The 47,907-nt window shown below is 70.5% G+C and carries 36 protein-coding genes (1 of these 36 running past the window's edge); 18 read left to right on the top strand and 18 right to left on the bottom strand.

Annotated elements, in window-relative coordinates; translation table 11 throughout:
- Positions 1–192 precede the first annotated feature (192 nt).
- Positions 193–654, top strand: coding sequence for a PQQ-binding-like beta-propeller repeat protein (locus ACFVUT_RS32270; protein WP_389657225.1), 462 nt, complete (start codon positions 193–195; stop codon positions 652–654).
- Entirely contained in the window at positions 539–922 is a 384-nt protein-coding gene (locus tag ACFVUT_RS32265) for a PQQ-binding-like beta-propeller repeat protein (protein WP_389657247.1), read from the top strand. Before ACFVUT_RS32270 ends, ACFVUT_RS32265 begins: the two co-directional genes overlap by 116 nt.
- 60 nt (positions 923–982) lie before the next feature.
- Here ACFVUT_RS32265 and ACFVUT_RS32260 read toward each other — a convergent pair whose 3' ends face one another.
- Complete coding sequence (locus tag ACFVUT_RS32260; RefSeq protein ID WP_389657244.1) at positions 983–1,159, bottom strand: hypothetical protein; 177 nt, start codon at positions 1,157–1,159, stop codon at positions 983–985.
- Here ACFVUT_RS32260 and ACFVUT_RS32255 point away from each other — a divergent pair.
- Both ACFVUT_RS32255 and ACFVUT_RS32250 read left to right on the top strand, forming a co-directional pair.
- Positions 1,088–1,264 (top strand): hypothetical protein, encoded by a 177-nt coding sequence (locus ACFVUT_RS32255; RefSeq protein ID WP_389657222.1) that lies wholly within the window; start codon positions 1,088–1,090, stop codon positions 1,262–1,264. The two genes, ACFVUT_RS32260 and ACFVUT_RS32255, sit on opposite strands and share 72 nt — an antisense overlap.
- Complete coding sequence (locus ACFVUT_RS32250; RefSeq protein ID WP_389657219.1) at positions 1,261–1,395, top strand: hypothetical protein; 135 nt, start codon at positions 1,261–1,263, stop codon at positions 1,393–1,395. Before ACFVUT_RS32255 ends, ACFVUT_RS32250 begins: the two co-directional genes overlap by 4 nt.
- A 317-nt stretch (positions 1,396–1,712) precedes the next feature.
- Here the strand turns inward: ACFVUT_RS32250 and ACFVUT_RS32245 are convergent, their stop codons facing one another.
- A complete protein-coding gene (locus tag ACFVUT_RS32245) occupies positions 1,713–6,047 on the bottom strand; it encodes a trypsin-like peptidase domain-containing protein (RefSeq protein ID WP_389657216.1) in 4,335 nt (1,444 codons plus the stop codon).
- An 11-nt stretch (positions 6,048–6,058) separates the two neighbouring features.
- Positions 6,059–6,457: a CU044_2847 family protein gene (locus ACFVUT_RS32240; RefSeq protein WP_389657213.1), complete on the bottom strand. Its 399-nt coding sequence runs from the start codon at positions 6,455–6,457 to the stop codon at positions 6,059–6,061.
- Between the two features lie 1,006 nt (positions 6,458–7,463).
- Here ACFVUT_RS32240 and ACFVUT_RS32235 point away from each other — a divergent pair.
- Both ACFVUT_RS32235 and ACFVUT_RS32230 read left to right on the top strand, forming a co-directional pair.
- The gene (locus tag ACFVUT_RS32235) at positions 7,464–8,246 is read left to right on the top strand and encodes a hypothetical protein (RefSeq protein WP_389657211.1); all 783 of its coding nucleotides are present in this window, start codon (positions 7,464–7,466) and stop codon (positions 8,244–8,246) included.
- Between the two features lie 444 nt (positions 8,247–8,690).
- Entirely contained in the window at positions 8,691–9,614 is a 924-nt protein-coding gene (locus tag ACFVUT_RS32230) for a helix-turn-helix transcriptional regulator (RefSeq protein WP_389657208.1), read from the top strand.
- 139 nt (positions 9,615–9,753) lie between these two features.
- Here ACFVUT_RS32230 and ACFVUT_RS32225 read toward each other — a convergent pair whose 3' ends face one another.
- Together ACFVUT_RS32225 and ACFVUT_RS32220 are read right to left on the bottom strand one after the other, a co-directional pair.
- Positions 9,754–10,236 (bottom strand): FxLYD domain-containing protein, encoded by a 483-nt coding sequence (locus tag ACFVUT_RS32225; RefSeq protein ID WP_389657204.1) that lies wholly within the window; start codon positions 10,234–10,236, stop codon positions 9,754–9,756.
- Between the two features lie 255 nt (positions 10,237–10,491).
- Positions 10,492–10,764: a hypothetical protein gene (locus ACFVUT_RS32220; RefSeq protein WP_389657201.1), complete on the bottom strand. Its 273-nt coding sequence runs from the start codon at positions 10,762–10,764 to the stop codon at positions 10,492–10,494.
- Between the two features lie 120 nt (positions 10,765–10,884).
- On the opposite strand from ACFVUT_RS32220, the gene ACFVUT_RS32215 reads away from it, so the two are divergent.
- Positions 10,885–11,244, top strand: coding sequence for an arsenate reductase family protein (locus ACFVUT_RS32215; protein WP_389657198.1), 360 nt, complete (start codon positions 10,885–10,887; stop codon positions 11,242–11,244).
- Positions 11,245–11,304: 60 nt separating this feature from the next.
- Here the strand turns inward: ACFVUT_RS32215 and ACFVUT_RS32210 are convergent, their stop codons facing one another.
- Positions 11,305–12,156 carry an alpha/beta fold hydrolase gene (locus ACFVUT_RS32210; protein ID WP_389657195.1) on the bottom strand — a complete coding sequence of 284 codons (852 nt, stop codon included), beginning with the start codon at positions 12,154–12,156 and terminating at the stop codon, positions 11,305–11,307.
- An 80-nt stretch (positions 12,157–12,236) separates the two neighbouring features.
- Here ACFVUT_RS32210 and ACFVUT_RS32205 point away from each other — a divergent pair, with 80 nt between their 5' ends.
- A complete protein-coding gene (locus tag ACFVUT_RS32205) occupies positions 12,237–12,743 on the top strand; it encodes a MarR family transcriptional regulator (RefSeq protein WP_389657192.1) in 507 nt (168 codons plus the stop codon).
- A gap of 127 nt (positions 12,744–12,870) precedes the next feature.
- Here the strand turns inward: ACFVUT_RS32205 and ACFVUT_RS32200 are convergent, their stop codons facing one another.
- On the bottom strand, positions 12,871–13,788 hold the full coding sequence (locus ACFVUT_RS32200; RefSeq protein ID WP_389657189.1) for a Gfo/Idh/MocA family protein: 918 nt from the start codon (positions 13,786–13,788) through the stop codon (positions 12,871–12,873).
- A 210-nt stretch (positions 13,789–13,998) separates the two neighbouring features.
- Between ACFVUT_RS32200 and ACFVUT_RS32195 the strand changes: the two genes are divergently transcribed.
- The 4 genes from ACFVUT_RS32195 (at position 13,999) to ACFVUT_RS32180 (ending at position 18,968) form a co-directional block, all read left to right on the top strand.
- Positions 13,999–15,489, top strand: coding sequence for a hypothetical protein (locus tag ACFVUT_RS32195; protein ID WP_389657186.1), 1,491 nt, complete (start codon positions 13,999–14,001; stop codon positions 15,487–15,489).
- Positions 15,486–16,625 (top strand): hypothetical protein, encoded by a 1,140-nt coding sequence (locus ACFVUT_RS32190; RefSeq protein ID WP_389657184.1) that lies wholly within the window; start codon positions 15,486–15,488, stop codon positions 16,623–16,625. Before ACFVUT_RS32195 ends, ACFVUT_RS32190 begins: the two co-directional genes overlap by 4 nt.
- A 222-nt stretch (positions 16,626–16,847) precedes the next feature.
- Positions 16,848–17,882, top strand: coding sequence for a glutamine synthetase (gene glnII, locus ACFVUT_RS32185; RefSeq protein WP_389657181.1), 1,035 nt, complete (start codon positions 16,848–16,850; stop codon positions 17,880–17,882).
- Between the two features lie 468 nt (positions 17,883–18,350).
- Complete coding sequence (locus ACFVUT_RS32180; protein ID WP_389657178.1) at positions 18,351–18,968, top strand: winged helix-turn-helix domain-containing protein; 618 nt, start codon at positions 18,351–18,353, stop codon at positions 18,966–18,968.
- Positions 18,969–19,037: 69 nt separating this feature from the next.
- Here the strand turns inward: ACFVUT_RS32180 and ACFVUT_RS32175 are convergent, their stop codons facing one another.
- Positions 19,038–21,182: an MMPL family transporter gene (locus ACFVUT_RS32175; RefSeq protein ID WP_389657175.1), complete on the bottom strand. Its 2,145-nt coding sequence runs from the start codon at positions 21,180–21,182 to the stop codon at positions 19,038–19,040.
- A 271-nt stretch (positions 21,183–21,453) separates the two neighbouring features.
- Here ACFVUT_RS32175 and ACFVUT_RS32170 point away from each other — a divergent pair, with 271 nt between their 5' ends.
- The 4 genes from ACFVUT_RS32170 to ACFVUT_RS32155 all read left to right on the top strand — a co-directional run bounded on the left by ACFVUT_RS32170 (position 21,454) and on the right by ACFVUT_RS32155 (position 26,167).
- A complete protein-coding gene (locus tag ACFVUT_RS32170; protein WP_389657172.1) occupies positions 21,454–22,722 on the top strand; it encodes a sensor histidine kinase in 1,269 nt (422 codons plus the stop codon).
- Complete coding sequence (locus ACFVUT_RS32165; protein ID WP_389657169.1) at positions 22,707–23,354, top strand: LuxR C-terminal-related transcriptional regulator; 648 nt, start codon at positions 22,707–22,709, stop codon at positions 23,352–23,354. Before ACFVUT_RS32170 ends, ACFVUT_RS32165 begins: the two co-directional genes overlap by 16 nt.
- A gap of 98 nt (positions 23,355–23,452) precedes the next feature.
- Positions 23,453–25,384 (top strand): hypothetical protein, encoded by a 1,932-nt coding sequence (locus tag ACFVUT_RS32160; protein ID WP_389657241.1) that lies wholly within the window; start codon positions 23,453–23,455, stop codon positions 25,382–25,384.
- A gap of 60 nt (positions 25,385–25,444) precedes the next feature.
- Complete coding sequence (locus ACFVUT_RS32155) at positions 25,445–26,167, top strand: TetR/AcrR family transcriptional regulator (RefSeq protein ID WP_389657166.1); 723 nt, start codon at positions 25,445–25,447, stop codon at positions 26,165–26,167.
- Between the two features lie 12 nt (positions 26,168–26,179).
- Here the strand turns inward: ACFVUT_RS32155 and ACFVUT_RS32150 are convergent, their stop codons facing one another.
- From ACFVUT_RS32150 to ACFVUT_RS32110, 9 genes are all read right to left on the bottom strand, one after another.
- Complete coding sequence (locus ACFVUT_RS32150) at positions 26,180–26,530, bottom strand: 5-carboxymethyl-2-hydroxymuconate Delta-isomerase (RefSeq protein WP_389657238.1); 351 nt, start codon at positions 26,528–26,530, stop codon at positions 26,180–26,182.
- Between the two features lie 127 nt (positions 26,531–26,657).
- The gene (locus ACFVUT_RS32145; RefSeq protein ID WP_389657163.1) at positions 26,658–28,691 is read right to left on the bottom strand and encodes an ATP-binding protein; all 2,034 of its coding nucleotides are present in this window, start codon (positions 28,689–28,691) and stop codon (positions 26,658–26,660) included.
- Between the two features lie 196 nt (positions 28,692–28,887).
- Positions 28,888–34,212: a pullulanase-type alpha-1,6-glucosidase gene (pulA, locus tag ACFVUT_RS32140; RefSeq protein ID WP_389657159.1), complete on the bottom strand. Its 5,325-nt coding sequence runs from the start codon at positions 34,210–34,212 to the stop codon at positions 28,888–28,890.
- A gap of 336 nt (positions 34,213–34,548) precedes the next feature.
- On the bottom strand, positions 34,549–36,267 hold the full coding sequence (locus ACFVUT_RS32135; protein ID WP_389657156.1) for a carbohydrate-binding module family 20 domain-containing protein: 1,719 nt from the start codon (positions 36,265–36,267) through the stop codon (positions 34,549–34,551).
- Positions 36,268–36,713: 446 nt separating this feature from the next.
- Positions 36,714–37,760, bottom strand: coding sequence for a LacI family DNA-binding transcriptional regulator (locus ACFVUT_RS32130; RefSeq protein ID WP_389657235.1), 1,047 nt, complete (start codon positions 37,758–37,760; stop codon positions 36,714–36,716).
- 167 nt (positions 37,761–37,927) lie between these two features.
- The gene (locus tag ACFVUT_RS32125; RefSeq protein WP_389657153.1) at positions 37,928–39,604 is read right to left on the bottom strand and encodes a glycoside hydrolase family 13 protein; all 1,677 of its coding nucleotides are present in this window, start codon (positions 39,602–39,604) and stop codon (positions 37,928–37,930) included.
- Between the two features lie 183 nt (positions 39,605–39,787).
- Entirely contained in the window at positions 39,788–40,690 is a 903-nt protein-coding gene (locus ACFVUT_RS32120; RefSeq protein ID WP_389657150.1) for a sugar ABC transporter permease, read from the bottom strand.
- A complete protein-coding gene (locus tag ACFVUT_RS32115) occupies positions 40,687–41,703 on the bottom strand; it encodes a carbohydrate ABC transporter permease (RefSeq protein WP_389657147.1) in 1,017 nt (338 codons plus the stop codon). Before ACFVUT_RS32115 ends, ACFVUT_RS32120 begins: the two co-directional genes overlap by 4 nt.
- A gap of 19 nt (positions 41,704–41,722) precedes the next feature.
- The gene (locus ACFVUT_RS32110) at positions 41,723–42,997 is read right to left on the bottom strand and encodes an extracellular solute-binding protein (protein ID WP_389657144.1); all 1,275 of its coding nucleotides are present in this window, start codon (positions 42,995–42,997) and stop codon (positions 41,723–41,725) included.
- 357 nt (positions 42,998–43,354) lie between these two features.
- Between ACFVUT_RS32110 and ACFVUT_RS32105 the strand changes: the two genes are divergently transcribed.
- Positions 43,355–44,422: a LacI family DNA-binding transcriptional regulator gene (locus tag ACFVUT_RS32105; protein WP_389657141.1), complete on the top strand. Its 1,068-nt coding sequence runs from the start codon at positions 43,355–43,357 to the stop codon at positions 44,420–44,422.
- A gap of 138 nt (positions 44,423–44,560) precedes the next feature.
- Positions 44,561–45,526, top strand: coding sequence for a phosphatase PAP2 family protein (locus ACFVUT_RS32100; protein ID WP_389657138.1), 966 nt, complete (start codon positions 44,561–44,563; stop codon positions 45,524–45,526).
- A gap of 66 nt (positions 45,527–45,592) precedes the next feature.
- On the opposite strand, the gene ACFVUT_RS32095 is transcribed toward ACFVUT_RS32100, so the two are convergent.
- Positions 45,593–47,907, bottom strand: the 3' portion of a protein-coding gene (locus ACFVUT_RS32095; RefSeq protein ID WP_389657134.1) for a bifunctional [glutamine synthetase] adenylyltransferase/[glutamine synthetase]-adenylyl-L-tyrosine phosphorylase. It continues 676 nt past the right edge of the window; 2,315 of the gene's 2,991 nt are visible here — the last part of the coding sequence; the start codon falls outside the window, past its right edge; its stop codon occupies positions 45,593–45,595.

Raw genomic sequence — 47,907 nt, 5'->3', positions numbered from 1 at the left:
GCAACTTCGCCAAGAAGCAATAGCCGACGGAACCTCCACCAGCGACCTTGCTCCAACCTCAGCCAGAACGGACATCACCTTACGAACCGCCCTCTAAGGGGCGCCTTGCACGCTTACGACACGGTCTTGGGGCGGCGCTTGTGGAGTTGGCGTCCTGAGTCGACGGCCACGGGCTTCCTTGAGCCCCCGCGCATGGTCGATGGCACTGTGTTCGTTACCTGGCTCTGCCCCGGCTCCTCCCGGTCATGGGCGGTTCAGGCTCTCCACGCCGACACAGGCCACCCACGCTGGCCCGAACCGCTCCGCCTTCTCCCTCCGCAGCACTGGCTGGTCTCCGGCGACAGAGTCCTCGCGATAGCCCACGAACCTGGCACTGGGGCACCTTGTTTGGCGACGTATGACGTGCACGGCGGAACTTTGCTGTGGCAGAGGCCATTGAGCGACTTGGTCGTCGGCAGCCCGACGACGTCCGTGAACTCAATCCATCTGGCTCACCCCGACGGCCACGTCTCGTCCTGGGATGCGCTGACCGGCGACAATCCGCTGGACGGTCAAGGTCGGGCAATCTCTCCGTACCCGGCCCGTGGCGGCGGGCGAACACGTGCTGATCACGTCTTGGGATCCCGGCCGGCTCATCGCCCTGGACGACGCTGACGGAACGGTCGCATGGCGCGGCGCGGTCCGGCCGACCGCCGCGCTCATGACTCCCGCGTACCTCGCGGGCGACTCGGCTTGGGCAGTGAGTCGTGCGGGAGTGCTCCAAGGCTGGAATCTGGGCACCCGGCGACGTCTCGCAGGTACCCGTGAGGGCTTGCTCTGGAATCCTGACGTGCAAGGCATGCCCCAACTGCACGGTAGTGTCCTGTATGTCGTCACCGGAAACGGCAGCCTTCACGCGATCGGCCTCGACGCTGCGGAGTGACGTGTTTCGGCGCCGCACTTTCGGTGTGGCCGTAAGCCATCCAGGGGATTACCAAGGAACTCAGCCGCTGTTGTAGGCCCGCGCCATACCAGTCTGCCGGTACTCCTCCACCGGGACCGGCTCAACACCAGCCCGCATGTGGGTCGTGTAGACGAGCCCGCCCAAGTGGTTGATCTCGTAGTGGACAAGACGGGCGAGGCCTCGCTCGTACGCGGTGGTCACCGTCTCACCGGTCAGTGCGGTGGTCTCGACAGTGATCTTCAGGGGCCGTGGGACTATCCCCTTGGCGAAGGGGTGGACCTGCCCGAAGAACCCTGCGAGACCGGGTCGGTCAGCGCGTGAAGCCCAGGCGGTCGGAGAAGTTGGCCAAGGATGTGCCGCTCTCCTGGGAGCAGACGGACGAGCTGCGCAAGCATTTGCCCGACCAATACCAGGCCACGGTCGACTGCGGCCGAGGGCTCGGGATGCGGTAGGGCGAGATATCCGGCTTCAGCCCGGACGACGTGGACTGGTCGGAGGACGACAAGACCGTCCACATCTGCCGCCAGATCACGCATCACCGCGGCACCCTCGTCTTCGCTCCGCCCAAGGGCGGCACCAAAGACGATCGGAAGGACCGCTACGTCCCCCTCGACGAAGACCTGGCGACGCGCCTGCGCAAGCACATGCAGGAGTCCCCTCCGGTCGAGGTCACACTGCCGTGGCTGGAGAGGGACGGCGAACTGGTCAGGCAAGTCGAACGGATGCGGGGCGCCGACCCGGTCTTCCTACCCTGGCGCCCCGCCGCTGCTCAGCACGGCCCGGATCGCCTGGAACCCGCAGGCAACAGCGCGCGTTCCGCGGGTGTGAAGTCCCGGCCCACGCCCGCGCACAGGGTGTCCGCCATGGCTTCGGACAGGAGGTCCAGGTTCTGGTACCAGTCACGACCGGCGATCATCAGGCGGTGGTCGCGTACGGTGATGCCGAGCAGCCTGCCCGTCGGATGGCTGGTCAGCAACAGCCCGCTCTCCAAGTCCCAGAATTGCACCTCATACGAGGCGTCCCCGCCAAGGGTGACCAACGTATCGCGCGGGCCGAAGCCGATCAGATCAGACAGGTGTGCTCCCGCCGCCGCCAATGCGCGCCCTACTTCCTTGCCCGCGTCCACGTCCCAGCGGTGTAGGAATCCGTCTGCGTTGTGTGTCATGAAGCGCCGGCCGTCGGGGGTGAACACAAGCGGTGTCGGCGCAGTCGCATCGAAGCGGGGCCGCAGTTCGCCCGTGGTGAGGGTACGCAGGCGGGTGCCGGTCCGCAGGTTCCAGAGTTCGACGGTGCCAGTCGCCGTCCCGGCGCTGGTGACGACCGCTATTTCGTCGGAGTGGCCGGGACGAGAACGGAGTTGCCCGTAATAGGTGAAGGGGTTCGTCGTCTGCTGCTCCGTACGGCGTTCCACCTGAACCGCCGGCCCGACGCGTCTGCCGGTAGCGGCATCGACGAGTATCACTCTGCCGTCGGTGGTCATGACGGCGACCTCGCTGCCGCGCACCGGTTCAATTGCTTCCACTCCCTTCCTCCTCGCCGGAAGGGAGGTGTCCTCCCAAGTGAGGTCGATGCGTGTGCGTGGATTGTGGGCGGCAGCAGCTGTGAGCCCGCCGTCCGAACGTTGCAGCACGATCCATTGGGAGTCGGCTGACCATATCGGCAGTGGGACGTTGCCGGCCCCGGGATCCCATGACGTTTCACGGGTAGTGCCGGTCGTGGTGTCGACGACGGTCAGGGCCTGGTCCTCGAGGAACGCGAGGTGCTTTCCGTCGGGAGCCAGTGCGCCCTGCTCAGTGGCACTGCCCCCACCGACCAGGGCTGCTGCGGCCGCGTCGAGTGGAACGGCCCGGGCGGTCAGCAACGCGTCCGGGGTGGGGACGGCGACGGTGACATGATCGTCGTCGCCGTCAGCGGGAAAGACGGCGACGCTCGTGATCGACAATCGGCTGTATGAGCTGGTGGCGGGCACTCTGGTCCGGTAGACGCTGCCGGTGCGCAGCCCGATCAGGGTGAACTCGGAGTATGCCCCTTCCTCGACGAAGTGGGGGTAAACGGCGAATTCTCCAGTCGCGTCGACCAGATCGTCCACGCCCGTCCCCGTGGGGGCTGGCAGGGTATTAGTGCGCTTCTCTGACCGGCTCGAGGCGCGCACGCGCAATGTCCCGTCGTGGATGTCGGTTCCTTGCTCGACAAGCAGTTCGCCGCCCCCCGCGATCACGGTGAGGCTGCGCGCCGCGAAGGGTTGGACCTGATGGCCCGTCGCGAGGTTTCGGATCACCGTCCGTTGGTCATCGTGCGGCAAGTACTCAGGGGTGAAGACAACCTGGCCGGGGTCCTTGGTGAAGGCGACCTGGCGCGGCTGGTCTGGCACCAGGCCGGGGGCGGTCGGCAGTTGCCGACCGGTGGCGACGTCCCAGGCCGAGACGGCGGCGTAGCGCTCCCGAGGGTCCTTGGCGCCGGACGCGTCATAAAACTTGAGCATCCGCAGCACGTGTCGGCCGTCGCTGCTGAAATCCAGTGAGGCACCGTTCACCTTGCGGCCGACCGCGTCGTCGGATGCGAGGTAGCGCGGCTTCGCGGTCGGCCGAGTAAGGTCCCACAGCCATACGCTGCCGTCGGCCACCGCCAAGGCGTAAGAGCGGCCATCCGGGCTCAGGCCACTGCCACCTGCCTCCTCGTCCGGGATTCCGGCCAATGGGCGCTGCCGGGGAGCGCCGCCCGCCAAACCGGTGATCAGGGTGAGCGCGGATTCGCCGTCGTCCCGACGGGACTGTACGACGACGGTCCTTCCGTCCCGTGTGGACCTCATGCCCGTGAAGACACCGGGCCACAGGCCCGGGTGGCTGCCTGACAGCTGCTGCCCACGTGCGTACTGGCGAAGGAGCGCGGCGTACGAATCGGGGGTCGCTTCGGTGAGCCAGGCGGTGAGGCCCAACTGGAGGGACAGGGCGGGGTCGTTCGCGGAGTGGCGGTCGGCGAGCGAGGCCAGCAGTCGGGACGCCTGTGTGCGCAGCTGCGCCTCGACATGCCTGTTGCTCTGCCAGACTCCGACGGCCAAGCCCCCGGCCAGCAGCACCAACACCGTCAGCACGGCCGCCAGGGCGCGCAGGCGGCGGATGCTGCGCCGGTGGTACTGGGTGCTGCGCCGGATGTAGGCGTGCTCGGTGTCGCTGAGGTCCTGGGCACGGTCCGCCAGCCAGTCGGACGCCGTTGCCAGGACGCCGCCGCGCATCAGGGCTCCGTCCTCCTCCCCCTCCTCCTGCCAGCGCCGCATGTCCTGCCGTAGCTGCTCCTGCCACCGCCGGAAGTCACGTGAGTCGACGAGCCAGCCATTGAGTCGAGGCCAAAGCGTGGCCAGGGCCTCGTGTGCCAGGTCGGCGATCTCCTCGCCGTCGGGTGCGCGGCCAAGCACAACAAGCTTCGTCGGTGCCAGCCGCCGGGCGAGGGATCGCAGTGCGGGATCGAGGTCGGGCAGGCGGGCGGGGCTGCGCGCGAATCCTCCGCTGTCGTTGGGGCGGGTCATCTGGGCGAACAGTCGTCGGGCGAGGAACTCTTCGTCAAGGTGCAGGAGTTCGCGGGCCGCATCCTCCGCGTAGCCCACGAGTGCCCCCGCAACGCCGCCCAGCTCATCGTAAGCAGCATGGGTGAGCATCGATCCATCGCGCCGCTCCCACAGGCGGGTCAGGGCAAACTCGACGAGTGGCATGCGTCCGGGCTCGTCGGCCGCGTCCGCGACGATCCGTTCAGGCAGACCCGCTTCGTACCAAAGGCCCGGCACCGCCTCCACCGGCGCGGTGATCGCCCGGTGGAGCCCCGGAGCGGACAGGGGGGCGAGGAACTGCACGGCGCCCGCGCTGAGGGAGTCGGCGGTGGCCGAGGTGACAAGCGTGTCGAGGGACTCAAGGCGGGCGGTGGCCACGACACGCAGCGCCGGGCCGGGCTCGGCCTGCCGATGTGTGCCGAGGGCGATGAGGAGCCGTAGAAGTTCGCGAGCGACGGCAGGTTCCGCTGCGGCGTACTCCTCCAACTGGTCGACGAAAAGGACGTGCCCGCTTTCCCCCGCGTGGGCGAGCACACGGGAACGCAGGTCGGCGGAAAGCACGTCGGCTGGCTCCAGGGCGTCAGGTCGCGGCCGGGTCAGCAGGTCGGCCAGGTCCGCTGTGGCTCGAAGCCGTTCGGTCTCGGTGAGCGACGGTTCCAGGACAGGTACGAGGGCACGCGCCACGATCCGCGCGGGACTCACGCCGGGTACGGCCCGCAGCTCGGACACCGTCCAGCTCGCGCTCGTCAGCCGCGGCATCAGCCCGGCGCGGACGAGCGACGACTTGCCGCAGCCCGAGGGGCCGACCACGAGGGTCAGCGGCTGAGCTCCGACCGCGGCTTCCAGACGTCCGGTCTCCTTCTCACGCGCGTGGAAGAGACCCGCTTCAGCCTCGGTGAACGGGGCGAGTCCTCGGAACGGACAGCGCGGGCGCAGGATGCTCTCGTCGACGAGCGACGCGGACGGGATCAGATATCCGGTGGTCGAGCCGGCGCCACGCTGCACGGCGACGGTCATGCCGACAACACCACCCTGCGCGTCGTCCCAGACCGGGGAGCCGCTGAAACCGTCGGAGACCCGCTGCCCCTGGCCGGTCGTCTCCATCTGCAGCCAGCCCGCGCCCTGGGTGCCACGCAGTGTGCCCGAGGCCCATACGCCGTGCCGCGCGCCCTCGGGAAAGCCCAATACCCGGAATGTATGGCTCCAGACCTGGGTGCCGTCGACAAGCGGGACCGGGCGGGAACCCTGCACGCGCTGCTCCAGGCGCAGAAGCGCCACGTCTCCGGTGTCGTCGTCGTCGATCGGCCGCCACGTCACGACCGAGGCACGGCCGGACTGCACGGCTCCGGTGCGATCCCTCAACAGTGGGAAGTCGACGCTCACCGTGTCCAGAGGCGCCTCGGCCGACGTGGTCGGCAGCCCTGCCGCCGCCGCGACGACATGGGCGCAGGTGCAGACGATGTCACTGTCGACCAGGAATCCCGCCCCGACGATGTCCCCGCTGCGGGATCGTATGCGGACCAGCGACCGCGTCAGTAACTCTTCCTCGCGCACCGCCGTCACAACGCCACCTGCTACGCCGGATCCGCGGCTGGGTCCGGGGCCGCCGCTCGTGTCTGCGCCTCTGGCGGCAGGGGCGTCGGCTCTGCTCCGGCGCGAGGCTGCCACTCCACGCTCACGGTGAAGTTGGCTTCCGACGCCGCCTTGGCAACAACCACGCCTGCCTCCGCCGTCAGCTTGATACCGAAGTCCACGCGTACGGTGTCCGGCGTGTGCACCATGTCCCGCAAGCCCGCTGCGATGACGTCGAGGGCGGGTCGCACATGCCCCATGGCGTCCTGCAGGGTCTCCGACGTGGCACGCGCGAGCGCCGCCGCCCGCCCGACACGGTCGATGCCGGCGGACTCGCCGTCGGCGATCTCCACCAGCACACCGCTGCCATCCGCCAGCCGGATCTCACCTGCGTATGTCATCTGGTACCCCCTGCTCCCCTGATGCTCTCAGGCTACGTGAACACGCCTGAATCTGTACCGAGTTGGATAGCTGAGGCGGTACTGTCCGGTCGCTGGCCGGCACGGGTACCAAGAGGCTGGAGACACCGACGCCGTCCGGTCAGCTGGTCACGGTCTCGCCGGTCAAGGCAGTGATCTCGAGCAGGCGAGACACAAGGCCACGGACGTCGAAGCAGCCCTCGCAGGCGGCTGGCTAGGCACCCGCCTTTGCACAGGTCATTGCCCGGCTGCAGGTGTCCTGCCCGATTGGCAGCCTCAGGCAGAGCCTTCCCTTCCCCGCCATATGCACCGGTTGTGCAGCAGCCTGCTCGTCAAAGGGTTTCCTGTGCAGGTCAGAGGGCTCATCGAGCTGCACTCCGACCTCCAAAGAGCGGGACCGACCGGGCCTCTCGCACGGGCAGGCGCCCCATGGGCCACGCTCGCTGCGGCCCGGTCGGTGACGTTTTGCCGGGTGAGCCGGCTCATGGCAGTGCAAGAGGACAGGCCGGGATCGCTCCCGGCCTGTCCTCTTGTATCTGCTTCCATGGCGTCCGCCTCTGTTTGACCGCCCTCTTGATCCATCCCTCCTTGATCCCGCGCGGCCGGTGCTCGCCGGAATCGGCCACGGTGACGAGGGCCCCACCCTTCCGCCAGTGAACGCGAACTGCCGTGCAGGGGACGTATCGGGGACGTCCGACGCGGTATCGCGTCGAACGGCCTGCGTGAACGTGCCCTGCGCGGTGGCTGGTTGATGTCACTCTGCCGGGATATGCGGGAGATCCCGAAATGGGTGACCGTCCCGAAGAGCCGTATCCGCACCCCTCTTTCTGGGCGCGAATCCTTCTGGACGCGAAAAGCATGGAGTTCGAATGCGCAACTCCAGAGAATAAACCTGAGACTGCCACTCCCAGGATGAATGGTCTCTTGTTGCCCATCGACCCTCATGCCACGCTTTTCCATGCACGGATCCACCACAAAGGGGAACCTCATGCACGGAAAGAAGCGAATTCTCGCCCTGGTCGGCGTCCCGCTGGGTGCGTCGCTCGCGCTGGCGCCGACGATCGCCGCCTCGGCGAGCGCCGCAACTCTCGGCAAGAGCGCAGCGTCGGGGGCTGCTTCACAGCCTTCGATCACCCCGACGGCCTCCTGCTCGATCTCCGGAATCGAAGACCCGAACGAGAGCGCGACCATCAGTGGCTCCGGTTTCACCGCGGGGGCGCTGGTCACCTTCTTCAGCGGAAAGCGCGCGATCACCACGGCAACGGCCAATGCCGCTGGAGCGGTGAGCGCGGTGGCCGTGGTCAAGGCCGACGACGCCGTCACCGCCCAAGAAGGTGCCAACCAGCAAGGTTGCCTGAACCTCGTCAAGCCCAGCACGACGTCGAGCACGTCGGTTCCGGGCACCACGGTTCCGGGCACCACCGACAGGGAACAGGCGCTTGCCGCCGGCGAGAACGACGGCGACGCAACATGCCGGCAGAGGGTCGACCTGTTCAAGAACAACGCGGACAAGAGCGCGTCCTTCCGGGCGGACTACACCACCGGATTCAACGACAAGGTGGCAGTCACCGCCGGCTGCGCGGCCATGCTGGCGCAGCTCCGGTCGGGCGTCCCGCTCACGCAGAACCAGAACACGAACGCGAACGCGAACGCGAACACCAACCAGAACCCGAACACGAACCAGAACACGAACCAGAATCAAAACCAGAACCAGCAACAGAACCAGAACACGAACCAGCACCACCGCGGCGAGGGGCGAGGGAACCGCTAGCCCCCACCTGCACGAAGGGTCCGACAGCTCGGCTGTCGGACCCTTTCTGGCGTGACCTGCGGATTTCCTGGGCTACGGGCTACGGGCTACGACCACGGGCACAGTGGCATATGCCCGCACCTCCGCTACGTACCGTGACATGGCATGGACGCCGCGATGAACCGGGAATGCGGCTTGACGGCTCCCCGGCTCCGATCCACGCCTGATCCCCTGCACGGCAGCGGGGCCACTACCCCGCCTCGGGGCAGCGGCCCTCTCCACGCTGCCGTCGAGAACCGGGCGCGCGGCGTACAGCGCACAACCCGCTTGCGTAGCTGACCGAACTCCCCTTTTCAGCAGCAGCACACGTGGCAGAGCGCGCATCCAGAAACCGACTATCCTGAGGACAGAAGTCGTCCCAGGTAATCACCATCCGCAACAGTCACCCAGCAAAGGGAACAACGGATGAATTACGACCGACGGCGAGCGGAGCTCGCGGACTTCCTCAAGAAACGGCGGCTGGCTCTTCAACCGGAAGAGGTCGGCCTCCCTTCACGGACATCACGGCGAACTCCCGGCCTACGGCGGGAGGACGTCGCCGATCTGGCCGGAATCAGCGCCTGCTGGTATTCCCGGCTCGAACAGGCCCGGAACATCCGGGTATCCGACCAGGTCCTCAATTCGCTGGCCGAAGCCCTTCGCCTCAACAGCAGAGAGCGCGACTACCTTCTGACGCTGGCGAACGAGGATTCCCGTTCCCGTGTGAATTCCGGGGCGGACGGCGTTCCGCTGGATCTCCAGCGCATCCTGGACAGTCAGCATCCACATCCGGCATTCGTACTCGGTCCTCGTTTCAACATTCTGGCGTGGAACCAGGCGAGAACCGACGTCTACGGTGACCTCGGCCATATTCCCGCTGAGCACCGCCACATGCTGCGGCTGTTCTTCGGCGGATATCTGCGCGACCGGATTCAGAACTGGGAGGCCAGTGCCCGGTCCGTGCTGGCCGAGTTCCGCGCGGCCACCGGATCCTATGTCCATGAACCGTGGTTCACCCTGCTGGTCCGCGAACTCAGCAAGGAGAGCCCGGAGTTCCGCGACTGGTGGCAACGGCACGAAATCGAGAGCCACCACGTCACCACACGGGAAGTACGGCATCCGTCTGTCGGCCAGATGGTGCTGGAAGAGAACGCGCTCCTCGTCGACGACTGCTCCGGTCGGCGCATCATTCTGGAGATTCCGCAACCCGGCACCGGAACGGAGAACAAGCTGACGGCGCTTTCTTCCCACCGGTCCCACCGGTCCTACCGGTCCCACCGGGTGCGGACGACGCCGGAGTACATGCTGCGGAGGTCAGTCTCACATCAGCAGTGGGACAACCACTGCTGACGTCGCCGTCGTGTCGGTGCCGGACCGAAGGCTCACCCGGCGGGCGACGTGGGACGGCTGCGACACAGGACCGCCACGGCACAGGACGGCTACGGCACAAGGCGGCTGCGGCACAGGGCGGCTGCGGTGCGCTCGGCGATCAGTGCCGAAGCGCGGTCCCCACATCGGCCTCGATGTCGCCGGACAGGGTGCGATTGCTGCGGGCCGTGGCCTCCTTGGACGTCCTCGGCCGGACGTCGTCGACCGTCACCACCACCGTGTCGAGCAGATTGCCCTTCGAGCCACGGAAGTTGACCTGGACGACGTACGACTTCGCCGAGTCGGCGCTGTTCGTCACCGTGGCCTGCACCGTGGCGTGGCCGTCGGGGGTGGTGCTCGGTGTGCCCAGCCGGACGTCGTCACCGGCGTCCACGCCGTTCTTGAAGCCCTTCAGTTTCTCGCCTGCGGCGGCTGTCGCCGAGGCGAGCACGTCGGAACCCCTGGATGCCGCCGACGCGGCGGCGGAGGCGGCCTCGGACGCCGTGGAGGAGACACTGCCGCCGTCGGAACAGGCGGCGGCCGTCGACATCACAGCCGTCGCCAGCAGTGCGGCCCTCAGTCCGCGCACAGCCTTCCTCGTCATCACGTCTCCCCGCAGTCGGCCTTCGGCCACCGGGCCCTCGGCCACCGGCGCTCGCCCATCCGCCCAGTCAAATCGAGGACGTACGGGGTCGCACTCCGTGCACGCCGGACGGGTGAGGGGCCGGAGGGCGGTCACACGGCCGTACGCGCCTGTGCCCCCGGGAATGGCGAATTCCCGGGGGCACAGGCTTCGAGTGCGTGAGCTGTGCGTGCGCTGTGCGTGAGCTGTCGGTCGTCGGGAAGCGAGCCGCCGCCGTCAGCGGCGACCGTAGCGGATCAGGGCGCGGACCATGCGGCAGGTCGTGTCGGACGGCGGGTGGATGCCGATGAGCTCGGCAGTCGTGCGTATCCGGTCGTCGGTCGCGGTCGACGGGTAGTAGACGCCCGTGTCCAGCAGGGCGATCGCCAGGCGCATGGCCTTCAGGCGGCGGTTGTGGGTGATGTACCACTCGCGGGGGCGGCCCGCGGGGAGCGGCTTCTTCCGGAGGGGTTGGTGGAGCGGCTCGGTCGTGACTGCGGCAACGGCCATGGGCAACCTCCTGGCACGGTCGTGAAACCCTCACGAACTACCTCTATTTTACGGCCCACCACTGACAATTACCGCTGGCCAGACGGGCTTTCGCCACGTCCCTCCCGTACCGTTGGCCCCATGGAGATCTGGATCAATCCCGCGTGTTCCAAGTGCCGCAGTGCGGTGAATCTGCTCGACGCGGAGGGCGCCGAATACACCGTCCGCCGCTATCTGGAGGATGTGCCGTCGGCCGAGGAGATCCGGGCCGTACTCGACCGACTCGGGCTGGAGCCGTGGGACATCACGCGTACGCAGGAAGCGGACGCGAAGGAGCTCGGGCTCAAGGAGTGGCCGCGCGAGGCCGGTACACGGGAGCGGTGGATCTCGGCGCTCGCCGGGCATCCGAAGCTGATTCAGCGGCCGATCATCACGGCGGAGGACGGGACCGCCGTCGTGGCGCGCACGGACGAGGCGGTACGGGACGCCCTGGGGCGCTGAGCGCCCCCGCGCGGAACAGACCCCGGGATCCCGGGCAGGGCGCGAACTGCGGAACAGCACTCAATGGCTCGTCAGGAAGTCCTCGATCCTCCGGTTCAGCTCGGTGGCCGTCGCCTCGTGCAGCGGCAGGGTGTGGTGCGTCGCGCCGGGGATCATCTCCGTCCGCGCGTGCGGGAGCAGCCGCGCGGCGGCGGCGCGGACACGAGCCGGGTCATGGGCGCGGCCGTGTTCGGCGAGCAGGATCAGGGTCGGTATGTCCAGCGCTCCCAGGGCCTCGGGTGCGGGGCGGGGGCCGGTGACCGGTCGGGCGGTCGGGAAGCGGGCTGCCGCGTGGCGCAGGCGCAGCCACGTCGGATCGAGCGCCGCCCCGCCCGTCTCCCATCGCAGGAAGGCGTGCGTCCGTTTCTCGCTGGGGCGAAGGAGCATCGGCAGGGCGCGCAGCAGATAGCCGGGCCGGAAGCCCGCGAAACACTGGGTCGGGTCGAGGAGGACCAGCTTCCCGACGCGGTGCGGCGCGTGCAGGGCGTACTGGAGGGCGATCCATGCCCCGTACGAATGTCCGCACAGTGCGGTGCGGTCGGCGCCCATGCCGTCCAGCACGGCGTCGAGCCACGTCGTCAGGTCCGCCACCGTACGGATCGCACGGTCACCGGCCACGCTGCGCCCCGGGTCGCCGATGAGGTCGACGGCGTGGACGCGGTGGGTGCGGCCCAGGTGCGCGGCCTGCGCGTACCAGACGGTGGAGGTGGAACCGCCGCCTGCCAGCAGCACCAGGGGCGGGGCGTCGTCGGGACCGTAGCTGTTGATGTGGGTGGTGCCGTACGGGGTCGGTACCCGGCTGCCGCGCGTGCCGGCCGGCCACGTGGCTGCCAGCACCTCGTCGTAGGCAGCGAGAAATGACGTGGTGGTCATGGGGTCTCCCTGGTCGTACGCTCTCGGATATTATCTCGCTCAGCGAGATAATAAAGCTGGACAGAGAAGGAGGTGCATCGATGACCGATCAGGAACCCGAGATGGAGATCGTCCATCTGCTGCGCAGGGTGACGGTCGAATTCGGCCTGCGCCAGGCCGAGTTCGCGGTCCGGAACGGCATGCATCCCACCGATGTGCGTGCCCTGATCTGCCTGCTGGACGCCGGGCGGACCGGAACGGACGCGACCGCGGGCTGGCTCGGCGCCCAGCTCGGGATCAACTCCGCGGGCACGACCTCGCTCATCGACCGTCTGGAGCACTTGGGCCACCTCGGTCGCACGCGTGATCCGCGTGACCGTCGACGGGTGCTGCTGAGCGTGACGCCACGGGCGGTGGAGCTGGGCCGGTCCTTCTTCGCGCCGCTGATCGACAGCACGGTGGCGGTCCTGCGCGGATTCGACGAGGGCGAGACGGCCGCGGTCCGGAGCTTCCTGCACACCGTTCACCAGGCCGTCACGGCACCTCCCCCGTCCGCGGGGGGCCCGGACGGGGCGGCCGGGACGCGTGGCACGGTCCCCCGCGCTTAGCCGCGGCCGCGCGCGCCGCCCACGTCCTTCCTCCCCCGCGCCTCCTTCCTCCCCCGCGCCTCCTTTCTCCCCCGCGCCTCCTTCCTCCCTGCGCCTCCTGCCTCCCCTGCACGTACGCGCCTCTCCCCTACACGTACGTCCCCATCTGCTTCTCCGCCTCGGCCAGGAGTTCCGTCAGGCGCAGCCCGAACCGGACGTCGCAGGGGTGCGGCTCCCCCGTGCGCACCGAGTCGATCAGCGCGTCCACCGCTGCCCGGAAGGAACCGATCGCGTCGCCCCACCGGGGCAGTGCGACGATGCCCTGCTCCCCTCTGAGTTCGATCTCCGTGCCCACCGCGCCCACCGGGGCGCCCAGTGCGAGCGTCACCGTGCTGGAGGCGCCGGAGGTGTGGCGCAGGATCAGGTGGGTCATGTCGGACGGGCCGCGGGCCGCGGTCAGGTGGGTCACGTCGCCCAGTACGGGGATCAGGACGGACAGGACGTGCGGGCCGACGTCCCACAGGCCGCCCTTCTCACGGCGCCAGGGCGAGGCGGCGTACTCACTGGTCGCGCCGGGCGCGAACAGCGCTCCGATCCAGTCGGCGCGGGCGGTGAACCAGCCGTCCACGGCGGCCTGTTCGGCGATCCAGGACGATGTCTCGCCGGCGAACCGCAGCGTGCAGAAGACGACGGACGCGACCCCGGTCGCCTCGGCGGCCCTGGCGACCTCGCGTGCTCCGGCGACGGTGGTCGCGACCGGCTTGTCCATCAGCAGATGGCGGCCGGTGGCCGCGGCGCGGGCGGCGAGCGGGGCCTGTACGTCCGGCGGCACGGCGAACGCGATGGCGTCGCTCGCTGCGAAGAGCTCGTCGATGCCCTCCTCACCGGTGTACGCCGTGGCGCCGTGGGCGGCGGCCAACGCGTGCGCGGCCTCGGGGCGCCGGCCCCACACACCGCTCAGTTCGACGCCGGGGTGCGCGGCGAGGGCGGGGGCCTGGGTGTTCCGGGCCCAGGGGCCCGTACCGACGAGGCCGATGCGCATGGGGGTCGCGGGAAGTGTCGTCATGGGGCAAGTCTGCCGGTTCCGCCGAGCCGCTCCCGTATTGAGCTGGCGGTGGGTGAGCTTCCCCGGCTACGTTGGCGGTGCCGGCCGCGGGACTCCGGCGCGACTTCCGGGACTTGCCTCTGAAGCGATGATTTCGCTGTTCGCGCCCCCATTCCCCGGCCGGCGCACCCACCTCCGCCCATGGCGGCGCGCGACACCACGGGGGACACCATGACGACCGGTACCGGGACCGCACGCGCCGCGACGGGCGCCGACCTCGTCGCGGCCGAGGACGTCCTCCTTTTCGTCAACGCGGCCGTCACCGCGACCGGCCAGCGCGAGTTCCGCTCGACGGCGGATCAGCAGCGGCTCTCGCTGGACTTCCTCCATGAGTACGTACGGGTCAACTACCGCCGGGTCTACGCCGCCGCGCTCGCCCTCGACATCAACGACCACAACGCCGCACGCATCGTCCAGGGGCTGCTGGAGACCGCTGCCGACGCCACCGGCGAGGAGAAGCGCGCCGAGGGCCGGCTGATCGCCGCCCGGCTGGCGAAGCTGCCGCCGCAGCGCGTGTACCGGCTGTTTCGCGGGGTGCGTGCGGCCGGCGTGAACAACCGGCGCACCCGGGCGATCATGCGTGACTGGCTGGCCGCCCGGCCGGATCCGGCGCACGACGCCGTGAAGTACCGCACCGGCCTGAAGACGGCCGCGCGTCATGTCCACCTCCGCTTCGGCGCGCCTGGTGAGGCGGACGAGACGGGGGACTTCCTGTTCCGGCCGGGGCGGCGGGCCCGTTACCGGCACCAGCTGCTCGACGCGTGGCGGCGCGCCCACTACGAGCAGGGCGCCGTCCACGAGCTGCCGTTCACCGTCGCCGAGGGCTTCGCCGCCCGGCACGGGATGAAGCGCGAGGTGTTCCTGGAGCGGATGGTGCCGCGGATGACCCGGCTGGAGCGGCTGCGGACCCAGGCGCAGCGCGGCGCCGGAAGCACGGTGCCGCCGCCCTCGGACATCGATCTGACCGTCATGCCGCTGACCCGGCTGGCGCTGTACGTCCTGTCGCTCGGCTTCGACGCGCGCACGCTCCACCGCGCGGAGCTGACCCGTGCCCTGCGGACCGCGGCCCGCCGTGCGGCGGGACCGCACGCCGGGAGCTGGGGCCGGGTCGCCGGCGTGCTCGACGACAGCTACTCGTCGTCCGGGTCGGGCGAGAAGCGACGCCGGCCGCTGGCCGTGGCCCTGGCCTGCCACTTCCTGCTGGAGGCGCTGGCCGCACCAGGGGCGTACGCCTCGTTGTGGACCTCGGGCGGCTCCGATCCACTGCTGGTCAGGCCGTGGGGGCCGACCCCGCTCGGCATCCGCGTCCTGGACGCCCTGGAGCACGGTCCGGACCGGCTGGTGATCGTCTCGGACGGCTGGGACAACGCGCCGCCCGGACTCGCCGGCGAGGTGCTGCGGGTGTGGCGGACCCGGCTCGATCCGGGGCAGCGGACCGCCGTGGTGCACGTGAACCCCGTATACGACGCGGACGGTTTCGACGTGCGGCGCCTCGCACCGGGTGTACCCACGGCCGGGATCCGGGACGCGGAGGATCTTCCGTCGCTGGTGGAGATCGCGCAGTTCGCCGAGGGACGTACGGGGCAGGCGGCCCTGTACGCCTATCTGGACCGGCAGGTGGCACGTTTCGTGAGTGAGGGGAAGGAGGCGACAGCGCCGTGAACAGGCTCGAACTCTCCGGGCTCGCCACCCGCCCCGCCCAGGTGTGGGGCGGCATCCGGCTGGTGCCGCTGGTGCGCGAAGAGCCGGTCGGCGGGCTCCGGCTGCACGAGGAGATCTACACGGGGTACGGGAGCGGCGTCGTGGACCTCGGTCCGCGCACGCACTACACCTCGTACATCCCGCACGGCTTCGTCGCCGACTGGTCCGGCGAGGGCGCGCAGTCCGCCGCGTACGGTACGCAGTTCGGCGCCGGCCCGGGCGCGGCGCCCCGGAAACGACCGCTGCGGACCGCACGGTTCCCGCGCAACCGCCACCACCGCATGGCCAAGCGGCAGCCGGGCGACCGGCTGCGCTTCCTGCCGCTGCACCTCGCGCTGGAGGGGTATCTCGCCCTGCACTTCGGCGGCCCCTCCGTGGCCTGGGAGGAGTGGTCCCGGCAGGCGCTGCGCGACGGGCTGTCGCCGCGGGCCGAGGACGCGTACATGGGGTGGTCGGTGCGCGGGCTCGGCGACGCGCTGCGGGCCTTCGAGATCCATCCCGGCCAGTGCGGCGTGATGGTGTACGTGTCCGACGCGCTCGCCGCCGCCTTCGTTCTGCCGCACCCGGACGACTACCGCCTGCTGCACCCCTCGCTCGTACAGGACCTGTACGGGGAGCTGGTCCACCAGTACGCGCTGTACGGCGCGCCCGTGGCGGAGTTCACGGCACGGCTGTCCGACGGCCCTCATCTGCGCACGCTCGCCGATCTCCGGTCGGCGGCACGGGCGCAGGAACGGGAGTGGGCCGAGGCGCACGACAGCCTGTTCGCCCGTGAACTGCTGGACTCCTCGTACACCTTCGACCGGGTGTACCGGATGGGCACGTTCACCCTGTGGCGGTTCCTGCCGCCGTTCGTACCGGGCGGGGAGGGCCGGCACATCGGTGAGACGATCACCGATCGCAAGGGGCAGGTCGCGTACCTGAAGACGTTCCGGCTGTCCGAGGCCCAGGTCAGGCGCGGCCATCTGCTGCACCGGCTCTCCGACGCCGGCTGGCGGCTCGCGCAGGCGGCCGTGGCGCTCGGCACGACCGAGGAGGAACTGGTGCGCCGGATCCGTGCCGCCGGTTTCGAATCGCTGCTCAGGGCCCGCGCGTGACCGGCCCGTATGGGTGTGTCCGCCGCACGGCCGGCTGCGCGTGAGCGTCCGCCGCACGGCCCTCGCGGCGGGTGAACCCCCGCCGCGAGGGCCGATCATCACACAGCAAACCTCGGTAACACGGGGTTCACATCTGAGCAACGGACGGGAAATCGCGTCTTGCGAAGCTGCGCTGCAGAGACCGGACCCGCAGCACCGCAGCACCCGCAAAGGATGGCTTCCGTGACGTTCAAGGCTGAGTACATCTGGATCGACGGCACCGAGCCGACGGCCAAGCTCCGTTCGAAGACGAAGATCATGGCCGGGAGCCCGTCGCACGAGGTGGCGGACCTGCCGATCTGGGGCTTTGACGGTTCGAGCACCAACCAGGCCGAGGGCCACGCCTCCGACCGGGTACTGAAGCCGGTCTTCACCTGCCCGGACCCGATCCGCGGCGGCGACGACGTCCTCGTCCTCTGCGAGGTCTTCAACATCGACATGACGCCGCACGAGTCCAACACCCGTGCCGCGCTGCGCCCGGTGGCCGAGCAGTTCGCCGGCCAGGAGCCGATCTTCGGCATCGAGCAGGAATACACCTTCTTCGACGGCCACCGCCCGCTCGGCTTCCCCGAGGGCGGCTTCCCGGCCGCGCAGGGCGGCTACTACTGCGGCGTCGGCGCCGACGAGATCTTCGGCCGCGACATCGTCGAGAAGCACCTGGAGAACTGCCTGGCGGCGGGCCTCGGCATCTCCGGCATCAACGCCGAGGTCATGCCCGGCCAGTGGGAGTTCCAGGTCGGCCCGCTGTCCCCGCTGGAGGTCTCCGACCAGCTGTGGGTCGCCCGCTGGCTGCTGTACCGCACCGCCGAGGACTTCAACGTCTCCGCGACCCTCGACCCGAAGCCGGTCAAGGGCGACTGGAACGGCGCGGGTGCGCACACCAACTTCTCCACCAAGGCGATGCGCGAGGGCTACGACGCGATCATCACCGCGTGCGAGTCGCTGGGCGAGGGCTCGAAGCCGCTGGACCACGTGAAGAACTACGGCGCGGGCATCGACGACCGTCTGACGGGTCTGCACGAGACCGCCCCGTGGAACGAGTACAGCTACGGTGTCTCCAACCGCGGCGCCTCGGTCCGTATCCCGTGGCAGGTCGAGCAGGACCAGAAGGGCTACATCGAGGACCGCCGCCCGAACGCCAACGTCGACCCGTACGTCGTCACGCGGCTGATCGTCGACACCTGCTGCACCGCGCTGGAGAAGGCCGACCAGGTCTGATCCCGCACCGTCGTCCCACGCGAGGGGGCGCCCACCCGGCCGGGGTGGGCGCCCCCTCGTCGTGCGAGGCAGCTGCCCCGTCGACGGCCGCGCGCGAGGCGGGCGGCGGCCCGTCGGCTGCGGGCGGCCCCACGGACGGCCGGGCGTCGAGCGCGTGGCGACGCGTCGGCTGCGACCGCGGGGTGAGGAACGTAACGCAAAAGGTCCGTATCGACGGGTGAGAGGGGCCTGCTGCGCCGACGCGTTCTCTGGTTCAATAGGGGCATGGCCAGCCTTCAGTACACCTCACCGGGTCGCAGCGACCTAGAGCCGTTCTGGCCTTCCCGTCAGCACCACGACTTCGACCGGGTGTGTTGCCGCGCGTTGAACGCGCAGGCCCTCTAAAGCCGCTCACCCCGGTCTTCGGTCCGCGCGCACGCAAGCAAGTCCGTCCCTCGACGACTCCTTCGCGCGAAAGAGCTGACCCTCATGGCGAACACTCGTACCTTCTCCGCCGCAGCCACCGCGGCGCCTTCGGCGGCCGCTGCGGCCACCACCCCCGCCCGCTCCCTCTCCCCCGGTCGCCACCGACTGCGCGCCGTCGACCCCGACGAGGTCGTACAGCTGGCCGATGTGGTCGATTTCCTTCCGCCGGGCGCCACGTGGCTGCCCGCACCCCAGCACACCGTTCCGGCGCTGCCGGGCCGGCCGCCGATGATCGGCTACCTGGTGCTCGTGCCGGCCGATCAGCAGCCGGCCGTCACCGCCGCCGCCACGGCGGCCGCCCAGTACGTGGTCCCGACACCGGTGGAGGAACCGGCCGCCGCGGGTCCGGTCCACATCGACGCCGTGCAGCGCACCGCCTCCGTGGACGGGAAGACGCTCGACCTCACCTACCTGGAGTTCGAGCTGCTCGCCCATCTGGTCGCGCACCCGCACCGGGTGCACACCCGCGACCAGTTGGTGACCACGGTCTGGGGCTACGGGCACGTCGGCGACGGACGCACCGTCGACGTCCATGTCGCCCGGCTGCGCCGCAAGCTGGGCGCCGAGCACCGCCGGTCGATCCAGACGGTGCGGCGCGTCGGCTACAAGTACACCCCCTGACGGCACCCACGGCACGGCAGAGCGGCCCCGGCCCGGTACCCACCGGGCCGGGGCCGCTCCGTGTGCCGGTCAGGCGCGCGGGCCCGACCGCGCCGGGACCTCGGCCTGCACCGGGCTCACTGCCGGGCCCGGCTCGCCGTGTCCCAGGGCCGGCAGCCGGGTCAGGGCGCGCGGGGTCCGCCAGTTCCGCTCCCCCAGCAACGCCATCACGGAGGGCAGCAGCACCATCCGTACGATCGTGGCGTCCAGCAGCACCGCCACGGCGAGGCCGACGCCCATCTGCTGCATGTCCTGCATCGACAGCGTCCCGAAGACCGAGAACACCGCGACCATGATCACGGCCGCGCCGGTGACCGCGCCCGCCGTCCGCCGGATGCCCTCGTCGATCGCGGCCCGGGTGGGCAGACCACGGTCGCGGGCCTCACGGATCCGGGAGACCACGAAGACGTGGTAGTCCATGGAGAGTCCGAACAGGACGACCAGGACGAACAGCGGAATCCAGCCCTCGATGGCTCCGACACCCTCCGAGCCGATCAGCGAGGCCCCCCAGCCGTGCTGGAAGACGGCGACCATCACTCCGTACGCGGCGGCCACGGACAGCAGGTTGAGCAGGATCGACGTCACGGCGATGACGTACGAGCGGAAGGAGAACAGCATCAGCAGGAAGGTCACCGCCGTGATGAAGACGAAGACGGGCACGATGCCGCGCCGCAACTGGTCGTTGAAGTCGACGGATCCGGCGGTCTCCCCGGTCACGTACACCTGGGCACCGGTGCCGGCGAACGCCGCGGGCAGCCGTTCCTCGCGCAGCGTGGTGAGATCGGCCTCGCCGTCGGGGAGCGGCACCTCGATCTCCGCGACGTTCTGCGCCGTGTGGAGGGTCACCCCGTCGAAGCCGGCGAACGCCTTGCGCAGTGCGGGCGCCTCGATGTCGTCGGCCTTGACCACCACCCGCGCCGGGGCGGGGCCGCCGGGGAAGCTCTCGTCGATCTCCCGGTAGGCGACGGACAGTTGCGAGTCGGAGCCGAACTGCTTCTCCAGGCCCAGCTCTTCCGTCTTCATGCCGAGGGCGGGCGCGGCAAGGGCGAGCAGGACGACGACCGAAGCCGCCGCGAAGATCCCCGGCCGGGACAGGACCGGCTTCAACAGCGTGCCCGCGATCCCGCCGCTGGTGCGGGCACGCCGGCTCCCTCGCCGGTTGAGAAGGGGCACCCGTCCCGCGTCGATCCGGTCGCCCAGCCAGGACAGCAGCGCGGGCAGGACCGTCACCGAGCCCAGCATCGCGATGAAGACCACGATGATCGTGGCGAGGGCGAAGCCTTCGAACAGCATCAGGCCGGACAGGAACATGCCGGCCATCGCGACCATGACCGTGAGCCCGGAGACGAGCACGGCCCGGCCGCTGGTCGCCGCCGCGATCCGCAGCGCCGTTTCGGCGTCGCGTCCCGCGGCCCGCTCGTCGCGCTCGCGCCGCAGGTAGAAGAGGCAGTAGTCGACGCCGACGGCGAAGCCCATCAGGAACATCACGGAGTACGTGGTCTGGAACAGGTGCAGTTGGTGGCTGGCGAGCGACAGCAGTCCGAAGGCGGCCATGCACGCCGTCAGGGCCAGCCCGACGGGGAGAAGTGCCGCGACGACGGCGCCGAAGGCGACCAGCAGAATGCCCAGGGCCAGGGGGACGGCGGTGTACTCGGCCTTCTTGAAGTCCTCGGAGAGCAGGTCGCCGAGCCACTTCCCGGCACTGGCCTCGCCGAACTGGTGGAGGGTGACGTCGGGATGGTCCGCGCGGACGGCGGACACGGCGTCGAGCACGGGCTGCACCTTGTCCGGCGCGGTCGCCGCGTCCCCCTTCATGTCAAAGGTGATCAGTGCGTCCTTGCCGTCCTCGGAGGGGATCGGCTCCGCGAGGTTCGTCACCTCGCCGGTCCTCCCGATGGCCGCGGAGACCGCACGGGCGGCATCCTGCCAGTCACCGGCCTTCGCGGTGGACACCATGACCAGCTCGCCGGCGGGCTGCCCCAGCCCGGCGTCGTCGAGGATGCGCTGGGCCTTCGCCGAATCACCCGCGCCGTTCTCCGACGCGGTCATCTCGACCAGGCCGGAGGCCCCGCCGATGCCCGCGGCGAGCACGACGAAGAGCAGCCAGCCGAGTACGGCGGTCTTGCGGTGGTGTGCGCTCCACACACCGATGCGTGCCGCGAGGTTGGGCCTCATGGCGTGTTCGCCCCCAGAAAGTCAGACGGAAGTGGATGGCAGTCGACGTCGAAACACGTCGCTGACGGACGCTGACGAATCTAGGAACGGGGCGCCGCCCGTCCCAGCCGCCGAACCCCCCTCCGGCAGAGACGTGGGGCGAGGTCGGCAGGGTGGTGCTGGGTACACCCCGCCCGGGTGGCGGAACGGCTGACACGCGAGGAGCCCAGGGGGCGAGACTGTTCCGGGACGGGCCACCGCCACGGGGCCCGGAGAGGGGAGACGGACCGAGATGAACGCGATGAGAACCCGGGTACGAGGTGCGCTGCTGGCCGCGGTGCGGGGAATCGGGCTGTCGATCTCCGCCCTGGCCGTGTCGATCACCCTCTTCGTCTTGACGGCGCTCTCCCTCGCCTTCATCCCGCTGGGCATCGGCCTCGTCACCACGCCCTACGTGCTGGGCCTGGTCCGCAAGCACGCCAACTACCGCCGGCTGCTCGCCGTCACCTGGTCCGACGTCCGTATCCCGGTCCCGTACCGCCCGTTCCCGAAGGACCTGCGGTCCGGATTCACCGGGCAGGTGGAGCGGACCACGCTGATGCTGAAGGACCCGGCGACCTGGCGGGACGTCCAGTGGCTGCTGGTCGACATGACGGCCGGCTATGTGGTCCCGATCACGGCCGGTGTGCTGATGCTCTACCCGGTCGAGGGCTTCGTCCTGGCGGCGGGTCTGTGGCGGGTCTTCACCGACGACCGCTACTGGTACGCGTTCGTGCCGGTCGACAGCCAGGCGACGGGACTTGCCGCCGCCGCGCTCGGTGTCGCGTTCTTCGCGACGGGGGTGCTGGTCAGTGAACGGCTGCTGCGGCTGGACTTCGTGATCGCCCGCACGCTGCTGGCCCCCACCCAGGAGCAGGCGCTGGCCCGGCGCATCGACCGGCTGACCGAGACCCGCCACGAGGCTGTGGACACCGCCGCCTCCGAGCTGCGGCGCATCGAACGCGATCTGCATGACGGCGCGCAGGCCCGGCTGGTCGCCATGGGCATGAACCTGGGCACCGTGGAGGCGCTCATCGAGAAGGATCCGGCGCAGGCGAAGAAGCTGCTGGCCATGGCGCGCGAGTCCTCGGCGGAGGCCCTCACGGAGCTGCGCGATCTGGTCCGGGGCATCCACCCGCCGGTCCTCGCCGAACGCGGACTCGGGGACGCGGTCAAGGCGTTGGCGCTGCGACTGCCCGTCGAGTCCGAGGTCGACGTGGAGCTGGACGGACGGGCGGACGCCGCGGTCGAGTCGGCCGCGTACTTCGCGGTGAGCGAGGCGCTGACGAACGCCGCCAAGCACTCGGGGGCCGACCGCGTCTGGGTGGACATCCACCACGCGGACGCCATGCTGCGGGTCTCCGTCACGGACAACGGCAGGGGCGGCGCGGCGGTCGGAGCCGGCTCGGGCCTGAGCGGTATCGAACGTCGACTCGGTACATTCGACGGCATCATGGCCGTCAGCAGCCCCGCGGGCGGCCCCACCATGGTGACCATGGAGATCCCTTGCGAGTTGTCCTAGCCGAAGATCTCTTCCTGCTGCGCGACGGACTGGTCCGCCTGTTGGAGGCCTACGACTTCGAGATCGCGGCAGCGGTCGAGACCGGGCCCGAACTGACCCGGGCCCTGGCCGAGTTGGAGCCGGACGTCGCGGTCGTCGACGTCCGGCTTCCGCCGTCCCACACGGACGAGGGCCTGCAGTGCGCGCTCGCCGCCCGGCAGGCCCGGCCGGGGCTGCCGGTGCTGGTGCTCTCGCAGCACGTGGAGCAGTTGTACGCGCGCGAGCTGCTGGCGGACGGCGACGGCGGCATCGGCTATCTGCTCAAGGACCGGGTGTTCGACGCGGACCAGTTCATCGACGCGGTACGCCGGGTCGCCGCGGGCGGCACCGCGATGGATCCCCAGGTGATCTCGCAACTGCTGTCGCGGCGCTCGCAGGACAAACCGATGGGCGGGCTGACCCCGCGTGAGCTGGAGGTCATGGGGCTGATGGCGCAGGGCCGGTCGAACACGGCGATCGCCGCGCAGATGGTGATCACGGAACGCGCGGTGGCCAAGCACACATCGAACATCTTCGGGAAGCTGGGCCTGCCGCCGTCCGACGACGACAACCGCCGTGTTCTCGCGGTGCTCGCCTATCTGGACCGGGGCTGAGCCGGGCCACCCCGGCCGTGATCGCGACGGCCGCCCGCGGGGGCGTCGCCGCTGAGGGGCCAGGGTGACCATCGCACGATTCGCTCGTTCTGTTGAACGTGCGCCCACTGCCAGAGGTACCTTCCGCAGCCGCCCCGGCCGAAAGGGAGCAGGCCGGGGCCGCGCTCGTCGAGCACTACCCGCGACTGGTCCGGCTGGGCTATCTGGTGCTGCCGCCCTCCCTGGTCGGCCATCGACGGGTTCTCACGGCGCACGCCCTGGCGCAACGGGCCCTGGTGTCGAAGCGCCGGGCGGGGGCGCTCGCCGAGGGTGGCATCCCCAGGCCGCGCGGGTCCGCCGACCCTGCGGTGGACCCGCCCTACGCACACGTTCGCGGGGTCGTGCTGCGTGCGGCGCTGGAGGCGGGGAGTCCGCTGCGCCGCGCCCGGATGGCCCCGCTCCTGCCGATGGTGTGGGGGCTGCGGCTGTTCCCGCACTCGGGCGGGGCGGAGGAACTGGCCCTGGAACAGGCCCTGTCGGCGCTCTCCGCCCCCGCGCGTGCGGCCCATGTGCTGCGCGGCCTGGAGCGGCTGCCCGACGCGGAGGTGCGGCGGGTGCTCGCCGCGGCCGGGGTGGCGGACCCGCGTGCGGCGCTCGCGGAGGCGGACCGCGTCCCGGCGCCGTACGCGCTGCTCGGCTCATCGGAGTTCGACGCCTGTTCGCTCCAGGCCCGTCCACCGGATCTGCCGCGCCGTCGGCGGCACGCGAAGGCGGCTCTGGCGGCCGTGGCGGCGCTGCTGGTGTGCGGGGCGCTGCTGGCGCTGCCGGGCAACGGCTGGGGCCGCGGCACTCCGGCCGCGGCGCCGCACACCCGTGACGCCGCCACCGAACAGGCTCTGGATCCCGCGGCGTTGCACCGGGTCTCGGCGGCCTTCTGGCGGCGCTCGCCCCGTACCGACTTCACCGCCTGGCCCACCCGTGGCAACCGCGTCCACGACACCGGGCTGCTGCGCCGGGCACTGACCGCATGGGCGCGGCCGGGCGGCGCGGTGCGCGCTTCGGCGACCCCGAGGACGCCTGTCGGGCCGCCGATGGGTGCGCCGCAACTGCTGTTCGCGGGCGGTGCGGGCCGGGCGACGGTGGTGCTGTTCTACGACGGGCTGCGCATCGTGCGGTACGCGGAGCGGCGCGCCCCCGCCCCGGGCGACGGCGTGGTGCTCGACTTCGCGCGGGTCGACAGTGCGGACAGGGCCTCGGCGGGTGCCCTGATCGTCGGCCGTGCGCGCGGCCGGGTCCGCTACCTCACCGCCCCCTGGGTCCGTACGGTCTCCGTACGGAACCTGCTTGCGCCGGGCAGCGCACCGCGCCCCCTGCACCGCACTCCCGACGGCGTGACCGACGCGCTGACCAGCCCGGCGACGGCCCGGGGCTGCCGTGCCTGGGACGCCATCGAGCTGCGTGACGGCTCGGCGACCCGGCTGATGACGGATCTCGGCGAACTGACCCCCGCCCGGCTGACGTCGGGCCCTCCGTCGGCACCGCACGACGTCTCCGGGCGGGCGGAGCGGGACAGTTGGGCGCGGACCGCCTGCCTGCTGCCCGCGGTCCGTTCGCACGGCGTACGGTCGGTGAACTCCTGGCAGTACGCCGAGCAGGCACTGCCCGAGGACAACGGCTCGGCGCGCTGGCTCTGCACCAGGGCGGAGACCTGGCGCGGCACCGGCAGCCGGGTCCTTGCCCAGTTCCAGGCGCCCTCCGCGCCGGACGTCACGACCGGCGGCCCGCCGGGAGCGGTCGCGGCCCGGGCCGAGGACACACCGGCCTGCGGGATGCGTGATCCGCGGGTGCTGGCCGGCGTGCTGTGGCAGTCGCGCGGCGGACGCTGGTACGTACTGGCCGCGGGCAGCAGGCAGTTCGCCTCGCTGACCACGTCGGGCGGGGTGGAGGGGCGGTCCGACAGCCGGCTCCTTGCCGTACCGGCCAGGGCGGGCGACCGGGCACGGCTGAACGGCACACTGGCGGACGGCAGCCGGGTGGGCGCGCTGCGCTGACACCCGCGTGCCCCGACCCGTCACCCCTCCCCCGTTGCCGCACTCGGTAGCCTGTTCGTCATGACGACCGGGGTGCGGCGCAGGATGGGCGTCGAGGAGCGCAGGCAGCAGCTGATCGGTGTCGCACTGGAGCTGTTCGGCCGGCGCCCCCCGGACGAGGTGTCGATCGACGAGATCGCGGCCGCTGCGGGGATCTCGCGGCCCTTGGTCTATCACTACTTCCCGGGCAAGCAGAGCCTGTACGAGGCGGCGCTGCGGCGGGCGGGCGACGAGTTGGCGGCGCGGTTCGTGGAGCCGCGTGAAGGACCGCTCGGGACACGGCTGTTGAGGGTGATGGAGCGGTTCTTCGACTTCGTCGACGAGCACGGGCCGGGGTTCTCGGCACTGATGCGGGGCGGGCCCGCGGTCGGGTCGTCGACCGCGAACGCGGTGATCGACGGGGTCCGGCAGGCGGCGTACGAGCAGATCCTGGCCCATCTGAGGATCGAGGATCCCCCGGCACGGCTGGAGTTGGTCGTGCGGTCCTGGGTGTCGCTGGCCGAGTCGACGGCGCTGCTCTGGCTGGACGGGCGGCGGATCGCCCGCGAGGAGCTGGAGATGCAGCTGGTGCACGACTTCGCGGCGCTGGCCGCGGTGAGTGCCGCGGCCGATGCCGAGATGGCGGGCGTCGTCCTGCGGATCCTCGCGCAGGAGCCGGCGGACGGGCCGTTCGGGGAGCTGTTGAGCCGGCTCTCCGCCCTGGCGCCCGCCGTGCCGGCCGTGCCCGTGCAGCGGCTGCCCTGAGGGCCGTACGGCTCAGTGCTTGCGGTAGGACGGGTCCAGCTCGCGGGTCTCCGCCGACGCGTGCACGGTGAGTGCGTCGACGGGCTTGAGGTGGGCGGCCAGCAGTTCCAGTACGGACTCGGTCAGTTGTGCCTTGATCTCCTCGGTACGGCCGGGCAGCAGGGCGATGGAGACGTGCAGGACCGCGTCGCCGGTGGCCGCGTCACCCGCCACGAACTCCTCGACGCGGCGGAAGCGGGTCTTGCAGGCGGCGATCTTCGTGGTGACCGTCTCGGCGACCAGCGGATGCAGGGCGAGCGCGAAGCCGGTGCGGTCGAAACTGTCGTCGAGCTCGGCCGAGTAGTCGACGGTGATCTGCGGCATCATGCGCTCCTGGGTGCGGGTACGGCGAGTACAGCGGGTACGGACAGTTGCCGATCCCACCTTTACGCTGGTCGGCGCGCCCGCACAAGCGGGTTCGCCCGGCGATGCGGTCCGCCCGGGGCAGCCCTCAGGTGAGCAGTTCGCCCTGGAGCGCCGCCGCCAGGCCCACTTCCGCGTTGTCCGACCGGCCCCGGTCGAAGGCGCGCTGGTAGGCGGCGTCACCGACGGCCGCGCGGGCCTGGCGTTCGCAGGCCTCGCGCAGGGGGCCCAGTTCCGGGGTGCCGCGTTGCGGATGGCCGACCATGCGCCAGTAGACCTGTCCCGTTCCGTACACCCGGGCGGCACGGGCACCCGCGCCCTGCGCGGCGATCGCCGCGGCGAGGATGTCCAGGCCGAGCGCGATGCCGAAGCTGTCCCGGAGGCGGTGCTTGCCGGCGAGCATCGACCGCGCGTGTGCGGCGGAGGTCTCGGCCTCGCCCCGCAGCAGCGCGATCAGGGCGAGTTGGTAGTCGACATAGCTGCGGGTCCAGCACTCGTCCTGGGCTTCGCACTGGGCGCGCAGGACCAGCGCCGCCGCCTCCGCCTCCGCCAGCCGTCCCAGGCTGGTCAGGGCGAAGACGGTGATGAGCCGGCAGCGCAGCCGGTAGGCGGCTTCGAGGCGGGTGGCGACGCCGGTGGAGCGCAGCACCCGGTCGACCTGGCGGAGGCCCGCCTCGGGGCGGCCGGTCATCAGGTGGGTGAGGCCGCACAGGTAGGCGGCGGCGAGGATGCCCTCGTCGGTGCCGTCGCGGGCCGCCGCCCTGGAACACTCCCGGCCCAGGCGCCGGGCGGCCGGATAGTCGCCCTGGAGCATGACGGTGATGCCCAGCACCCACAGGGCGCGGGTGCGGTGCGGGCCCTCGGCCGGTCCGACGTCCAGGGCGCGCTGGGCATAGGCGCGGGTCTGCGGCAGGTGGCCGCAGCAGCACCAGAAGAAGCCGATCCGGCCGGCCATCTCCTGGGCGGCCGTGGTGTCGTGGACCAGCAGGTGGTCGAGGGCGGCGCACAGGTCGGCATGCGCGTCGGCGATGCGGTGGTACCAGATGATCTGGTCGTCGCCGGTCCAGCCCGCGTGGGCGTGGCGGGCCAGGCCGAGGAAACAGGCGGCGTGCCGGTCGGCGGCGGCCCGTTCCTCGCCGAGTTCGGCGAGCCACATCCGTCCGTACTCGCGGATGGTGTCGAGCATGCGGTGGCGTGTGCCGTCCCGCCGGACGACGGACTTGGCGACCAGCCCGGCCAGTGCCCGGGTCACGCCGTCCGCGGTGAGCGGGCCCTCCGCGCAGACCTCGTGGGCCGCGGCCTCGTCGAAGTCGCCGCGCAGCACGGTCAGCCGCGCCCAGAGCAGCCGCTCCAGCGGGGTGCACAGCTCGTGGCTCCAGCCGATGGCGGTGCGCAGGGTGCGGTGGCGCGGCGGCCAGAGCGACGGGTCGGCGGGGACGTCGAACCGGGAGCCGATCCGGGCGGCGACCTGTTGGACGGTGTCCCGGCCGAGGGCGCCCGCCGCGAGTTCGATCGCGAGCGGAATGCCTTCCAGGCGGCGGCAGATCTCGGCGGCGGCCTCGGCGTTGACCGGGGCGTCGAGGGCGAGGCCCGGGGCGGCGGCTGCCGCCCGGTCCCGGAACAGGGTCAGGGCGTCCGCCGGGCCCTCGACGGGCAGCGGCTGCACCTCGATGAGCTGCTCGCCCCTGATGCCCAGGGGCTGCCGGCTGGTGGTGAGCACGGTGAGGCCGGGTGACGTGGTGAGGACCTCGCCGAGGAGGTGCGCGCAGGCGCCGCGCAGATGCTCGCACGAGTCGAGGACCAGCAGCAGTTCCTTGTCGGCGAGCCACTCGCAGAGGGCGTCGATGGGCATGCGAAGGGTGTGGTCGGAGAGCCCGACCGCGTCGGAGACGGTCGCGATGAGGAGTCCGTCGTCGTGGAGCGGTGACAGGTCAGCCCACCACGCGCCGTCGCGGTGGGCCGCCGCCTGCCGGACGGCGCGGATCGCGAGCCTGGTCTTGCCGACACCGCCGCTGCCGGTGAGGGTGGTCAGCCGGTGCGTGGCGAGGGTGTGGTCGAGCCGGGCAAGTTCCGCCTTCCGTCCGACAAAGCTCGTTGTCTCCTCGGGGATGTTGCTCGCCATGGTCACCGTCGCTGAAACAGATGGACCGGCCGGTCCCGGCCCCTTGGCCCCGCACCGCGCAGGGAGGGCAGCACACCTGGCGTACGGGAAAGGGGGCCGGGACCGGCCGGTAGGTGAAAGGGCGTGCCGGGGGGCGGGGTGCTGCGGCACGCCGCCCCCCGGCGACTGCCGTCTCCCAACCTAGCCCTGTCGCGGCTCAGTTCAGGGAGAACACCGCCACCGAACGCCCCGGGACGGTGAAACTTCCCGAACTCCTCTCATACGCTGCCTTCTTGACGGTAAGATCCGCGCCCGCAGCCTGGACGGGGTGCAGGGCGTACTTCTTCCCCGCCAGGTCGGCGATCGTCTGGGTCGTGGTGCCGGGGGCCGCGTTGAACACGACGACCAGCTTGCCGAGCCGCATGGTGATGACGCCGGGTGTCTCGTCCTTCCCGGAGAGCGGGAAGGACAGGGCGGACTGCACCCGCTCGGTGGTGGAGAGGTCGAAGTCCTTCTCCGTGGAGCGGATGGTGAGCAGGTCCTGGTACGCGGCGGAGGCGCCGTTGATCTGTGCGCAGCCGGGGCTGAGCGCGGCTGTGGTCAGCAGCGGCCCGGCGTAGGACCACTTGGACCGGTTGTCGGCGGCCGGGGGCAGTCCGCGGCCGAAGCCGTTGCCGTCGCGGCAGTCCCAGTGCAGGGCGTTGAACCAGTCGCCGCTGTCGTACGAGTTGCGGTCCAGGGACTTGGAGCGCAGCAGGTCGGTGCCCGCCTGGGAGAGCGAGGGCCCCTGCGCGAGGGTGGCCGTCGCCATCGCCAGGACCTGCATGCGGGCCCGGTCCGCCGCCGACGTGCCCACCGGGAGCTTGAAGGCGAGTGCGTCGTACAGCGACTCGTTGTCATGGGCGTCCGCGTAGGCGAGGGCGTCGCCCGGGGCCGCGGCGTATCCGGCCGGGGCGCCGTTGTAGTCGACGCCGGATCCCTTGACGGTGCCGCCGGACGAGTCGGTGAAGGTGTAGTCGGCGAGGTTGCCGGTGAGCCCGACCTTGATCAGGTCCTGGTAGTGGAGCAGCCGGGCCTTCTGCTCGGCCTTCGTTCCGTTGGCCGTCGAGGTGTTGGGGTCGGTGTAGAGGCCGCTGGCGAAGCCCTGCACGCCCGGGTCCTCGTCGAAGGGGCTGCCGCCGCGGACGGCGTCGCGGGCCCGGTCGGAGAAGGTGGCGATGCCGGTGCCGGCCATGTTCTTCTGGGTGGCCTGGACGAAGCGGGCGTCGTCGGCGATCTCGCCGAAGTTCCAGCCCTCCCCGTACAGGATGATCTTCTTGCCGTCGACGCCGTCCTTGGCCACGGTCAGCGCGTCGAGCGCCTCGCGGACGGCGAGGATGTTGGCCTTGGGGTGGTGGCCCATCAGGTCGAAGCGGAAGCCGTCGACCTTGTACTCCTTGGCCCAGGTGACGACCGAGTCCACGACGAGCTTGCCCATCATGGTGTTCTCGGGGGCGGTGTTGGCGCAGCAGGTGGAGGTGGCGACGGTGCCGTCGTCCAGCAGCCGCTGGTAGTAGCCGGGCACGATCCGGTCGAGGACGGACTTGTCGTCCTGGCCGGAGGCGACGGTGTGGTTGTAGACGACGTCCATGACGGTCCGCAGCCCCGCGCCGTTCAGTCCCTGCACCATCTGCCGGAACTCGACGGTGCGCCGGGTGCCGTTCGGGTCGGAGGCGTAGCTGCCCTCCGGGACGGTGTAGTGCAGCGGGTCGTAGCCCCAGTTGAACCCGTCCTGCGCGGCGGCCTTCGCCACGCAGGCCTGCTGCTCGTCGGAGTCGGGGGCGTACACGGACAGGTCGCAGGCCGGTTTCTGCTGGGCGGACTTCTTCTCGGGGATGGTGCCGATGTCGAAGGCGGGCAGCAGATGGACGTAGCTCGTGCCGGAGTCGGCGAGCTGCTTGAGGTGCTTCATCCCGTCGGAGCGGGTGTCGGTGAAGGCGAGGTACTCGCCGGGGTGGGTCGAGGTGCGGTCCGCGATGGAGAAGTCGCGGATGTGCAGCTCCTGGATCTGGGCGTCCCGCAGCGGGACGGCGGCGGGCTTCCTCAGTCCGGACCAGCCCTTCGGGGCGAGGCCGGGGTCGTCGAGGTCGACCACGAGGCTGCGTGCCGAGTCGGTGGTCAGGGCGGTGGAGTAGGGGTCCGTGACCTTGTTGGTGACCATCTTCTGGACGGTGGGTGCCCAGACGTCCACCACATAGCGGTAGGGCTTGCCCGTCCACTTCTGCGTGCCCGTGGCGGACCACACGCCGGTGCGGTCGTCGCGGCGCATCGGGACGGTGCGGCCGTCGAGTTCGAGGGCGACGGTGCGGGCGGTGGGCGCCCAGACGGACAGCGTGGGGCGGCCGTGGTCGAAGACCGGGCCGAGTGAGGCGCCGGCCGCGTTCTTCCCGTAGAGGTCGTCGAGCACGCCCGCGCTCTGTACGCCGGTGGCGGCGAGCAGGGCGCCGTTGGCGGCGCGCTGGGTGGCGATCAGCTGGCCGCGCAGCGCTTCGCGGATCCGGTCCCGGTCGCGCGCGTCGACGGTGAACGCCGGGTAGTCCTTGAGGTGCGGGTACTTCGCCTTCTGGGCGTCGGTCAGCGCGGACGGGGTGAGCCGGAGCCACCGGCCCTCGTCGGAGAGCGCGCCGTCGACGACGGAGATCCCACCGTCCTGTGCGTAGACGAGCTGCTGGCTGGTGGCGTCGGTGGCCTTCACCTTCCACACGACGGTGTCGGAGTCGATCCACTGCGCCTCGGCCTTGGAGAGGTCGGGCGTGGGCACACCGCCGGTCTGCGGCAGCAGGTAGCCGGAGGTGCCGGCGAGCATCCACACCTCGTGCCCGTAGGTGGCGAGGTCGAGCGACTGGTCGCTCGGCAGGTCCTTCTCGTCGCCCTTGTGCAGGATGTAGCTGAGCGAGGTGGCGCCGTCGGTGAGCGGCACCTCGAAGGTGGCGCCGGAGGCGTCCTTCTTCACCGGCTGGAGCGGCTTCGCCCAGTCGGTGGGGTCCTTGGCGCCGGTCCAGGTGTGCAGTCCCCAGCCGTCGTAGTCGCCGTCGGCGCGGTAGTAGTGCAGTACGGCCTTGGTGGTGTCCTGCGGCGGGTAGGCGCCGTCGGGGGCCTCGTCGGCCTGGCCGTCCGCGCCCTGCCCGATCCAGACCTGTCCGGTCCTGGCCAGGTCGACGGTGCGCTGCGGTCCGTCGCTGGTGCCGCCCTTCTCGACGGTGTACGGGAGGCTGGAAGCGCCCTCGGCGAGCTTGATCCAGGCGAAGGCTCCGTAGGCGTCGCGCCCGGTGAACGCGGCCGACGTGTCGCCCGAGGTGAGCTGCCAGCCGTCGTAGTCGCCGTCCGTACGCCGGTAGTGGACGACGGCGTAGTCGCGTTCGACGGCGACGGGCTTCTCGGCGGCGGGTGCCTGTCCGGCCGTGGTCGAGGCGAGGGCGCTCGCGGTGCGGCCCGCCCGGTCGACGACCACCGCCTTGTACCGCAGGGGTGTTCCGGCGGCCACGGTGTCGCCGACGGTCTGGGTGACCCGGTACGGGGCGTGGTCGGCGGAACCGAGCGTGACCCACTTCCCGTTGCCCGTCTGGGCGGCGAAGACGACGCGGTTCAGCTGTCCGCCGTCGATGTCGGCGGAGATCTCGACGGTGCCGGTGGCTCCGGCGGCGGGCGCCTTCAGGGTGATCGACGGCTTGGCCGCGGGGTCGCCCATCGCCTTCTCGGCGCGCAGCACGACGCTGGACAGGGCGGGCACGGTGACGGTGACCTTCGTGTCGGCGCCGCTGCGGAGGGTTCCCGAACCGCCGTACAGCGTGCTGAAGTTCATGCCGGCCGACGCGGTGGGCAGCTCGACGGTCTGCGGCCCGGTGCCGTTGTTCGTGGCGACGACGTACTCACGGCCCTGCCGGCTGTCCGTGCGGGAGAAGGCGTAGACGGATCCCTGGGCGTACCGCTCGGTCTGGACTCCGTCGCGCAGGGCGGGGTTCTTCCTGGTCAGCTCGGAGAGCGCGGCGATGTTCCGGTACAGCGGGTGGCCGGTGTCGTAGGCGTCGGTGGCGTGGGTGCGGTCGGTGCCCAGCTCGTCGTCGTCGAGGTAGTCGGCGGTCTTCGAGGCGAACATGGTCTGACGGGCGTCCTTGTCGCCGCCCGCGCCGGTGAAGCCCTGCTCGTCGCCGTAGTAGACGACGGGGTTGCCGCGGCTGAGGAACATCAGCTCGTTGGCGAGCCGGGCGCGCTGGACGAGTTCCGCGTCGTCGGCCTTGGGGTTGTCCTGCTTGAGGAACGCCCCGATGCGGCCCATGTCGTGGTTGCCGAGGAAGGTCACCTGCTCGTAGGCGTTGGCCTTGTCGGTGGTGTAGCGGTAGTCGTCGGCGTGGACGGCCGCGAGCTTCGACGCGGGGGCGCCCTGCGAGGCGTACTGCCTGGCCGCTTCCTGGAAGGGGAAGTCGAGCGTCGCGTCGAGCCGGCCCTGCGTGACATAGGGCGAGGTGATCGCGGTGTCGGCGGAGTAGACCTCGCCGAACATGAAGAAGTCCTCGCGCCCGCGCTTCGCCGCGTAGGCGTCCAGGGCCGTCGCCCACTGGGTCCAGAAGTCCAGGTCGACGTGTTTCACGGTGTCGATCCGGAAGCCGTCGATGTCGAAGTCCCGGACCCACTTCTCGTAGATCTTCTCCATGCCGGAGACGACCTCGGGCCGCTCGGTCCACAGATCGTCGAGTCCGGAGAAGTCGCCGTACGTGGTGGACTCGCCGGCGTAGGTCGAGTCACCGCGGTTGTGGTACATCGTCGGGTCGTTGAGCCAGGCCGGGACCTTGTCGTCGCCGGCGTTCTTCGGCGTGCTCGGTGTGTACGGGAACGAGTCCGCGTCCACCTTCGCCAGGCCCTTGCTGTCGTCGAACGGGCGGCCGTCCCGGTCCAGGTACGGGTAGGCGCCCTTGGGCCGGTAGCCGTAGGTCTTCTCGGCGTAGTCGACGGTGTCCGCGGTGTGGTTGGTGATGACGTCGAAGAAGACCTTCATGCCCTTGCGGTGGGCCTTGTCGATGAGTTTCGACAGGTCGGCGTTGGTGCCGAAGTGCGGGTCGACCTGGGTGAAGTCGGTGATCCAGTAGCCGTGGTATCCGGCCGACGCGTCCTTTCCGGTGCCCTGGACGGGTCGGTTCTTGAAGATCGGGGCGAGCCAGATGGCGGTGGTGCCGAGGCCCTTGATGTAGTCGAGCCGGTCGGTCAGTCCCTTGAGGTCGCCGCCCTGGTAGAAGCCCTTGTCCGTGGGGTCGTAACCGGTCTCCAGGCGCGATCCGGTGAGCCCGCCGCGGTTGTTGGAGGTGTCGCCGTCGGCGAACCGGTCGGGCATGACGAAGTAGAACTGCTCGCGCGTCAGATCGTGCCGGGCGGGCTCGGCCGCCAGACGGGCGTCCGAGGGCGGGCCCGGGGGTTTCGGCGCGGCGGACGCGGATGCCGCCGGGACGACGGGGAGAAGCGCCGCGCAGAGTGCGGCGACGGCTCCCCGTCTCAGGGTGGTACGGGACACGGGCGGGGTCTCCTTGTGTGCGGGTGGGTTTCTCGGGGGTGGGCGGGGACCGGGTGAGGCGGGTGGGGTGCGGCGGGGCGTCGTGCCGGGCGGAGCGTGACGGGGTGCCACCCCGGAACGCGGCGGGGCGTCGCCCGGGACGGGGTACGGCGGGGCGACACCCCGGGCGGAGTGCGGCGGGGCGTGGCCGGGGCGGCGCGGGTCCGCCCGCCGCCGCGGGCGGGCCGTCCTCGTGGCGCGCCGCGTCCCCCGCGCGAACGGCCCCGGTGCTCCCCCGCCCGGGGCCGGCCGGCCCGGCGTGTCCTGGGCTCCGGGCGGCCGGCGGACGGGGTGAGGTCAGCTGCGCCAGACGTCGCTGGTCAGCGTGGTCTTGCCGGTGGACGGAACCGTCGCGGTGCGGTTCGCTCCGCTCTCCCAGGTGACGTTGCCGCTCGCGTCCTTGCGGAGGTACTTGTACTCGAACGCGGTTCCCGCGGGCATGGCCACGTCGAGCTTCCAGACCGGGTACGTCGCCGGGTCGAGCTTCAGCGCACTGTCGGTGTTCCAGTTGCCGAGGGCCGGCTGGTTGCCGGTGACGTAGATGTTCTGGCCGAGCTGCGTGGTGGCGTTGACCCCGAAGGAGGCGCCGGAGGCGGTGCCCGGGTCCGGGGTGCCCGGGTCCGTGCCGCCGCCCGCGCAGGTACGGGCGTTCACCTGGAGCGCGACGGCCGTGTTGGCGCCGAGCGTCGCGGTGAACCGGCCGGAGCCGTCGACCGTGACGCCGTTGCCGGACTGGATGTCGCAGTAGTCACCGGAAGGCAGCGACGTCTGGAACGTCCGGGTCAGCGAGGAGCCCTCGTGGTTGATCGCGACGTACGCCTTGGAGCCGCGGCCGAACGCGATCTGGTCGCCGCCGTTGTCCCACCAGTCCGTGACGGCCTCGCCGCGCGCGGTGTTGCGGAATCCGACCATGGAGGAGATCTCGCGCCAGGCGTGCTGGCACTTCCAGCCGTCGCTGTAACAGGCGTTCACCGTGCCGCCGTTGGGCGGGCCGGCGTCCTTGTCGGACCACTCGTAGCCGGAGTGGACGTCGGGCGATCCGTACGGCCAGGCCAGCATGAAGACGCTGGCGAGGGTGTAGTTGGCGCCGTCCTTGTAGTTCAGTGTGTCGCCGCCGCGCTCGGTGTCGTGGTTGTCGACGAAGACCGCGGCCTTCGACGAGGACATGAAGCCCCAGCCCTCGCCGAAGTTCTTCAGGTAGGCGAGGTTCTCGTTGTTGAAGACCTGCTTGAGGCCGCGGGCGTAGCGGAACTCCTGGACGTCCCCGGTGCCGGTGTACTCGTCGGGCGAGACGGCCTCACCCGCTCCGTAGATCGCCTCCTGCTTCCAGTAGGCGTTCGGGTTGCTCAGCCGGGACTTGATGTTGGCGAGGTCGGTCGCGGGCATGTGCTTGGCGGCGTCGATGCGGAAGCCGTCGACACCGAGGGAGAGCAGATCGTTGAGGTATCCGGCGATCTTGCCCCGGACGTAGTCCTCACCGGTGTCCAGGTCCGCCAGGCCGACCAGTTCGCAGTTCTGGACGTTGGCCCGGTCCTGGTAGTTGCTGATCTGCGCGGTGCAGTCGTCCATGTCGGGCGCGGAGTACAGGCCGGGGTAGTCGTACTTGCTGTACGAGGAGCCGCCCGTGCCGGTGCCCGATCCCGCCGACATGTGGTTGATGACGGAGTCGGCGACGACCTTGACGCCCGCGCTGTGGCAGGTGCTGACCATCGCGGCGAAGGAGGCGCGGTCGCCGAGCCGTCCGGCGATCTTGTAGCTGACCGGCTGGTACGAGGTCCACCACTGGCCGCCCTGGATGTGCTCCTGGGGCGGCGAGACCTGCACGTAGCCGTAGCCGGCCGGGCCGAGCGTGTCCGTGCACGCCTTGGCCACGGAGTCGAACTTCCACTCGAAGAGGACGGCGGTGACGTCCTTGTCGCCCGGCGTGGACGCCTGGGCGGTCGCGGTGGGGGTCACGAGGGCGGCGGCGGCGCCTGCTATCAGTGCGAGCGCTGCAGACAGTGGTCTGCGGGCCATGTTTCCTCCTGCTGTGGGGGAAATGCGGGTGACGGTTCAGCCTCACGTGGCAACGCGCCCTGCCCTCAAGGCTCCTGAAGGTTCTTGCTGCAAGAATGCAAACCTTGCCGCGCCGGTGACCGTACGGCGCCACACGGTCCGGGTCAACCCTTTGGACACCGACCGCTTACATCAACGAAATCCAGGAGTTTTCTTCCTGCAAGGTCTTACGCAAAACATTGCAGAGCTGTTACGTTTCTCCCGACTCCGGTCCGGTCGGCCGGGGGTTCCGGTGACCCCGGACCCCACGCGCCCGGCCGGCCGGGCCGGTCACGAACAAGAGAGGCACCTGGAGTCACCCACTCCCCGCCGGCCCCGCTCGGGGGCCGACTCCCGGTGCCTCTCCTGTGCGCCCGAACACCTCCGGGCCCGGACACCTCGGCACCCGAACACCCCGGCGCCCGGCCTCAGTCGCCGCGGACCGCCGCGGTGGACCCCCGTACCACCAGCTCCGGCTGGAACACGTACTCCGTGCGCTGCACCGGGCTGCCGCCGATCTCCTCCAGCAGGGCGCTCACCGCCGCCGCCGCCATCGCCTGTACGGGCTGCCGCACCGTCGTCAGCGGCGGATCGGTGAACGCGATCAGCTGCGAGTCGTCGAAGCCCACCACCGACACGTCGCGCGGCACGTCGAGCCCGCGCTCCCGGGCCGCGCGCACCACGCCCAGCGCCATCAGGTCGCTGCCGCAGACGATGCCCGTGCACCCCTGGTCGAGCAGCGCGCCGGCCGCGACCTGGCCGCCCTCGACGCTGAACAGCGTGGAGCGGACCAGGAGTTCGGCCTCGGACCGGCCCAGGCCCAACAGGTTCACAGCGGCTTCCACGAAGCCTTCCCGCTTGCGCCGGGACGGCACGTAGCGCTGCGGTCCGATGGCCAGGCCGACCCGGCGGTGGCCGAGATCGGCGAGGTGTCCGACGGCCATCCGTACGGCGGCGGAGTCGTCGGGCGAGACGAACGGGGCGCTGATCCGCTCGTTGTAGCCGTTGATCAGGACGAACGGCACACCTCGGTCGGTGAGCTCGGCGTAGCGGGCCGGGTCGGCCGACATGTCGGCGTGCAGCCCGGAGAGGAAGACGATCCCGCCGACACCCCGTTCGACGAGCTGCTCGACGAGTTCGTCCTCGGTGGCGCCGCCGGGCAGCTGCGTGCAGAGCACCGGGGTGTATCCGTGCCCGGCCAGCACCTGTTCGACGGACTGCGCGAACGCCGGGAAGATCGGGTTGGTCAGCTCGGGCGTCACCAGCCCGATCAGTCCGGCGCTCCGCCGGCGCAGCCGTACGGGACGTTCGTAGCCGAGGATGTCCAGTGCGGCGAGCACCCTCTGACGGGTGGTCTCCGCGACGCCCGGCTTCCCGTTGAGCACCCGGCTGACGGTCGCCTCGCTGACGGCCGCCTGGCCGGCGATGTCCGAGAGCCTCGGCGCACCACCGGCCCCAGGGCCTCTCTTCCGGATCCTGCCGGGCTCGCGGGGGCTGACACGCGCATCTGCGGCGTTGTCGTCGGTCACCGGCGCTCCGCGTCGACTCCCTCCTCCGTCCCGCAGCTGCACGCGCCGGCCCCCGCTCCCTGATCCGGCCTGATCCGAAAGATCCGAAAGAGAGGTCCTGGGCAGGGGGACGGTCACACCGTCCACCACACCGTGGTGTCCGCGGGCAGCTCGATCTCGGTGCCGTCGGTGACGACCGGGGTGCTGGACAGCAGGACGGTGCCGCGTACGGGGACGCGTACCGGGCGGGACGTCGTGTTGACGGTGCAGACGAAGCCGGGGCGGGCGAAGACCAGCAGCCCTTCGGCGGACTGGAGCCATTCCACCGAGTCGCCGGCGCCGAGCCCCGGGTGCACCCGGCGGGCGGCGATCGCGGCCCGGTACATCTCCAGCGTGGAGGCGGCGTCGCCGGTCTGCGCCTCGACGCTCAGCGCGCCCCAGTTGCCGGGCTGGGGCAGCCAGCTGCCGCCGCTGCCGAAGCCGAACGAGCTGCCGTCGCGGGTCCACGGGATCGGCACCCGGCAGCCGTCGCGGAAGCCGTCCTGGCCCTCCGCGCGGAAGAACGACGGGTCCTGGCGGGCCTCGTCGGGCAGGTCGGTGACGTCGGGCAGGCCGAGCTCCTCGCCCTGGTACACGTATGCGGAACCGGGCAGCGCCAGCATCAGCAGGGTGGCGGCACGGGCCCGGCGCAGGCCCAGCTCGCGGTCGCCGGCCGTGCGGATCTGGGTGCCGAGGCCGGGCGGGTTGGCGAACCGGGTGGTGTGCCGGGTGACGTCGTGGTTGGAGAGCACCCAGGTGGTGGGGGCACCGACCGGCCGCATCGCGTCGAGCGAGGTGTCGATGACCTTGCGGAGCTCGGCGGCGTCCCAGGCGGTGGACAGGTACTGGAAGTTGAACGCCTGGTGCATCTCGTCGGAGCGCACGTAGTTGGCGGTGCGCTCGACGGTCGGGGTCCATGCCTCGGCGACGGCGATGCGGTTGCCGGGGTACTCGTCGAGGATGGTGCGCCAGGAGCGGTAGATCGCGTGGACACCGTCCTGGTCGAAGAACGGCATGACGTCGTTGCCGAGCAGCTTGAGCTGGTCGTGGCTGCCGAGGTCGGGCAGCCCCTCGGCCTTGACGAGGCCGTGCGCGACGTCGACCCGGAAGCCGTCGACTCCCATGTCGAGCCAGAAGCGCAGGATCGAGCGGAACTCGTCGGCGACGGCCGGGTGTTCCCAGTTGAAGTCGGGCTGCTCGGGTGCGAAGAGGTGGAGGTACCAGTCGCCCGGGGTGCCGTCCGGGTCGGTGGTCCGGGTCCAGGCGGGGCCGCCGAAGATGGACTCCCAGTCGTTGGGCGGGAGTTCGCCGTCCGCGCCCTTGCCGGGGCGGAAGTGGTAGCGCTCGCGCAGTGCGGAGCCGGGGCCCTCGGCGAGGGCGCGCTTGAACCACTCGTGATGGTCGGAGGAGTGGTTGGGCACCAGGTCCACGATGATCCGCAGGCCCAGGTCGTGGGCGTCCCGGATCAGCGCGTCGGCGTCCAGCAGCGTGCCGAACATGGGGTCGATGGCCCGGTAGTCGGCGACGTCGTAGCCGGCGTCGGCCTGCGGGGAGGCGTAGAACGGGCTGAGCCAGACCGCGTCCACACCGAGGTCCTTGAGGTACGGGAGTCTGCCGCGTACGCCTGCGAGGTCGCCCATGCCGTCGCCGTTGCCGTCGGCGAAGCTCCGTGGATAGACCTGGTAGATCACCGCGTCCTGCCACCAGCCGGTCTGGTGGGCCGAGGCGTCGCCGGACGTGCCGGTGGAGGGGGCAGCGAGGTGCTGGGTCATGTCGTCCCTGGGGTGTCTGGGTGGGGAGCGTCGCCGGGACCGGGTGGGGAATCCGACGACTGCCCCGGTACGGGGTCGGCCCGTGCCGGGGGCGTGGTCGGTCGCGGTGGGGAAGGTGGTTCCCCGAGGTGCCGGCGGACGCCGTGACGTGGTGCGTGCGGGTCGTGCGGGGTGTGCGTCGCGTCAGCCCTTGACGGCTCCGGCGGACATGCCGGTGACCAGGTGGCGCTGGGCGAAGAGGAAGACCAGGGCCGCGGGTATCGCGATCAGCACGGACGCGGCGGTCATCGGCCCCCACTGGGCGCCGTACTGGTTGACGAAGAGCTGGAGTCCGCCCGCGAGGGTGAGGTTGTCCTCGCCGACCATGAAGGCGGAGGCGTAGGCCACTTCGCCCCACGCGGTGATGAAGGAGTAGAACGCGGTGACGGCGAGGCCGGGCTTGGCGAGCGGCAGGACGAGCCGCCAGAACGTGCCGAACGGGGTGAGGCCGTCCACCTGCCCGGACTCGTCGATCTCGCGCGGGATGGTGTCGAAGAAGCCCTTCATCATCCAGGCGCAGAACGGCACCGAGATGGTGAGGTAGGTGATGACGAGGCCCGCGGGCTGATTCAGCAGCCCCAGACCGGCCATGATGTTGTAGATCGGCACGATGAGGACGGCCACCGGGAACATCTGGGTGACCAGCAGCGTCCACATCAGCCCGCGCTTGCCGGGGAAGCGGAAGCGGCTGACCGCGTAGCCGGTGGAGGCGGAGATGATGACGCCGAGGAGCGTGGTGAGCCCCGCGACGAGCAGGGAGTTGCCGAACCAGGTGAGGAACTTCGTGTTCTGGATCAGGTTCGTGTAGTTCCCGAAGGTCGTCTCTTTGAAGAAGTCCGTGGAGGTCGCGTACGCGGCGGGCTTCAGCGAGGTGAGCAGGACCCACAGCACGGGGAACACGGCGATCACGGACGCGACGATGAGCGTGAGGTGCAGCCCGACGGACGCGATCGGCGAACGCTCGCCGCGCGGCCTGACCTTGCGCGCGGGGCGCCGTGCGGCGGTCGTCGGGGCGGGGGCGGTGGTTGCGGGGGCGGTGGTGCTCACCAGTCGTCTCCCTGTGTGCGCAGGACTCGCCGGTAGACGGCGGCGAAGATCATCAGGAGTACGAGGATCAGCACGCCCCAGGTGGAGGACTGCGCGAAGTCGCGCGGGCTGATCTCGAAGGAGAACTTGTACGCCTGGGTGACCAGGATCTGGGTGGCCTCGCCGGGTCCGCCGCGGGTGAGCAGGAAGATCACCGGGAACATGTTGAAGGTCCAGATGGTGGAGAGCAGGATCACCGTGGTGGAGACCGGCCGCAGACCGGGCAGGGTGATGTGGCGGAACCGCTGCCAGGCGGTGGCGCCGTCCATCTCCGCGGCCTCGTAGTGCTCACTGGGGATCGACTGCAGTCCGCCGAGCAGGGCGACCATCATGAACGGCACACCGAGCCAGACGTTGACGGCGATGACGGAGAACTTCGCCCAGGTGGGGTCGTTCAGCCACGGTATGCCGTCGATGCCGCCGCCGGAGAGGATCTTGTTCAGCAGCCCGCGGTCCTCGTTGTAGAGGAAGCGCCAGGCGAAGACGGAGACGAAGCCGGGAATGGCCCAGGGCAGGATGAGGGCCATCCGGTACGCGGAGCGTCCGGCGATCCTGCGGTTGAGGATGTTGGCGAGGGCCATGCCGAGGCAGAAGGTGATGGCCACGCAGGAGACCGTCCACACCAGGGTCCACCCGAGTGTGCCGAGGAACTGATTGCCGGTGAGTGCGTCGGTGTAGTTGTCCAGGCCCACGAACTTGTACGTGGCGGGCATGTGGTTGACACCGATGGACCGCTCGACGTTGCGCTCGTTGGCATCGGTCATCGACAGGTAGATGCCGCGGACCAGCGGATAGCCGATGATCACGCCGATCACGACGACGACCGGGGCGACCATGGTCCAGGCGTACCAGTGGGTCGACAGAGCCCGCCGCATCCTGCTCGGCGACGGGGAATTGCCAGTACCGCGGCTCCGGCCGCGGGCGATGTCGTCGCCCGCGGCCTTCACCACCGACTGGCTGGTGTGGACAGCCATCAGTCGGCCTGCCTTCCTGTTACTTCCAGCCCTTGAGGAGCTTGCGGTAGGAGTCGCCGGTCGTCTTGACGCCCTTCTCCGGCGTGGTCTGACCGGTCAGCACCTTGGTGTACTCGGTGACGAGCGGAGCGAAGAGGCTGCCGGTCTCCGGGATCCAGGGGCGCTCGACGGCGGTCTCGACGACGGGCTTGAAGAAGCTGACGATCTCGTTGTCGACGACGTCCTGCTTGGCGTAGGCGGAGGTACGCGTCGGCAGGAGACTCAGCTCCTTGGTGACCTGGGCCTGGGTGTCGGCGGAGGTCATGTAGTCGACGAAGGCGTAGGAGGCGTCGAGGTTCTTCGAGCCCGCGTAGACGGCCAGGTTGTGACCGCCCTGCGGGGCGCCCTGCCCGGCGGAACCGGCCGGGACCGGGGCGATGCCCAGGTTGGCCTTGTCCTTGAACTCCTTGCCGGCGTAGGTGTCGGCGACGGCCCACGGGCCGTTGATGATCATGGCGACCTTGCCGTCCTTGAAGGACGCCTGCATGTTCTCCCAGCCGTCCGTGGCGTCGGTCTTGGCGGCACCGGAGTCGACCAGGTCCTTGACGACCTTCATCGCCTTGACACCGGCGGCGTTGTCGATCGTGACGGACTTGGTGCCGGCGTCGACCATGTCGCCGCCCTCGCCGTAGAGGAAGGAGAGGAACCAGTAGGCGTCGTCACCACGCAGGTACATCCCGGTCTTGCCGGTCTTGTCCTTGATCTTCTTGGAGACGGTCTTCAGCTCGTCGACGGTCGTGGGGACCTCGACGCCGGCCTCCTTGAAGATCTTCTTGTTGTAGAAGATGCCCATGGAGTCGATGACCTGCGGCACCGCGTACGTCTTGTCGTTGTACTTGGTGGACGCGGCGGCCTGCTTCAGGAAGTCGTCCGACTTCTGCAGCGCGGAGGTGCCATCGAGCGGGGCCAGGTAGCCGAGGTCCGCGAACTCGGGGGTCCAGGCGACCTCGGAGCGGATGACGTCGGGAGCGCCGGAACCGGCCTGGGCCGCGTTCTTGAACTTGTTCTGGGCGTCACCGAAGGGCACGTTGACGTAATTGACGTGGACCTTCGGGTGCTTCTTGGTGAAGCCCTCGGCGATCTTCTTGAAGACCTTGTCCTCGCTGCCCGCGGTGGAGGTGTCCCACCACGTCACGGTGCCGGAGAGCTCGCCCGAGCTCTTGCTCGTGCCGTCGGACTCGCTGTCGCTGCCGCAGGCGGTCGCCGCAAGCGCCAGTGCCGCGACCAGGGCGGTGGCCGTTATGCCACGTCGCATCTGAACTCCTTCAACTGCCGTACCGCTCCGTCGCGGCGCCGGGTCGACGTGAACGTAACAAGGATGAAAGAACACCGAAAGACTTTGCGGAAGATTTCTGCAAGCTCCGGCGATCGTTACATTCGCGTGTCCTCACGGTTGCCGTCAAGCCTCTTGACGCGAGCCACCGATCCCTGGCAGCGGCAGGCCACAGCCCGCGAAACCGTAGTGCGACCATCTGACCGCGGTCCGCAATCCCGGCCCGCAAGACCTTGCAAGTTGTTGCCGCGAAGCCGTCCCGGACCACTTCACGGGTGCGGCCGTCCGATTCCTGCGGATGGTGGGCAATCCGACATACGCCCGGTACAGTCCACTTCCATGACCGCACGGCTTGCCGATATCGCAAATCAGGCGGGGGTCAGCGAAGCGACGGTCAGCCGCGTACTGAACGGCAAGCCCGGTGTTGCAGCGACCACCCGCGAATCCGTTCTCGCCGCGCTCGACGTCCTCGGCTACGAACGGCCCGTACGGCTGCGCAGGCGCAGCGCGGGACTCGTCGGGCTGATCACGCCGGAGCTGGAGAACCCCATCTTCCCCGCGCTGGCCCAGGTCATCGGTCAGGCGCTGACCCGGCAGGGCTACACCCCGGTGCTGGCGACCCAGACACCCGGCGGCTCCACCGAGGACGAGCTGACCGAGATGCTGGTCGACCGCGGCGTCTCGGGCATCATCTTCGTCTCCGGACTGCACGCCGACACCTCGGCCGATATGCAGCGCTACGAGCAACTGCGGGCCCAGGGAGTCCCGTTCGTCCTGGTGAACGGCTTCTCACCCAAGGTCCAGGCGCCGTTCATCTCGCCGGACGACCGGGCCGCGATGCGGCTCGCGGTGACGCACCTCGTGGCACTGGGCCACCAGCGGATCGGGCTGGCGGTCGGACCCAAGCGGTTCGTGCCGGTCCTGCGCAAGATCGAGGGTTTCCGTTCCACCGTGCAGGAACAGTTGAACGTCACCGCGGACGAGGTCGAGGAGCTGATCCAGCACTCGCTGTTCACCCTGGAGGGCGGGCAGGCCGCGGCGTCGGCGCTCATGGAGCGCGGCTGCACGGCGGTGGTGTGCGCCAGCGACATGATGGCGCTCGGCGCGATCAGGGCCGCCCGCCGAATGTCGTTGGAGGTGCCGCGCGACCTCTCGGTGGTCGGGTTCGACGACTCGCCGCTCATAGCGTTCACCGATCCGCCGCTGACCACGATCCGCCAGCCGGTCACAGCCATGGGCCAGGCGGCCGTGCGCACCCTGCTTGAGGAGATCGGCGGCACACCCGCACCGCACAGCGAGTTCGTCTTCATGCCCGAATTGGTCGTCCGCGGTTCAACGGCCGCAGGTCCTGGGCCCGCTCCGGCGTCCCCCCCGGCAACGGTTTCAGGATCGCACGCCCGCCCCTAGCGCCGCGACCCGAAGGACTCACCGGCCCGCGGCCCCCGGCCACGGCGCCGGGCCGCGGCACCGGCGGTCAGATGTGCGGCGCCAAACCGATCGGAGGATGATCGGGCGGGGGGAACATTTCTGGCAGACTCTGTGCCTATGGGTGAATTGAGCGTGACGTCACAGGAAGGCCGGCCGGAGGCCACCCCGTCACCCATCGTGGACGAGGCGGCCCCCACGGCGAACGCGAGACAGAACGCCGGGTGGCGCGGTGCCGGCCCGGCGGGACTGCGTTCCCTGCGCTCCCGGCGTTCCCCTCGCCGGCCGCGCATCTGGTTCGAAGTCCTGCTGGTGGCGGCCAGTTACTGGGTCTACTCACTGGTGCGCAACGCCGTCCCCGAGCAGAGGACCGAGGCGCTGCGCAATGCCGACCTGATCTGGTCGATCGAGAAGTACCTGGGCATCGCCGTGGAACAGGCGGTCAACCATGCCGCGAACTCCGTGACATGGCTGATCGTGTCGATGAACTACTACTACGCGACACTGCACTTCGTCGTCACCGTCTGTGTACTGGTGTGGCTGTTCCACCGTCACCCCGGCCGTTACGCGGCGGCACGTCTCTCCCTGTTCGCGACCACGGGTGTGGCACTGCTCGGTTACTACCTGTTCCCCCTCGCACCGCCGCGCCTGATGACCGGCGGCCACTTCATCGACACCGTGCTGGTCCATCAGACCTGGGGTTCGATGGCCTCGGGCAACTTCAAGAACATGTCGAACCAGTACGCGGCGATGCCCTCGATGCACATCGGGTGGTCGCTCTGGTGCGGCCTGACCCTCTTCGCGCTGACGTCCGTGCCCTGGGTGCGCGTCCTGAGCCTGCTCTACCCGGCGGTCACGCTGGTGGTGATCGTCTCGACCGCCAATCACTTCTGGCTGGACGCGCTGGGCGGGATGACGTGTCTGGTGTTCGGCTACGCGGTGTCGTACGCCTGGTACGGCTCGCTGCCGCACCATCTGCCGAAGCGGGTGCCGTCACCGCGCGGGAGGCAGCGGCCGGCCGGCCTGTCCGGGGGTGCGCCGATCCGGACACGGCACCCGGCGGCGGACGCGGCGGGCCGCCGCTGAGGGGCGAAGCCGCGGGAGGGTCGCCTGAGGTTCCGCGTCACGGCACCGCGGCGGCGGGGCGGCCACTCACGCCCCGTAGAACCGCTCCTCCATCACCGCACGTGCCCGCCGCGTGATCCGCCGGTAGTCGTCCAGCATGTCCCCGACATGACCGGGCTCGTACCCCAAGTACCTTCCCACCGCGGTGAGTTCACGCGACACCGAGGGAAACGTGTCGGCCGGCCGGCCCCGTACCAGCATCACGGCGTTGCGGACCCGCGTCGCCAGCACCCATGCCTCGTCCAGCGTCTGCGCGTCCTCGACCGGGATCAGCTCCGCCGCGCACGCCGCGGCCAGCGCCTCACGGGTCCTGGTCGTCCGCAGCCCCGGTTCCGCCCAGCCGTGCTGCATCTGGAGCAGCTGGACCGTCCACTCGACATCGCTCAGCCCGCCGCGTCCGAGCTTGGTGTGGAGCGTCGGGTCCGCGCCGCGCGGCATCCGTTCGGACTCCATCCGGGCCTTCAGACGGCGGATCTCACGGACCGCGTCCTCACCGAGGCCCTCCATGGGGTAGCGCAGCGGATCGATCAGATCGACGAACTCACGGCCGAGATCCTCGTCGCCGGCCATCGGCTCGGCGCGCAGCAGTGCCTGGCTCTCCCAGACCAGCGACCAGCGCCGGTAGTAGACCTCGTACGACTTGAGCGAACGCACCAGCGGACCGCTCTTGCCCTCCGGCCGAAGATCGGCGTCGATGACCAAGGGCGGGTCGGCGGTGGGCAGTTGCAGCAGTCTCCGCATCTCGGAGACGACCTGGTTCGCGGCCCGGCCCGCTTCCTGCTCGTCGACGCCCTCGCGTGGTGAGTGGACGAACAGCACATCGGCGTCGGAGCCGTATCCGAGCTCGTGTCCGCCGAATCGGCCCACACCGATGACCGCGAACCTGGTGGGCAGGGTGTCCCCCCACTGTTCGCGTACGACGGCGCGCAGGGCGCCCGCGATCGTGACGGCGTTCAGGTCGGTGACCGCGTTGCCGACCCGGTCGACGAGGGCCCCGGGGTCCTCCTCGGCGGGGCTCTCCTCCGTGCCGTACGAGCCGATGAGGTCCGCGGCCGTGGTCCTGAACAGCTCGCGCCGGCGTACCCCGCGGACCACGGCGACGGCGGACTCGGCGCCCTCCGCGCGCCCCACCGCCGCCAGGACCTCCTGCTCCAGGTGGGCCCGGGTGCGCGGCCTGAGTCCCTGCGGGTCGCCGAGGATCGCCACCGCCTCGGGCGCCCGGAGCAGCAGATCGGGGGCGAGCCGGCCGGCCGAGAGCACCCGGGCGAGGTTCTCCGCGGCCGCGCCCTCGTCCCGCAGCAGCCGCAGGTACCAGGGGGTCTTGCCGAGTGCGTCGGACACCTTGCGGAAACCGAGCAGCCCGGCGTCCGGATCGGCCGAGTCCGCGAACCAGCCGAGCAGGACGGGAAGCAGGGTGCGCTGGATGGCGGCCTTGCGGGACACACCGGACGACAGCGCCTCCAGGTGCCGCAGCGCGGCCGCCGGATCGGCGTATCCGAGGGCTTCGAGCCGGTGCTCGGCCGCCTTCGCGCTGAGCCTGGACTCGCCGGGCGCGAGCTGGGCGACGGCGTCGAGCAGTGGCCGGTAGAACAGCTTCTCGTGCAGCCGCCGCACCACGGAGGCGTGGCGCTTCCATGCCTGGTTGAGCTCGGCGATCGGGTCGGTACGCATGCCGAGGGAGCGTCCGAGCCGCCGCAGATCCGCCTCGTCCTGCGGGACGAGATGGGTGCGGCGCAGCCGGTAGAGCTGGATGCGGTGTTCCATGGCGCGCAGGAAGCGGTACGCGTCGTCCAGTTGCGCGGCGTCCACCCGGCCGACGTAGCCACCCGCGGCGAGCGCCCGCAGGGCGTCGAGGGTGGTGCCGCTGCGCAGGGTGGCGTCGCTGCGGCCGTGCACCAGCTGGAGCAGCTGTACGGCGAATTCGACGTCCCGCAGTCCGCCCGGTCCGAGCTTGATCTCGCGGTCGACGCGGTCGGCGGGGATGTTGTCGACGACACGGCGGCGCATCTTCTGCACGTCCGCGACGAAGTTCTCGCGGTCCGCGGCCTGCCATACGAGCGGCGAGACGGCCTCGACGTACTCCGCGCCGAGCTCGGGGTCGCCGGCCACCGGCCGGGCCTTGAGGAGCGCCTGGAACTCCCAGGTCTTGGCCCAGCGCTGGTAGTACGCGAGGTGCGAGGACAGCGTCCGCACGAGGGGCCCGTTACGGCCCTCGGGGCGGAGGTTGGCGTCGACGGGCCAGATGGTGCCCTCGACCGTGGTGTCGGAGCAGATCCGCATCATGTGCGCGGCCAGCCGGGTGGCGGCCTGCACGGCCGCGCTCTCCTCGTGGCCGTCGACGG

The sequence above is a fragment of the Streptomyces sp. NPDC058051 genome (genome assembly GCF_042885475.1).
Taxonomy (GTDB): Bacteria; Actinomycetota; Actinomycetes; order Streptomycetales; family Streptomycetaceae; genus Streptomyces.
Note: the sequence above shows the minus strand (reverse complement) of the source record. Positions and strands in the feature narration are given on the sequence as shown.

Coding starts and splice junctions, on each gene's coding strand:
- ACFVUT_RS32270 (WP_389657225.1), top strand. CDS start 193: ATGGTCGATGGCACTGTGTTCGTTACCTGGCTCTGCCCCGGCTCCTCC.
- ACFVUT_RS32240 (WP_389657213.1), bottom strand. CDS start 6,457: ATGACATACGCAGGTGAGATCCGGCTGGCGGATGGCAGCGGTGTGCTG.
- ACFVUT_RS32235 (WP_389657211.1), top strand. CDS start 7,464: ATGCACGGAAAGAAGCGAATTCTCGCCCTGGTCGGCGTCCCGCTGGGT.
- ACFVUT_RS32230 (WP_389657208.1), top strand. CDS start 8,691: ATGAATTACGACCGACGGCGAGCGGAGCTCGCGGACTTCCTCAAGAAA.
- ACFVUT_RS32225 (WP_389657204.1), bottom strand. CDS start 10,236: ATGACGAGGAAGGCTGTGCGCGGACTGAGGGCCGCACTGCTGGCGACG.
- ACFVUT_RS32220 (WP_389657201.1), bottom strand. CDS start 10,764: ATGGCCGTTGCCGCAGTCACGACCGAGCCGCTCCACCAACCCCTCCGG.
- ACFVUT_RS32215 (WP_389657198.1), top strand. CDS start 10,885: ATGGAGATCTGGATCAATCCCGCGTGTTCCAAGTGCCGCAGTGCGGTG.
- ACFVUT_RS32210 (WP_389657195.1), bottom strand. CDS start 12,156: ATGACCACCACGTCATTTCTCGCTGCCTACGACGAGGTGCTGGCAGCC.
- ACFVUT_RS32205 (WP_389657192.1), top strand. CDS start 12,237: ATGACCGATCAGGAACCCGAGATGGAGATCGTCCATCTGCTGCGCAGG.
- ACFVUT_RS32200 (WP_389657189.1), bottom strand. CDS start 13,788: ATGACGACACTTCCCGCGACCCCCATGCGCATCGGCCTCGTCGGTACG.
- ACFVUT_RS32195 (WP_389657186.1), top strand. CDS start 13,999: ATGACGACCGGTACCGGGACCGCACGCGCCGCGACGGGCGCCGACCTC.
- ACFVUT_RS32180 (WP_389657178.1), top strand. CDS start 18,351: ATGGCGAACACTCGTACCTTCTCCGCCGCAGCCACCGCGGCGCCTTCG.
- ACFVUT_RS32175 (WP_389657175.1), bottom strand. CDS start 21,182: ATGAGGCCCAACCTCGCGGCACGCATCGGTGTGTGGAGCGCACACCAC.
- ACFVUT_RS32170 (WP_389657172.1), top strand. CDS start 21,454: ATGAACGCGATGAGAACCCGGGTACGAGGTGCGCTGCTGGCCGCGGTG.
- ACFVUT_RS32155 (WP_389657166.1), top strand. CDS start 25,445: ATGACGACCGGGGTGCGGCGCAGGATGGGCGTCGAGGAGCGCAGGCAG.
- ACFVUT_RS32150 (WP_389657238.1), bottom strand. CDS start 26,530: ATGCCGCAGATCACCGTCGACTACTCGGCCGAGCTCGACGACAGTTTC.
- ACFVUT_RS32145 (WP_389657163.1), bottom strand. CDS start 28,691: ATGGCGAGCAACATCCCCGAGGAGACAACGAGCTTTGTCGGACGGAAG.
- ACFVUT_RS32135 (WP_389657156.1), bottom strand. CDS start 36,267: ATGGCCCGCAGACCACTGTCTGCAGCGCTCGCACTGATAGCAGGCGCC.
- ACFVUT_RS32125 (WP_389657153.1), bottom strand. CDS start 39,604: ATGACCCAGCACCTCGCTGCCCCCTCCACCGGCACGTCCGGCGACGCC.
- ACFVUT_RS32115 (WP_389657147.1), bottom strand. CDS start 41,703: ATGGCTGTCCACACCAGCCAGTCGGTGGTGAAGGCCGCGGGCGACGAC.
- ACFVUT_RS32110 (WP_389657144.1), bottom strand. CDS start 42,997: ATGCGACGTGGCATAACGGCCACCGCCCTGGTCGCGGCACTGGCGCTT.
- ACFVUT_RS32105 (WP_389657141.1), top strand. CDS start 43,355: ATGACCGCACGGCTTGCCGATATCGCAAATCAGGCGGGGGTCAGCGAA.
- ACFVUT_RS32100 (WP_389657138.1), top strand. CDS start 44,561: ATGGGTGAATTGAGCGTGACGTCACAGGAAGGCCGGCCGGAGGCCACC.